Below are 57,671 nucleotides of genomic sequence, written 5' to 3'. Positions count from 1 at the left end.
GCGTCTGCTCGAAGGGGAAACGCAGCATCCCACGGCTCGCCTTCGATGGCCTCCGGGGCGAAATCGGCAACCAGCATTTCGGCGCCGTGCTCCTACAACAGCGGCACTACACCGGGGTCATAGCTGGCACAGTAATGCCCCGCTCTGGCTGGTGCCAGACTGGAAGCCTTTGCTCAGCAAGCACGGCAACCGACAGATCTGGATAGACAACCTGGGCGGCATGCCGCCGGCGTTGATGGATCTACGTACGACGATGCAGGTTCATGGGCTGGCATTGGAGCTGGAGGCGGTATTCCTAAATCTGTGTCCGTCCTAACCGCTCAGCGCCCACTGGGGAAGAATGAAGATCAAGGTGCTGCATCTGGATGATGTGGCTAGTGGTCATTTTTCGATGTTGTCGATTTCGACTTTGTGTCCTTAATTTCTGAGCTTAAGTGCTTCAAAAGGATCTTCACTGCAGTTAGGTCAGCACTGCGGAGCCCTTGAAATACATAGTTTCTGGGCAATTAATGAGATCTAAAATTAACCAGAATCTATGTAGCGCATTGCCCTCCGAACGTGGCTCGAATCCCGCCTGGGGCACCAACTACGACAAGGCCCCAGGTGAAAACCTGGGGCCTTTTTGTTGCCGCCGGGTTAAACCACGCCCGCCTGACGCAGAGCCTCGATCTGCCCGGCGTCGAGCCCCAGGACCTTCTGCAACACCTCGACGGTGTGCTCGCCCAAGAGCGGCGGCGCGTTGCGGTATTGCACCGGGGTCTCGGAAAGACGGATCGGGCTGGCCACCTGCGGCACCGTGCCGCCCAAGGCGTGGGGCAGTTCGACACGCAGGCCGCGCGCCTGCACTTGCGGGTCGGCGAACATCTGCGCCAGGTCGTTGATCGGCCCGCACGGCACTCCCGCCTGCTCCAGCGCCGTCACCCATTCGCCGGTGGTCTTGAACACCGTGGCCTGGCGGATCAGCGGAATCAGCACCGTACGATTCGCCACCCGCAGCTTGTTGGTGGCGAATCGCGGATCGTCCGCCCACTCCGGGTGCCCGGCGACTTCGCAGAACTTGCGGAATTGGCCGTCGTTACCCACGGTGAGGATGAAATCGCCATCCGCCGTGGGGAAGTCCTGGTACGGCACTATGTTCGGGTGCGCGTTGCCGAGGCGCTTCGGCGCGGTGCCGGTGGTCAGGTAGTTCATCGCCTGGTTGGCCAGACAGGCGACCTGCACGTCGAGCAGGGCCATGTCGATATGCTGGCCGCTGCCGCCTTGCTCACGGTGCGCCAGCGCGGCGAGCACGGCGACGGTCGAGTAGAGGCCGGTGAGAATATCGGTCAGCGCCACGCCGACCTTGACCGGGCCGCCGCCCGCTTCACCGTCCGGGCGCCCGGTCAGGCTCATCAGGCCGCCGAGACCCTGGATCATGAAGTCGTAACCGGCGCGCTTGGCATAGGGCCCGTACTGGCCGAAGCCGGTGATCGAGCAATAAATCAGCCGCGGGTTGATGGCTTTCAGCGAGGCGTAGTCGAGGCCATAGGCGGCCAGGCCGCCGACCTTGAAGTTCTCCAGCAGGATGTCCGACTTGGCCGCCAGCTCGCGGACGATGTGCTGGCCTTCCGGCTGGGTGAAGTCGAGGGTGACCGACTGTTTGTTGCGGTTGGCCGAGAGGTAGTAGGCCGCCTCGCTGGTGTTCTCGCCGTTGGCATCCTTGAGGAAGGGCGGGCCCCAGGCGCGGGTGTCGTCGCCATTGCCGGGGCGCTCGATCTTGATCACCTCGGCGCCGAGGTCGGCGAGGATCTGCCCGGCCCAGGGGCCGGCGAGGACGCGGGAAAGGTCGAGAACGCGGAGGTGGGAAAGGGCGCCGGACATGGATTCTCCGTAGGGTGCGCCATGCGCACCGGAAATAGCGCAGCGGTGCGCATGGCGCACCCTACGAGCTTGGGTCGACCGCGTAGGAGACCCACGCAGCCATTCCCAATCGACTTAGTAGAACGCCTGAATGCCGGTCTGGGCACGGCCGAGGATCAGCGCATGCACGTCGTGGGTCCCTTCGTAGGTATTCACCACTTCCAGGTTGACCAGGTGACGGGCGACGCCGAACTCGTCGGAGATACCGTTGCCGCCGAGCATGTCACGGGCCATGCGGGCGATGTCGAGGGACTTGCCGCAGGAGTTGCGCTTCATGATCGAGGTGATTTCCACCGCCGCGGTGCCTTCGTCCTTCATCCGGCCGAGGCGCAGGCAGCCTTGCAGGGCCAGGGTGATTTCGGTCTGCATGTCCGCCAGTTTCTTCTGGATCAGCTGATTCGCCGCCAGTGGGCGACCGAACTGCTTGCGATCGAGGCAGTATTGACGCGCGGTGTGCCAGCAGAACTCGGCGGCACCCAGTGCGCCCCAGGCAATGCCGTAACGCGCGGAGTTGAGGCAGGTGAACGGACCTTTCAGGCCGCGCACGTCGGGGAAGGCGTTCTCTTCCGGGCAGAACACGTTGTCCATCACGATCTCGCCGGTGATCGAGGCGCGCAGGCCGACCTTGCCGTGAATCACCGGGGCGCTGAGCCCGGCCCAGCCTTTTTCCAGGACGAAGCCACGGATCTCGCCGGCATCGTCCTTGGCCCAGACCACGAACACATCGGCGATCGGGCTGTTGGTGATCCACATCTTGGCGCCGCTGAGGCGATAGCCGCCGTCGACTTTCTTCGCCCGGGTGATCATCGAGCCCGGGTCGGAGCCGTGATCCGGCTCGGTCAGGCCGAAGCAGCCGATCCATTCGCCGCTGGCCAGCTTGGGCAGGTATTTCTGCTTGGTCGCCTCGTTACCGAATTCGTTGATCGGCACCATCACCAGGGAGGACTGCACGCTCATCATCGAGCGGTAGCCGGAATCGACCCGCTCCACTTCGCGGGCGATCAGGCCGTAGCTGACGTAGTTGAGGCCGCTGCCGCCGTAGGCTTCCGGAATGGTCGCGCCGAGCAGGCCGATTTCGCCCATCTCGCGGAAGATCGCCGGGTCGGTCTGCTCATGGCGGAACGCTTCCAGCACGCGCGGGGCCAACTTGTCCTGGGCGAATTGCTGGGCGCTGCCCTGCACCATGCGTTCCTCGGCGCTCAGTTGCTGATCCAGCAACAGTGGATCTTCCCAGTTGAAGCGTGCTTTACCGGCCATGTGCGGATTCCTCAATCGTTCGTTGCGGTTGTTGATGCCCAGCGACGGGCTGGCGAATAGGTTAATCCTAGTCAGCCTAGGCCGGATCAGGCAAACGAGGATTTCGCACAGTGTTGTGCTAATTTCTCATTCCGTAATGAATTTAAAAGCCATATCAACTGGTTTTCATGTGCATCTAACGCATAAGAGAAGCCCATGCGTCGTAAAATCCCCAGCACCGCCGCCCTGGTCAGCTTCGAGGCCGCCGCCCGCCACCAGAGCTTTACCAAGGCGGCCGAAGAACTCTCGCTGACGCAAAGCGCCATCTGTCGGCAAATCGCCGGCCTCGAAGAATTCCTCGGCATCGCGTTATTCCGGCGTTCGCGGCGCGGGGTCAAGCTGACCGAGGCGGGCCTCTCCTATAGTCGGCGGGTGGCCGCGCAGTTGGATGCGGTGGAGCGCGACACCCTCTCGGTGATGGGCCAGCATGGCGCCGGCAGCCTGGAGCTGGCCATAGTGCCGACCTTCGGCACCCAGTGGCTGCTGCCGCGACTCAAGCACTTCCAGGCCCTGCACCCGGAGGTCACGGTCAATCTGACCAACCGCACCCGGCCCTTCCTGTTCGCCGACACCGAGTTCGATGCCGCGGTGTATTTCGGCGATGCCGATTGGTCGGGTACCGAGTCGCACGTCCTCATGCCAGAAAACTCGCTGCCGGTGTGCAGCCCGCAGCTGATCCCCGCCGGCGGCCCGTTGACCGCCGAGGCCATCGCCGGCCTGCCGCTGCTGCAACAGAGCACTCGCCCCTATGCCTGGCGCCAATGGTTCAACTCGCTCGGCCTGAACGTGCCGCGCGACATGACCGGGCCGCGCTACGAGCTGTTTTCCATGCTGGCCCAGGCGGCGATGCACGAGATGGGCATCGCGCTGATTCCACCCTTCCTGATCCAGCGCGAGCTGGCCGAAGGGCGGCTGGTGGTGGCACTGGATCACGCCTGCCTGAGCGACAAGGCCTACTACCTGATCATCCCCGAGCGCAAAGTCGAGTCGGCGGCCCTGCGCGCCTTCCGGGACTGGCTGGTGGAAGAGGCACGGCAGTACCGCTCCGAGGCCGGGCGGGGTTGAGGCAATTTTTCGCGGCCATGGGCCGCTCCTACAGCGCGGTAATCACGCCTGCCAACCCGGGTTCCGCTGGCTATAGAGGGGTTCACCTGGGCGGCCCGCGCCCACGAAACACCCGTTGTAACCCTAGGTATCAGCCGCGAGACAAATGCCCGCGCCCGCGCGAAACCCTGCGCTATAGACCGCTAAAGAGCCGCACGCAGGACGCAGTTGTGCGCGGCCATCACCCACCTGGGTGATAGGTGAAATCGCCCCTTTAGGCAGTTATGGCCAGACTTTCGGCTGATTAGGATGGCGGCTCACTTATTCCTCCTCAGGAGAGCCGCATGACAACAAGAACAATGCGCGGAATCTTCCGGCCGCACCTGCTGGCCGCCGCCGTTGCCCTGGGTTGCAGCGCCCAGGCCCACGCCATTAATTTCAATATCGGGGAGCTCGAAGCGCAGTTCGATTCGCAGTTGTCGGTGGGAGCCAGCTGGTCGACCCGCGGCGCCGACCCGGATTTCATCTCCGTGGCCAGCGGCGGCAAAGCCTCCTCGCGGACCTCCGACGACGGCCGCCTGAACTTCAAGAAGGGCGAGACCTTCTCGAAGATCTTCAAGGGCATCCACGACCTGGAACTGAAGTACGGCGACACCGGGGTGTTTATCCGCGGCAAGTACTGGTACGACTTCGAGCTGAAGGACGAGCACCGGCTGTTCTACGACATCGACGACCACAACCGCAAAGAGGGCGCGCAGTCCTCCGGTGCGCAGCTGCTCGATGCCTTCCTCTATCACAACTACAACCTCGGCGATCTGCCGGGCAGCGTGCGGGTCGGCAAGCAGGTGGTCAGCTGGGGCGAGAGCACCTTTATCGGCAATAGCATCAACTCGATCAACCCGATCGACGTGGCCGCCTTCCGCCGCCCCGGTGCGGAGATCAAGGAAGGCCTGATCCCGGTCAATATGCTCTACCTGTCCCAGAGCCTGACCGATGCTCTAAGCATGGAGGCCTTCTATCAACTGGAGTGGGACCAGACCGTGGTGGATAACTGCGGCACCTTCTTCTCCACCTCCGATGTGGTCGCCGATGGCTGCACGGATCGCCTGGTGGTGTTCGGCCCGGACCTGCCGCCCGGCGAGTCGAACAACAGCTTCGCCCCTGGCGAAAACCTCTATATCCCGCGCGCCGGCGACCGCGATGCGAAGGACAGCGGCCAGTACGGCCTGGCCCTGCGCTGGTTCGTGCCGGAGCTGAACGACACCGAGTTCGGCGCCTACGCGATGAACTACCACAGCCGCGGCCCGGTGTTCAGCACCATCCGCACCACCACCCCCAGCGCGGCCCTTATCCCCGGCGCGGCGAACGCCCGCTACTTTATCGAGTACCCCGAGGACATCCGCCTCTATGGCCTGAGCTTCCAGACCAACGCCGGCGGCACGGCGCTGTCCGGCGAGGTCAGCTACCGGCCGAACATGCCGCTGCAGATCAATTCCACCGACCTGTCCTTCGCCGCCCTCGGCCTGTCGCTCTCGCCGGTGTTCCAGTCCGGCCAGGCGCAGAACACCTCCGGCAGCGAACTCCACGGCTACGACCGCCGCGGGGTCACCCAGGCGCAGGTCTCCGCGGTGCAGTTTATCGACCGGGTGCTGGGCGCCAGCCGCCTGACCCTGGTGGGCGAGGTGGGTTACAACCACATCAACGGCATCAGCGATGATATCGGCGAGCTGCGCTTCGGTCGCGACCCGATCTTCGGTTCGGGGCAATTGTCCTCGCAGCCGACCTGCCGCGCCCTCAACGCCGCCAACCCGCAGGAATGCAATGACAAGGGCTTCTACACCAGCGGCTCCTGGGGCTACCGCGCACGCGCCAGCCTGGACTACAGCAACGCCATCGCCGGGATCAACCTGACGCCGAGCGTGGCCTGGTCGCACGACGTCGACGGTTATGGGCCGAACTTCACCGAAGGCTCCAAAGCCATCAGCCTCGGCCTGAATGCCGACTACCAGAACACCTACACCGCCAGCCTGAGTTACACCGACTTCTTCGGTGGCGATTACAGCGTCATCACCGACCGCGACTTCGTCGCCCTCAGCTTCGGCGTGAACTTCTAAGCGCGGCCCGCATAAGGACTCGAACGATGAGCACAAAACGATTCATGCAATTTGGCGCCGCCATGGCCCTGTCCCTCCTGGCCAGCAGCGTGATGGCTGCAGTTTCCCCCGAGGAGGCCGCCAAGCTCGGCACCACCCTGACTCCGCTGGGCGCGGAGAAAGCCGGCAACGCCGACGGCAGCATCCCCGAGTGGACCGGCGGCCTGCCGACCGACGCAGCGGCGGTGACCAACGGTTTCCTCGCCGACCCCTTCGCCAATGAACAGCCGCTGTTCACCATCACCGCGGCTAACGTCGAGCAGTACAAGGACAAGCTGTCACCCGGCCAGCTGGCGATGTTCAAGCGCTATGCCGCCACCTACAAGATCCCGGTCTACCCGAGCCACCGCACCGCGGCCGCCCCCCAGGCGATCTACGCGGCGGCGAAGAAGAGCGCACTCAATACCCAACCGGTGGACAACGGCAACGGCCTGTCCAACTTCGCCGACAGCCGCTACTACGCCTTCCCGATTCCCAAGGATGGCGTCCAGGTGCTGTGGAACCATATCACTCGCTACCGCGGCGGCAACGCCCGGCGCCTGATCGTCCAGGCCACGCCGCAGACCAACGGCTCCTTCAGCACGGTGCACTTCGAGGACGAGGTGGCCTTCCCGACCGACATGATCGAACTGGACCAGGCCAAGGCGAGCAACGTCCTGCTCTACTTCAAGCAGAAGGTGACCGCGCCCTCGCGCCTGGCGGGTAACGTGCTGCTGGTCCACGAGACCATCGACCAGGTCAAGGAGCCGCGCCTGGCCTGGATCTACAACGCCGGCCAGCGCCGCGTGCGGCGTGCCCCGCAGGTCGCCTATGACGGCCCCGGCACCGCCGCCGACGGCCTGCGCACCACCGACAACTTCGACATGTTTTCCGGCGCGCCGGATCGCTATGACTGGAAACTGGTGGGCAAGAAGGAGATGTATATCCCCTACAACAGCTACAAGCTCGACTCGCCCAGCCTGAAATACGCCGACGTGCTCAAGCCCGGGCATATCAACCAGGACCTGACCCGTTACGAGCTGCACCGGGTCTGGGAAGTGGAGGCCACGGTCAAGCCGGGCGAGCGGCATATCTATGCCAAGCGCCACCTGTTCGTCGACGAGGATAGCTGGCAGGTCGCCCTGGCCGACCACTACGACGGTCGCGGCCAGCTCTGGCGGGTCGGCGAGGGCCATGCCGAGCAGCACTACCAGCGGCAGGTCCCCGTCTACACCCTGGAGGCGCTGTACGACATCATCTCCGGGCGCTACATCGCCCTGGGCATGCGCAACGAGGAGAAGCACGGTACCGAGTTCGGCTTCAAGGCCACCGGCGCCGATTACACCCCCGCCGCGCTGCGTAATTCCGGCGTGCGCTAAACCCGCCACAACGCGGCCTGGCGCCGCGTTCCAGCATGCACAACGCCCCGCTTGCGGGGCGTTGTCGCATCTGCGCTACGCATAGCTTTATGGCGCCGTATCACCCCCAATCATCCTGCTTCCCCCTTAAGGGTGATGGGGCTAGGGTGGAGTTCTCCGGTTCATCCATAACTACAATTCGCGAGAACCGCCCATGCCGCGCCAATACTCCGGTATCGCCCTGCCCAGTGCGCCTCTTGCCAAGGTGCCGCGCCTGCCGCCCGCGCACCTGCCGCGCCCACGTCTGCTCGAACTACTGCACGCCGAGGAAGAACGCCTGCGCCTGCTGGTCGCCCCTGCGGGCTTCGGTAAAAGCGTGCTGCTCAGTGAATACCTGCGCCAGTTGCCTGCGCAGGGCCGGGTCATCTGGCTGGGCCTGGCCGGCCAGCCGCTGAGTGCCGAGCAGTTGTTCAGCCAGATCGCGACCGCCCTCGACAGCAGCCTCCCGGCCAGCGCCTCGACGACCGCGCTGCTGCAATTGCTCGGCGGGCAGAACCAGCCGGTGTGGCTGGTCTTGGACGACTACCCGAGCAACCCGCCCGCCGAACTGGACGCCTGCATCGATCAGCTACTGGCCCGCCCGCAGTCCAACCTCTATCTGCTGGTCAGTGCCCGGCAAAGGCCGGAGTGGAACCTGCCGCGCCTGCTGCTAGCCGGCGAGCTGCTGGAGCTGGAAGCCCAGCAACTGGCCTTCAGCCGCAGCGAGCAGGAAGAACTGATCGACCTGCTCGCGCCACAAAGCGGCCAGGCCATGCGGGCCGAACTGTGGCAGGAAACCGAAGGCTGGTGCGCCGGCACGCGCCTGCAACTGTCGGGCAAAACCATGCCGCAGAGCGACCCGGCCAAGGCCTGCGGGCAGAACATCAAGCACTGCTGGCTGAAGGAATACCTCGACCACGAGTTGCTCAACCGCCTCGATGCGGAAGAAACCCGCTGCCTGCTCGCCCTGGTGCACTTGCCGAAGATTTCCGCCGAGCTCTGCCAGCACCTCTGGGAAGAAAGCGACGGCGCCCAGCTGTTTCAGCGGCTGCTGCAGCGCCAGGCGTTCTTCATGCCGCTGGATGAGGACGGCGTCTGGTATCGCGTGCTGCCGGTGGTCGCCCGCGTCCTGCGCAACCGCATCAGCGCTACCGCCGCGACCCAGCTGCACCTGCGTGCGTGCCGCATGTTCATCGCCGCCGGGCAGGTCGAGGACGCCATCGAGCAGGCGCTCTGCGCCGGTCAGCCGGAAGTCGCCGCCAACTACCTGGAACGCCTCGGCCAGGAATGGCTGACCGGTGAGCAGCACCTGGCCCACCTGCTCGCCTGGCGCGAACGACTGCCGGCGGTGCTGCTGGAAAGCACGCCGCGCCTGCTGACGCTGAACGCCTGGGCCCTGCTGCTGAGCTGGCGCCTGGATCAGGCCGAAGCCTGCATCGACCAGCTCGCGCGCTTCCAGCCACAGCCGAGTGCGCAGCGCAGGCTGCGGCTGACCGCCAACTGGCAGGCACTGCGCGGCGCCTTGGCCGCCTTGCGCGGCAACCACGGCGCCGATGACGCCAGGCGCCATTGCCAGCAGGCCCTGGAGCACCTGCCGGAAGCCGACTGGATGCCCAAGTTGCTGTGCTATTCGACCTTGGCCCGGGTGGCCATGGCCACCCGCGATCCACAGGCGGCACCGGGTTACCTGCGCTCGGCCCTGGAGCTGGCGCGACGCCAGGGCAGCCTGCTGTTCGAAGCGCTGATCAACCTCGACCGGATTCGCCTGCTGCTGATGCGTGGTGAGCTGCCACGGGCGCAGAGCCTGATCGAGCAAAGCTTCGCCCTGATCGGTTCGCGTAAAGCGCTCGACAGCCTGCTGCTCGGCCGGCTGCATCTGCTGCAAGCCGAACTGCATCTGCTGCACGGTGAGCACCCACAAGCCGAGCGGTCCTTGCAGGTCGGCGTGGCGCAGGCGCAGGAATGCGCCGACCCCTTCGTGTTGCACGGGTATCTCGGCCTGGCCGAGCTGAGTTCGCGCCACGGCCAGTTCGACCAGGCCTTCCTGTACCTGCGCGAGGCCGAGCGACAGATGCAGTGCGGCCAGGTCTGGCGCCTCTGCTATCGCGGCGTGCAGCTGCTGCAAAGCATGCGCGTGTTCGGCCGCCAGGGGCGCTGGGAGCGCATCACCCCGATCGCCGAAGGCATTCAGCGCTTCTTCCACGCCGAACCGGCGTCGATGGCACCGCTCGACTACCCCACCCTGGCGCTGCGCAATCGCTTGCTGCTAGCCCGCGCCCTGCACGCCGCCGGGGATGCGGAGCAGGCCGAGGGCCTGTTGCAGGCGCTGCTCGAACTGTGCAACACGCTGCAATTCAAACCTCTGGCCTGCGAGGTTCAGCTCGCGCTGGCGCAAGCCGGGCGCAGCCTCGGCCGCGCCGATGCCGCGAGCCTGGAACACAGCGCGCGGCAGCAGGCGGAAACCCTCGGCCTGCACGGCATGTTGCAGGATTGGCCCGACCCTAAGGCCGGCCCCGTCAACCCAGCCGCACCGAAAACAGCCGCCCCCGGCGACCACTCGGCAGCGGAGCACAACGCCCTGCTCAGCCAACGCGAGCGGGCGGTGCTGCAGCTCCTCGCGGACGGTTTTTCCAACCAGGAAATCGGCACTTACCTGTTTATTTCGGTGAATACGGTGAAAACCCATGCGAAAAAGATCAACAGCAAGCTCGGCGTGAAGCGCCGCACGCAAGCGCTGATGCGCGCCAAGAGCCTGGGGCTACTGGCCTGAGAAGACCTCTGAGCCGATTTTCAACCACCCTTGTTGACTCCGTAGTCAGGAATGAGCTTAGCTACAGCCCGATCCATCTCAGATCCTAATAGGGGTCATTAAAAACTTTAATTAACAGCTACTTATGCTGATAACGCAGGATGCCGCCAGGTCTCAGCGGGTTTAGGCTCGACCTGATGGACGGTTATTCACGTCAGGGATGTCATTTCCCCGCACATAGCCCCGCTATTAGGCTGTAAGCCCGCAGTCACGCTACTTGTCGCACCCTGATAGAAACTATCGGTCACCCAATGACTTGTAGTTATCTGTAGGTCAGCCTTCAGAACTTCTTGAAGGCCCCACGGTTCACCTGCAAAATGCCGCGCCCCGCCAATTGCATGGCAATCCGTGCGGGTTTGTGATGATCCGCCACCCCAGTGCGCCATCCGCAGTGCTCTGGTTTTTTAAAAGTGCTCTGGTTTTTTTAAAAACGATCACGCAGGAGATTTGAAGTGCACATTGGTGTTCCTCTCGAGACCTTAACTGGCGAGACGCGGGTTGCCGCAACTCCCGAGACCCTCAAAAAGCTGATCGGCCAGGGCCATCGGGTCACCGTCCAAAGCGGCGCCGGCATTAATGCCAGTGTTCCGGACAGTGCCTATGCCGCCGTTGGCGCGACCATTGGTGATGCCGCCGCGGCCCTGGGTGCCGAGCTGGTACTCAAGGTGGTTGCGCCAAACGCCGCCGAGCTGGCTCAGCTCAAGCCCGGCGCGGTGCTGGTCGGCATGCTCAACCCGTTCAACAACGAGAACATCGCGCAGATGGCCGAGCGCGGCGTGACCGCTTTCGCCCTCGAAGCAGCGCCGCGCACCTCCCGTGCGCAGAGCCTGGATGTGTTGTCGTCCCAGGCCAACATCGCCGGCTACAAGGCCGTGCTGCTGGCCGCCCACCACTATCCGCGCTTCATGCCGATGCTGATGACCGCCGCCGGCACCGTGAAGGCCGCCCGCGTGCTGATTCTCGGTGCCGGTGTGGCCGGCCTGCAGGCCATCGCCACGGCTAAGCGCATGGGCGCGGTGATCGAGGCCTCGGACGTACGTCCGGCGGTGAGGGAGCAGATCGAGTCCCTCGGCGCCAAGTTCGTCGATGTGCCGTACGAAACCGACGAAGAACGTGAGTGCGCCGAAGGCGTGGGCGGCTATGCCCGGCCGATGCCGGCTTCCTGGATGCAGCGTCAGGCGGTTGCCGTGCACGAGCGTGCCAAGCAGGCCGACATCGTCATCACCACCGCACTGATTCCGGGCCGCAAGGCACCGGTGCTGCTCAGCGCGGAAACGGTGGCGCAGATGAAGCCGGGGTCGGTGGTCATCGACCTGGCGGCCGCCCAAGGCGGCAACTGCCCGCTGACGGTCGCCGATCAGGTAGTGATCCAGCACGGCGTGACCCTGGTCGGTCACACCAACCTGGCCTCCATGGTCGCCGCAGACGCTTCGGCGCTGTACGCGCGTAACCTGCTGGACTTCCTCAAGCTGGTGGTCGACGGCGAAGGCAAGTTCCACCTCAACCTCGAAGACGACATAGTCGCCGCGTGCCTGATGTGCCGCGACGGCCAAGTCATCCGTAAGAACGCATAAGAAGGGCTAGGACGATGGAAGAGTTGATCTCCCCCGGTATCTACAACCTGATCATCTTCGTGCTGGCCATTTATGTCGGCTACCACGTGGTCTGGAACGTTACCCCCGCACTGCACACCCCGCTGATGGCGGTGACCAACGCGATTTCCGCGATCGTCATCGTCGGCGCCATGCTGGCCGCGGCGCTGACCGTCACCCCGCTGGGCAAGACCATGGGCACCCTGGCCGTGGCGCTGGCCGCGGTTAACGTCTTCGGTGGCTTCCTGGTGACCCGCCGGATGCTGGAAATGTTCAAGAAAAAAGCGCCCAAGGCGAAAGCGGAGGGTGACAAATAATGAGCATGAATCTGGTAACTACCCTGTACCTGATCGCCTCGATCTGCTTTATCCAGGCACTCAAGGGCCTGTCCCACCCGACTTCGTCGCGGCGTGGCAACCTGTTCGGCATGCTCGGCATGGCGCTGGCCATCATCACCACCGTCGGCCTGGTGTTCAAGCTCGGCGCCCAATTTGCCGATAAGAGCAGCGCCAGCCAAGGCATCGGCTATGTGCTCGTTGGCCTGCTGGTCGGCGGCAGCGCCGGTGCGATCATGGCCAAGCGCGTCGAAATGACCAAGATGCCCGAACTGGTGGCCTTCATGCACAGCATGATCGGTCTCGCCGCGGTGTTCATCGCCATCGCCGCCGTGGTCGAGCCGCAATCCCTGGGTATCGTCAAGCAACTGGGTGACGCGATTCCGGCCGGTAATCGCCTGGAACTGTTCCTCGGTGCGGCCATCGGCGCCATCACCTTCTCCGGTTCGGTGATCGCCTTCGGCAAGCTGGCGGGCAAGTACAAGTTCCGCCTGTTCCAGGGCGCACCGGTACAGTTCGCCGGCCAGCACAAGCTGAACCTGCTGCTCGGTTTGAGCACCCTCGGCCTCGGCCTGGTGTTCACCTTCACCGGCAACCTCGGCGCTTTCGCCCTGATGCTGGCGCTGGCCTTCGTGATGGGTGTGCTGATCATCATCCCGATCGGCGGCGCCGATATGCCGGTGGTGGTGTCGATGCTCAACTCCTACTCGGGCTGGGCGGCAGCGGGGATCGGCTTCTCGCTGAACAACTCGATGCTGATCATCGCCGGGTCCTTGGTCGGCTCCTCGGGTGCGATCCTCTCGTACATCATGTGCAAGGCGATGAACCGCTCGTTCTTCAACGTCCTCCTCGGCGGCTTCGGCGGCGCGGTAGCCGCCGGCCCGGCTGGCGCCCAGGAAGCCCGGCCGGTGAAGTCCGGCTCGTCCGACGATGCCGCGTTCCTGCTGACCAACGCCGACACCGTGATCATAGTGCCGGGCTACGGCCTGGCGGTGGCACGTGCCCAGCACTCGCTGATGGAACTGGCGGAAAAGCTGACGCACCGCGGCGTCACCGTGAAGTTTGCGATCCACCCGGTCGCCGGGCGGATGCCGGGGCACATGAACGTCCTGCTGGCCGAGGCCGAAGTGCCTTACGAGCAGGTGTTCGAGATGGAAGACATCAACTCCGACTTCGGCCAGACCGACGTGGTGCTGGTGCTCGGCGCCAACGACGTGGTCAACCCGGCGGCGAAGACCGACCCCAACTCGCCGATTGCCGGTATGCCGATTCTCGAGGCCTATAAAGCCAAGACCGTCATCGTCAACAAGCGCTCGATGGCCAGCGGCTATGCCGGCCTGGACAACGAACTGTTCTACCTGGACAAGACCATGATGGTCTTCGGCGACGCCAAGAAGGTCATCGAAGACATGGTCAAAGCGGTCGACTAAGGCTGCTCTGCCGCGTCACAAGACCCCGGCCCAGTGCCGGGGTTTTTATTTCCGCCGACCAAAGGCCCGAAATAGAGCCATGGGTTCGACCTTGCTAGAGAAGAACGCGCCCGGGCGATTATCGACAATTGTGTGCATCCGGCTTACCGCGCAGTGCCGAACCACTATTTCGGCCTGGCCTGATCCCGGCGGTCCGACCCGTACAGAGCAGGCTGGACAGCAAAAAGTCTGCTTCCCTCATGCCTCTACAGGTAAAACACCTTTCAACTTTGCAAAACTGTACTGGTCGTGCGTTCCCATCGGTTACAAATCCGGCTAAAAAGTCAGAGCTAGCCGGACAAAAATGCCATGATTTGGTGCAAACCAGTACAGTTGCTTCGATAAGTAACAAAACAGTCACCAAAAAAGTGCACGCCGACCAGCACAATTTAGAACAACTGTGACTACAGGCCCAGGTGTTACAGGAGGATCATAGCCACCAGTTAAATAACCAATCCCGCCACAAGCGGAAGGATGTACACCATGGAACGCACCCTCAGTTCCGACCTGTTCTTCGCTAACACTTCGTCCCAAGCTCAAGCCGCTCTGCCGCTGCGCGCGCTCTCCAACCTGCTGCTGTGGCAGCGCCGGATCGTCAGCCGCCACCAACTGGCCCGCCTGGATTCGCGCCTGCTGGCCGATGCCGGGATCAGCGAAGCACAACGCTACGCCGAGCTGAACAAGCCGTTCTGGCGTTAAGCCGCACCTGGCTGGGCTAGCCACGCAGCGTCAGCCACCCGAACAGCAGCAACAAGACCCGCCGCAGAGCACTGTTGGCGGGTTTTGTCGTTATGGCTCTAGGCATTTATTGGCTGACAGCACAGCTCAACCTACAAGCCACCAGTACAGTTCAACAAAACCAGAAACTGCTCCAACACAATTCTCCAGCACTGTGACTGCCAGGATGGCTCGGCAAGCGGGACTATGGTTCCCCATACCCCAACCCCGCGACGACGCGGGAAGGACAGTGCCATGGAACGCACACTGAGCCACGCAGCTCTCCCCCTCAGCTCAGTAAAACCTCGCAGCGCCTGGCCGCTACGGCTGTTCGCCGGCCTCGGCCTCTGGGCCCAGAACGCCCGTACGCGCCGGCAACTCGCCCAACTGGATGAGCGCCTACTGGCCGACGCCGGGATTAGTCGCTGCGAACAGCTGGCCGAGCTGGACAAGCCCTTCTGGCGTTGAGCCTGTCTGGCGCGGGCGATGAAGGCTGAGCTAAGCTAATAACGAGACCCCACGAGGCCCGAGGGCCTCGTTTTTCGCTTACCCAGAGGAATTTCGTCATGTCCCGTCTGCGCCTGCTTAGCGCCGCCGCCCTCCTGGCTGTTGCCACCAGCGCCTCGGCCACCAGCTTCGTGGTCACCACCGACGCCACGGTCGGCGCACTGGGGGCCACCTCGGATGCCACCTCCGACGTCTCATCTTCATTCAGTGACGATAAGATTGTCCGCGCCGCCCGCGATGACGCCGCCAGCTTCGTCGCCAGCCAAGGCCAGATTCGTGGCGTGCAGCTGGAGGCCGCGTTGCAGCATATCCGTCAACAGGTGCCGCAACTGCGCGCCAGCACCGACCTGCAACTGGCCCAGGCAATTCTCACGCTCTAACCTGGCGCCTCCTTGGCCATAAGCACGGATGCCTATGCCCATAGGTCACCGCTTGCTGACCTTGGTCGCCCTTACTGGCGACCGGGGTACAGGTTGGCAACTCCGCCAACCCTCTCGGTTAGAGCACGGCTTACGGCGGCCCGGCGACGGTCTTGGCGCTGCTGGGTACGGCGCAGCGCTGGAACTGGCGCAGGCCATACTCGTCCAATCACCACCAGCCCTTTGCTAAACCGGAGATCCCCATGCGCAGCCCGCTGACTATCGCAGCCCTCGCCCTGCTTATCGCCACCGGGACCGCCCAGGCGCAGACCTTGGTCGCGACCAGCAACGTCATCATTCGCGCTGTCGAGCGCACCCTCGACTTCAGCTCGGACACCACCACCTCGATCCGCGACTCGAAACTAGTCCTCGAAGCCCGCGACGATGCCGCCAGCTTTGTCGCCAGCCGAGGCGCCATCCGCGGCGCGCAACTGCAAGCGGCCTTCGACACCCTGCGCGCCCGTGTACCCGAAGCCCGCGACGCCAGCGATCAAGCCTTGGCCGAAGCCATTCTCGCGCTGTGAGGCCGGTCGGCGCCTGGCTGCTGGCGGCGGCGTTACTGCTGGGCGGCACCAGCGCCCAGGCTGACCTGCGCCTGGTACTGCACGGCGCCGGGCTCAGCGACAGCGCACGACACGCCAGCCAGGCCCTGCTCGATGAGGCCCACCGCGCCTTGCCGCCACGCGTAATCGAGCAACTGGATAGACGCGTCGAAGTCAGTTGGAGTAGCGACTTGCCGGCCAACGCCTATGGCCGCGCCATCCGCCCCGATGCCCTGGTGCTGAACGCCAAGCTGCTGCCAGCCTTGGTCGATGGCTCCGCCGCCAGCAAAAAGACCAAGCGCCCCCACGGCACCCTGCAGCGTGAACTGCTGGCCACCGTGCTGCATGAACTGACGCACCTCTATGACCGCGCACAGCTGTGGCCGCCGGCCGAAAAAGCCCTGTTACGACGCTGCCAGCAGCGAGCCTCCAGCCTCGGCAAAATCGGCCTGGCGGCTAACTGTCGCGGCCAGACGGAACGCCGCTTCACCCTCAGCGATGATCCGCGCCTGCTCGACCTGGCCGGCTGGGCGCAATACGTCGGCCGCCGCGGCGCGCGTGAGCAGAGCAATCGCCAGGTCGCCCGCAGCCCGGACAGCTACGAGCTGAGCAACCCGCGCGAGTTCGTCGCGGTGAATATGGAGTACTTCCTCCTCGACCCCGCCTACGCCTGTCGGCGGCCGGCGCTGTATCGCTATCTGCGCGCGCACTTCGGCTGGGCACCGAGCGCACCACCGCCCTGCGCCCCCGCCTATGCCTACCTGAACGCCGGCCGTGATTTCGCCCGCCAGCCGCTCGGCACGCTCGACCCGGAGCGCGTCTACGCAGTCGACTACCTGCTGGCCGAAGCCAATGACCAGTGGGCCAGCCGCTGGGGCCACAGCATGTTGCGCCTGGTCATCTGCGCGCCGGGGCGCCCGCGTGGGCCGGACTGTCGGCTGGATCTGGATCGGCACCTGGTATTGTCCTACCGCGCCTTCGTCGGCGACCTGCAACTGTCCAGTTGGGACGGTCTGACCGGCGCCTATCCTTCGCGGCTGTTCGTCCTGCCACTCGGCCAGGTCATCGAGGAGTACACCAAAGTCGAGCTGCGCGGCCTCGCCTCGGTGCCGCTGAAACTCTCGCGGCAAGAACTGGAGGCACTGGTCGAACACGCCGCCGAGCAACACTGGAGTTACGACGGCAACTACTACTTCGTGTCGAATAACTGCGCCGTGGAAACCCTCAAGCTGCTGCGCAGCGGCAGTGCGCGGGCAGAGCTGAACAGCCTCGACAGCATCCTGCCCAACGGTTTGCTGGACCTGCTGGAAGGCCGCGGCCTGGCCGACCGCAGCGTACTGGACGACCCCAAGGAAGCGTTGCGCCTGGGCTACCGCTTCGACTCCTTTCGCGACCGTTATCAGGCCATGTTCCTGGTACTCAAGGAGCGCCTGCCCATCCCCGAGGAGAAGGTCGACGACTGGCTGGCCCTGGCCGCCAGCGAACGCCGGCCCTGGTTTGCCCAGGCCGACCTGCGCACTAGCGCCGCCTTGTTATTACTGGAGCAGGCGGCCCAGCGGCGCCAGTTGCTGCTGGCCCAGGATGAACTGAAGCGCCGCTACCTGAGCGGCCGCGAACGGCGCGATGGCAGCGTCGACAAGGCCGGCGGCACCCTGGAAAAGATCCTCGCCAGCAGCGGCTTCCTCAGCCGCCCGGCAGAGCTGCTGGAGGGTGGTTACGGTCTGCCGCAAGCCGCCGAATGGCAGCACCTCGAGCAGGAAAGCCGCAGTCGCCAGCAGCAGCTGCGACAACTGAGCGATGACCTCGATCAAGAAGTGCGTGCCCTCTTGGAGCCCGCGCGCCTGACCGAACTGGAGGCCGGTGAAACCAACCTGAAACAGCTCGGCGAACACCTGCGCGCACTGCACAAGGCCTCGGGCGGGCTGGTGTTGCCGTAGACTGGGTTTCGCTAAAGAACGGCGCTACCCAGCCTAGGCCCTACGGCATCTGTTCCTCCTCTTCCTCCGGCAACTGTGGGTCCAGCGATAACCAAGGCAGGCGGCTTTTCACCCAGATATGCCGATCCGCCGGCGCCTGTTCCGGGTGGTCGAGGGTGGCGATAGTGATATCCAGGGTATCCGCGCTCAGTGTGGTGAACAGCGTCAGATGGGCGCCGCAGTTCGCACAGAAGCTGCGCGTGCAGGTCGCCGAAGAGGCGTATTCGGCGGGTGTGCCGGCGGTCCACTCGAAGGCCGGCAGCAGCACAGTGATCCAGGTGGTGACTATGCCGCCGGTGGTGCGCCGGCAGATCGAGCAATGGCAGTGGGCAATATCTTCCAGCGGCCCACGGAACCGGTAACGCAGGGCGCCGCAGTGGCAGCCGCCGCTATGCAGGTCGTTCATGACTCACCTCCGCACTAGAGCGCTTTAGCCTACTACAGGCGTGAAACTACTACTGATGCCGACCTTGCGTCGCCGCCCTCAGCTCACCAAGATGAGCGCCTGCCACCGGGGGTGTCCGTGCTCGATCTGTTGCTGGCCTTGTGGCCCTTGTTTGCCTTGATAGTCGGCGGTTACGCCCTGCGCCGCTGGGACTTCCCCGGCGAGGCCTTCTGGCCCGCGGCCGAACGCCTCAACTACTTCATCCTGTTTCCCGCCCTGCTGTTCAGCAGTCTGGCCACGGCGCCGCTGAATAACCCGGCGCTGCCGCGATTGGCCCTGGCCGTCATGCTCGGCCTGGGTCTGGCCTGGCTCGCGCTGTTGCTCGGCAAACGCCTGTGCGGCTGGTCGGCCGGGCGCTTCGGCGCCCTCACTCAAGGCATCCTGCGCTTCAACACCTACCTCGGCCTGGCGGCAATCGGCAGTCTGTTCGGCAAACAGGGGCTGACCCTCGCCGCCTTGCTGCTGGCGCTGATGGTGCCGACGGTGAATGTGCTGTCGGTCTGGGCGCTGAGCGCCGAACGCGGGGTCAGCCTACGGGCGTTACTGCTGCCGGTGCTGAAGAACCCGCTGATCTTCGCCTGCATCGCCGGTGCGCTGGCCAACCTCGGCGGCCTCGGCCTGCCCGGCGGCACGGATCGCCTGCTCGGCCTGCTCGCCGCCGCCAGCCTGCCGCTCGGTCTACTCTGCGTCGGTGCCGCGCTGCGCCCGCAGGAGCTGACGGGCGAAGTCCCAACGCTGGCCTGGAACTGCGCGCTACGGTTGTTGGCGATGCCGCTGCTGGCCTTCGCGGCAGCCCGCATAGTCGGCCTGCCGCCCATGGAAAGCGCCGTGCTGGTGCTGTTCTTCGCCCTGCCCACGGCGCCCACCGCTTATGTGCTGACGCGCCAGCTCGGCGGTGACAGCCATCTGATGGCCGGCATCATCACCCTGCAGACGCTGCTGGCGGCCGGCAGCCTGCTCCTGGTGCTGCGCTTGCTGGGCAGCGCGGGATAAACCCGGCACCCCGCGGGATTCAGCTGGCGGGCCGATCCGTGCGCTCGGCGGCCTGCCCGAGCAGCCAATCGACCAGCTCACGCAGCTGCGGCGAGGGGTCGGGGCGCTCCGGGTAGACCAGGTAATAGGCGGCGCCGGTGCGGACCTTGAGTTCGAAGGGGGTGACCAGCCGCCCGGCGCTGAGGTCCTCGCCGATCAACGCCCAATCGCCGATGGCGACGCCGGTGCCCTGCGAGGCGACCGACATGGCCAGGTCCAGGGTGTCGAAATGCTGCCCTTTACCGATGTTGTTGACCTTGGCGCCGGCGACCTGCAGCCAGGTTTCCCAGTCGCGTTGATCACGGGTCGGGTGCAACAGCATGTGCCGCTCCAGATCGGCCAGAGTCTTGAGCGGCACCGGGCCGGCCATCAACTGCTGCGAGCAGACCGGCGTGAGCTGTTCATCGAACAGGTGGTGGGCCACCACCGAGTTGCCGGGACCCGCGCCATAGACCACGGCGGCATCGAACTCCTCGCGGCGGAAATCGACCCCATGCTGCACGGTCGTGGTCAACTCGACCGGCACATCCGGCCGCACTGCCTGCCACTGCAACAGGCGCGGCAGCAGCCAGCGCATCACACAAGTGGGAGCCTTGAGTTGCAGCGCCTCGCGTTTCGCCCCCACCTGCTCGACCGCCTCGTCGATCAGCGCGAACACCTGCTGGATGCGCGGGAACAGCTCGCGGCCCTGGGCCGTCAGGCTCAGCCCGCGCGCCTGGCGCTGGAACAGCGGATAACCCAGGTGGCTCTCCAGGCCGGCAATCTGCCGACTCACGGCGCCCTGGGTGATGTGCAGCAGCTCGGCGGCCCGGGTGAAGTTGCAGCACTGGGCGGTGATCAGGAAGGTATGCAGAGCTGGCAGAGGGGGAAGCCGTTTCATCGGTGCTCAGGCATGAGGTGAGAACATACCTAGTATGACAAATTTTGCGTTGTCACAGCGGCCCGCCGGCAGTTCCAATTGCGCCTCCTCTGCGCTTCATCCCGCGCCTGCCAATAGCCCCCTGGACCTTGATACCAGCCTGCAGATACGCGGGGATGCCGCACTACCTCAGGATCAGAACAGGAGCTATGCAATGGCCACATGTGGCGAAGTATTGGTGCAGTTACTCGAGCGCTATGGGGTCGAGCAGGTCTTCGGCATACCAGGCGTCCACACCGTCGAGCTGTATCGCGGCCTCGCCCGCTCGAGCATCGAGCATGTCACCCCGCGCCACGAACAGGGTGCCGGCTTCATGGCCGATGGTTACGCGCGGACCAGCGGCAAACCTGGGGTGTGTTTCATCATCACCGGCCCCGGCATGACCAATATCGCCACGGCCATGGCCCAGGCCTATGCCGACTCGATCCCGATGCTGGTGATCTCCAGCGTGCAGGCGCGCAGCCAATTGGGCGGTGGGCGCGGCAAGCTGCACGAGCTGCCGTCGCAAAGCAATCTGGTCGCCGGCTTCTGCGCCTTCTCGCACACCCTGATGTCGGCGGCCGAACTACCGGCCGTGCTGGCCCGCGCCTTTGCCGTGTTCCAGGCCGGCCGACCGCGCCCGGTGCATATCGAGATTCCGCTCGACGTGCTGGTGGAGGAGGCCGACGCACTGCTCGCCAGCCAGCCTGTCAGCGTGGCGAAAGCCGGCGCCGGCCCTGCCGCCATCGCGCAAATGGCCAGCCTGCTGGCCGCAGCCAAGCGCCCGCTGATCCTGGCCGGCGGCGGCGCCATCGACGCGACGCCGGCGCTGACCCGACTGGCCGAGCTGCTGCAGGCGCCGGTGGCGCTGACCATCAATGCCAAGGGCATGCTGCCTTCGCGCCACCCGCTGTTGATCGGCTCGACCCAGTCGACCCTGGCGACCCGCGAACTGGTCTGCGAGGCCGACGTGGTACTGGCCGTCGGTACCGAGCTGGGCGAGACCGACTATGACGTGACCTTCGCCGGCGGCTTCGAGATCCCCGGCGCGCTGCTGCGCATCGACATCGACCCGGATCAGACGGTGCGCAACTATCCGCCGCGCGTGGCGCTGGTTTCCGACGCCGGTGCGGCGCTGGAAGCCTTGCTCGCCGCCCTCACGCCACAGGCGCTGGCGCCGCGTCTAACCGACTGGGGCAGCGCCCGCGCCGCCGCGTTGCGCGAAACGCTTGAAGCCTCCTGGGATGACGCGACGCGCGGGCAGACCCGCTTCCTGCAGACCGTGCTGGAGGTGCTGCCCGACGCCGTGCTGGTCGGCGATTCGACCCAGCCGGTCTACACCGGCAACCTGACCCTCAACCTGGAGCAGCCGCGGCGCTGGTTCAACTCCTCGACGGGTTACGGCACCCTGGGTTACGCCTTGCCGGCGGCGATTGGCGCCTGGTTGGGTGGCGGCTCTGAGGTCAAGGCGCGGCGCCCGGTGCTGTGTTTGATCGGCGATGGCGGTCTGCAATTCACCCTGGCGGAGCTGGCCAGTGCGGTGGAGGCGCGCACGCCGATCATCGTCCTGCTGTGGAATAACCAGGGCTACGAGGAGATCAAGAAGTACATGGTCAACCGCGCCATCGAGCCGGTTGGCGTGGACATCTACACCCCCGACTTCGTCGGCGTGGCCAGGGCGCTGGGTTGCGCGGCCGAGCAGGTCGCGGGTGTCGAGGCCTTGCGCACGGCGCTGCGCCAGGCCCGCGACAGTCAGTTACCGACCCTGATCGAGATCGATCAACACACCTGGATGAACGGGATGACGCAATGCTGAACACTCAACCGACTCTGAACCCAGTAGATCTGAACGAGCCGCGCGCGGGCGTGTATATCGACGGCCAATGGCAGACCGGCAGCGAGCGCCTGACGCTGATCAACCCGGCCACCGAGGAACCGCTGGCGAGCGTTGGCGCCGGTGACGCCGACACCGTCGACCAGGCCGTGCGGGCCGCCAGCGCCGCCTTCCCGGCCTGGGCGCGCAGCAGCGGCGCGGCGCGGGCGGCCTGCCTGCGCAAGATCGCCAGCGGCGTGAGCGAACGGCGTGAGCGGCTGATCCAGCTGCAATCGAGCAACAACGGCAAGCCGTTGAGCGAGGCGGCGATCGATGTCGACGACGTGATCGCCACCTTCGAGTATTACGCCGGCCTGGCCGAGGCCCTGGACGCGCAACAGGACGGCCCCGTGGCGCTGCCGAGCGAGGACTTCGCGGCGCGCCTGCGCCGTGAGCCGTGCGGCGTGGTCGGCCTGATAGTGCCGTGGAACTTCCCCATGGTCACCACCGCCTGGAAGCTGGCGCCCGCACTGGCGGCCGGTTGCAGCGTGGTGTTGAAGCCCTCCGAGGTCACGCCGCTGCCCGAGCTGGAGCTGGCCGAGATCATCGCCCAGAGCGGGCTGCCGGCGGGGGTATTCAACCTCGTCTGCGGTACCGGGCTGGCGGTCGGTGCGCCGCTGGCGGCCCACCCGCGGGTGGCCAAGCTGTCGTTCACCGGCAGCAACGCGGTGGGCGTGCAGGTCATGCAGCGCGCCGCCGAGACGGTCAAGGGTGTGAGCCTGGAACTGGGCGGCAAATCGTCGTTGCTGGTGCTCGCCGATGCCGATCTGGAGCTGGCGGTCGAGCTGGCCTGCGGTGGCGGTTTCTTCAACGCCGGGCAGATGTGTTCGGCGACCAGCCGGGTGCTGGTGGCGGACGAGCTGGCCGAGGCGTTTCTCGCGCGGCTCAAGGCGCGGGCCGAAGCCATTCGGGTCGGCGACCCGTTCGAACCCGGCGTCGAGATGGGCACGCTGGTCAACCAGGCGCAGTACCAACGGGTTCGCGGGCATATCGAGCGTGGCCTGCACGCCGGCGCGCGGCTGGTCTGCGGCGGTGAGCGTCCCGCTGAGCTGCCCCGCGGCTATTTTTTGCGGCCCACCGTATTCACCGACGTGCCCGCAGACAGTGCGCTGTGGCGCGAGGAGATTTTCGGCCCGGTACTCTGCGTGCGCAGCTTCGCCAGTGAGGCCGAGGCCATCGAGCTGGCCAACGACAGCGAATTCGGCCTGGTGGCCAGCGTGGTCAGCCGCGATCCCGCCGCTGCCGAGCGGGTCGCCAATGCCCTGCAGGCCGGGCTGGTGTGGATCAACGCACCGCAGGTGATCTTCCCGCAGGCCGCCTGGGGCGGCTACAAGCAGAGCAGCATCGGCCGTGAGCTGGGGCCCTGGGGGCTGAGCGCCTTCCAGGAAATCAAGCACGTGATCCGGGCGCTCTAGTGTGCTGACGCAGAAATATTGATTCGACGATCTGGGCCGTAGGGTGCGCTGTGCGCACCAGTTGCAGAGGACATTTGGTGCGCGTGGCGCACCCTACGGACGCCACCCGTATCGGCCCGAGAAATAGGCTATTACGGGGCGCCTCACCCTTCGTCGGGTCTGCGGCAATGGAGTGCCGCTAAGCCGCGCCCGCGTTTCGGCGGCCTGGGCCGCCCTCGGGCGGCTCAGGCATGCCTGGCTTTTAGCCATGCGTTTTGAACATGGCTTCGATGACAAACTTTCGATTGTTGCCCTGCCGGACGCGCCGCAGGATGGCCTCGCCAGCCCAGTCCGCGACAGCCAGCGCTGGGCCGCCAAGGCAGGTTGAACGATCTAGTGCGGGGAGCGCGGCGCGGCACAGGCATCGGCTCGAGGCCAGACCTTCAGCTCCCGAAGACAGATAAAAACAAGAGGAAACTGCGATGAGCGAGCACGATTTCAGCAGAAGAAAGTTCATTAAAACGGTGGGCGTCGCCTCGGTGGCCGCCGCCGCCCTGTCCATGCCCTTTATCCGGGCCAGCGGCAGCGACATGAAGTTTCATGGCAAGACCCTGCGCCTGCTCACCTGGTCCGACGACACCGGTCTGGCCGCGCTGCGCAATATCGCCGCCACCTTCGAAGCCAAGACCGGCGCCAAGGTGATCGCCGATCGTACCGGCAGCACCTCGGAGATGGTCGCCAAGCTCAAGGCCGGCGGCGACCGCCCGCAGTACGACATCATCACCCTCGCCGGGGTGGGCGCAGAAGGCCTGGCCAGCGCCGGTCTGCTGGAAAAGCCCGACCTCAACCGCATCCCCAACCTCAAAGACGTGCCGGCCCAGTACCAAACCGGCGCCAACGGCCATGGCATCGGCTACCTGCTCTGGTGCAACAGCCTGATCTACAGCACCCGCACCGTGAAGGAAGTGCCGGACAGCTACGCGGCCCTGTGGGACAAGGACATGGCGCCGAACATTTTCCTGCCGCCACCGAACTGGACCGAGGCCATGGACCTGATCATCATCGCCGCCAAGCTGGCCGGTGGCGACGAGCACAACATCGAGCCGGGCTTCAAGAAGCTCGCAGAGCTCAAGGATCGGGTCATTACCCTGGGTGAAAACCCCAACCAGATCGCCGAGCTGTTCCGCACCGGCTCGCTGGACATGGGTGGCCTCTACGCGCCGGCCTTCTTCCCGAAACAGATTCGCGATCCGGCCTACGGCCTGGGCGCCACCTTCGGCATGCAGGAAGGTTTCTACACCGACCTGATGCTCTCGGTGATGCCGAAGAATCGCCCGGGCGATACCGATCTGGCCTATGCCTTTATCGACCATTCGCTCGACCCGCTGGTGCAGGGCAAGATGGCCGAGGACATCTTCAACGGTCCGGTCAACGCCAAGGCGATCATCTCGGCAGAAGCGCGCAAGAGCCCGTACATCCTCACGCCGGAGCAGATCGCCGAGAAGGCGATCATGCACGACAACGCCTTCCTCGCCACCGTTCACGACCAGTGGATTCGCCGCTATACGGAAATCTTCTCTTCCTGATGTAAGAGCCTGTTCACGATCTCGCGAGCTAAGGTCAGGCAAGGCGAAAACAGGCGAGGAAGCGGAGTTTACGAGTGGTAAATGAGCATTCCGAGCCTGTTTTCAACGCCGCATGGCCGACGCGCAGCAGATCATGAACAGGCTCTAAGTAATCACAGCGCGCAGACGGCCCCTGACCGCCTGCGCGCTGCGCGGCAATCTTCTGTTCTGATGAGATAACCGAAATGGAACACTCAACTCTGACCCGCCCGGTCGGCGCGGTGCCCCTGCGCCCGGCCAAGGCGATTTCCCCGACGGCGCGGGCCTGGCTGTTCCTCTCGCCGTCGCTGCTGTTTCTCGCCGTACTGATTGCCGCCAGCCTGCTGGTACTGCGCATGAGTGTCGGCGTCAAAGGGGCCGAATGGACTGGCTTCAGCCTCGCCAGCTACGCGCAGCTGGCCGAGCCCTACTACCTGAAATCGCTGCTGCTGACCCTGCGCTTGGCCCTCGTCAGCGCGCTGATCGCGGTGCTGCTGGCGATCCCGGTCGGCTACAGCATGTCGCGCTTGCAGTCGCCGCTGTTGCGCCGGGTGTTCCTCGCCGCGGTGCTGTTGCCGTTGCTGGTCAACCTGCTGCTGCAAAGCTACGGCTGGCTGGTGATCCTCGGCCCGGGCGGGATGCTCAATCAGGCGCTGATGGGCCTGGGCCTGATCGATCGGCCGGTGATGCTGCTCTACAACCAGACCGGCGTACTGATGGGCCTGGTGCAGACCGCCTTTCCGTTGGCGGTACTGCCGATCGCCAGCGCCATGCGCGGCGTTTCGCGCAGCTACGAGGAAGCCGCCGCCACCCTGGGTGCCAGCCGCCTCCAGGTGTTCCGCCAGGTGGTGTTGCCGATGAGCCTGCCGGGCATCATCACCGGCGCCACGCTGGTGTTCGCCTACAACGCCAGTAGCTTCGTGGTGCCCTTGCTGCTTGGCGGTCGGCGGGTGCCGATGCTGGCCGTGATGGTGCATGACCAGATCGCCCCGCTGATGAACTGGCCCGCGGCCTCCGCCGCCGGCGTCGTGCTGATCGTGAGCACGCTGGCGATCATGACTCTCTCCGAATACGTTACCGGCCGGCGCCGCCGCATGCTGGAGGCTTCGCAATGAGTCGTCTATTTAGTCGCACCCCGACCTTGCCGGGTGACAGCGGCCGCTTCGCCATGGGCCTGTCCGGGTTCATCCTGTTGCTGGCCGTGCTGCCGATCCTGAGCATGATAGTGATGTCGTTCAGTGGCGCCTCGAACCTGGATTTCCCGCCGGCCAGCTACAGCCTGCAGTGGTACAGGGCGGCCTGGAACACCTTCGTCTCGCCGGACTCGAGCGATGTGCTGAGCCTCGGCCAGGCGCTGACCACCAGCCTGCTGGTGGCCTGCCTGACGATGATCTTCGCCACCCTGATCGCCGTGCCGGCGGCCTATGCGCTGGTGCGCTGCGAGTTCCGCGGCAAGGCCGTGGCGCTGCAATTGATGGCGCTGCCGTTGGTGTTCCCGATGGTGGTGCTGGGCCTCGCGCTGTTGCTGGTGTTCGACAGCCTGCCGTTTCAGATGAACACCTCGCGCCTGGTGATTGCCCACGTCATCCTCGCCCTGCCTTTCGTGGTGAAGAACTGCACCGCGGCGATGCTGTCGATCGGCAGCGAAGTCGAGGAGGCCGCGCAAATGCTTGGCGCAGCACCGCTGCGAGCCATAGTCGATGTGGTCGTGCCGCTGATGCGTTCAGGCATCCTGGCGGGGATGCTGCTGGCCTTCATCGTCTCGTTCAACGAGTTCACCGTGACCTATTTCCTTTACACCATCGACGTGATGACCGTGCCGATCTGGATGTACAGCCGCACCGTGTCTTCCCTCGATCCGACCGTTTTCTCGTTCGCCGTGCTGATCGTGCTGATCGACTTCGCCCTGATCTGGGCGCTGGAGAAGCTGGTTGGTGAAGGTGGCGTGTCGTTCTAATTTCGAGGTGAAGCATGACTGGACTGATTCTGCAAAACGTCGAGAAGCACTACGGCTCGGCTTGCGCCGTGAAGGGCGTCAACCTGCACCTGCCCGAGGGCAAACTGGTGTGCTTCCTCGGCCCCTCGGGTTGCGGCAAGACCACGCTGTTGCGCATGATCGCCGGCCTGGAAAGCCTCAGCGGCGGTGAAATCCGCCTGGATGGCCAAGACATCGGCCACACCCCGGCGCACCAGCGCAACTTCGGTATGGTGTTCCAATCGCTGGCACTGTTCCCGCACATGACCGTCGGGGAAAACATCGCCTATCCGCTGCGCCTGCGCGGGGTGAGCAAGGCGGATCAGCAGGCGCGGGTGACCGAATTGCTGCAACTGATCCAGTTGCAGGAGATGGTCGACCGCCCGGTGGCCAAGCTCTCCGGCGGGCAACGCCAGCGGGTGGCGATTGCCCGGGCGATCGCCGCGCACCCCAAGCTGCTGCTGTTGGACGAACCCTTGTCGGCACTCGATGCCAAGCTGCGCGAGTCCATGCAGGTGGAGATCCGCCAACTGCAACAGCGCCTGAATATCACCACCATCATGGTCACCCACGACCAGCGCGAGGCCATGACCATGGCCGATATAGTGGTCGTGCTCGGCGAGCATCGGGTGCAGCAGGTCGGCACGCCGATCGAGATCTACCGCAACCCCGCCAACGCCTTCGTCGCCGACTTCATCGGCACCGGCAATATCTTCCCGGCGACCGCCCTGGGCAACGGCCGGGTCGGCCTGCCCGGCGGTGCGGCGCTCCAGGTGCCGATCTGCGCGAGCATCCAGGCCGGCGCCAACATCAAGATGCTGGTACGCCCGGAGGACCTGGAACTGTCGCGGCCGCAGGCCAGTGCAGACAACCGTCTGCAGGGTACGGTGACCTTCGTGCGCGACATAGGCGCGACCATCGAAACCACCATCGAGTGTTCCGGCGTATCCCTGACCGCACTGAGCACACCCTGCCAGGGCATCGGCCTGGCCATCGGCAACCCGGTGTCGGTGACCATCCCGGCCCATGCTTGCCGCGTACTGACAGCCTGAATCACCTGGGATTTGCAGATGGCCGCGAGCTGTCTGCAAACCCGCCAGGCTGTATTAAGACGTAAGGAGACCCCATGCATCTTTCTCTCGAAAAGCGTACGGCACTGGTCTGCGGAGGCAGCTCCGGGTTGGGCTTCGGCGTGGCGCTGGCCGGTTATGTGACCGGAGCGCTGATCCCCGTCGATGGCGGATTGCTGAAAAGCTGAGCAGCCCATCTATATGGCGGCATAGCGGCGGCGTCGCTCACTGGATTCCCGCCTCGGAGGATCAATAAACGTAGGGTGGATAACACTCTTTTTATCCACCCACTAGGCACCCTGGACTCCCCTATGGTGGAAAACCGCTTTGCGGCTTTTCCACCCTACACAACCCCGCCTAACCCCTCATCCTCGCGAATGCGGGGATCCAATAAAAAGCGTAAGAGGCTGAAAGCCGTCCGTCGGAAGCTCCGCATCCCGGCACACCCCTGCGCCAACGAAAGCCTGCTGAAAGCTTCGCCGCTTAGCATCCAGCCTCCCGCCACCAGCCGCGGGCCCCCAGAAAAAAAACAATCGGTGGTTTGTCATGTCGAGTTCCTGCTCTGTCCTGCTGCGCTGCACCCGCCTTTCCGATCCTCCAGGCCGCCCGTCCCGACCGCTGCCGTGCTGCCGCGCCCGTTGACCCGTACGTCACCCACTCGCCTGGAGTAATCCCATGCTGACCTTCCTCGGCTTCGCCATGGTCGTCACCTTTATGTACCTGATCATGAGCAAGCGCCTCTCGGCGTTGATCGCCCTGATCATCATCCCTATCGTCTTCGCCCTGATCGGGGGCTTCGCCGCCGGGATCGGCCCGATGATGCTGGAGGGCATCACCAAGCTCGCGCCGACCGGCGTGATGCTGATGTTCGCCATCCTCTATTTCGCCCTGATGATCGACTCCGGGCTGTTCGATCCGGCGGTGCGCAAGATTCTCCAGCTGGTCAAAGGCGACCCGCTGAAGGTCTCGGTCGGCACCGCGGTGCTGGCCCTGGTGGTGTCCCTGGACGGTGACGGCGCGACCACCTACATGATCTGCGTGGCCGCCATGCTGCCGCTCTACAGCCGCCTGGGCATGAGCCCGCGGATCATGGCCGGGCTGATCATCCTCGCCGGCGGGGTGATGAACATGACGCCCTGGGGCGGCCCGACCGCGCGCGCCGCCAGCGCCCTGCACGTCGACCCGTCGGCGATCTTCGTGCCGATGATTCCGGCCATGCTCGCCGGCGTCGTGGCGATCCTGCTGATCGCCTACCTCTACGGCAAACGCGAGCGGGCGCGCCTCGGCGAACTGCATCTGCCCGGCGATGCGGTCGAGCACGGCGCCATCAGCGTGTCGCAGTACCCGGACGCGCGCCGCCCACGGCTGATCTGGTTCAACGGCGCGCTCACCGCCGCCCTGATGCTGGCGCTGATTAGCGGCCTGCTGCCGCTGCCGGTGCTGTTTATGCTCGCCTTCGGCATCGCCATGATCGTCAACTACCCCTGCCTGCAGCAGCAGAAGGAGCGCGTCGCCGCCCATGCCGGCAACGTCCTGGCGGTGGTCGGGCTGATCTTCGCCGCGGGGATCTTCACCGGCATCCTCTCTGGCACCGGCATGGTCGACGCCATGTCGAAAAGTTTATTGGCGGTGATTCCAGACGCCATGGGGCCATATTTGGCGCTGATCACCGCCGTGGTGAGCATGCCGTTCACCTTCTTCATGTCCAACGACGCCTTCTACTACGGCGTGCTGCCGGTGCTCGCCGAGGCCGCCAGCCATTACGGCATCAGCCCGGTGGAAATGGCCCGCGCCTCGATCGTCGGCCAACCGGTACATCTGCTCAGCCCGCTGGTACCCTCTACTTACCTGCTGGTCGGCCTGGCCGGTATCGAGTTTGGCGAGCACCAACGTTTCACCCTGAAATGGGCAGTGCTGGTTTGCCTGTGTATCCTGTTCGCCGCGCTGCTGATGGGGATCTTCCCGCTGTTCGGCAGCCACTGACTTAATCGCCTGCACCACCGCAAGAGGAAGGTTTTACATGGAATGGCTGACCAGCCCGGAAATCTGGGTCGCGTTTTTCACCCTGACGGCCTTGGAAATTGTCCTCGGCATCGACAACATCATCATGATCTCGATCCTGGTCAGCCGCATGCCGAAAGCCATGCAAGCGAAGACCCGCATCTTCGGCCTGGCGCTGGCGATGGTCACGCGGATCATGCTGTTGTTGTCGATCACCTGGGTCATGCGCCTGACCACCGATCTGTTCACGGTACTGGAGCAGGGCTTTTCCGGGCGCGATCTGATTCTGTTCTTCGGCGGCCTGTTTCTGCTGTGGAAGAGCAGCAGCGAGATGTACAACAGCCTGGAAGGCGAAGACGACACCCTCGATGAGCCGAAAGGCATGGGCGGCGGCTTTCTCGGCACCATCATCCAGATCGCCATCATCGACATCGTCTTCTCGCTGGACTCGGTGATCACCGCGGTCGGCATGGTCTCGTACGTGCCGGTGATGATCGCCGCGATAGTCGTCGCAGTGCTGGTGATGATGCTGGCCTCCGGCACCATCAGCGCCTTTATCGACAAGCACCCCTCGCTGAAGATGCTCGCGCTGTCGTTCCTGATCATGGTCGGCACCGTGCTGATCGCCGAAGCCTTCGATGCGCATGTAGCCAAAGGCTACGTGTACTTCGCCATGGCCTTCTCGCTGGCGGTCGAAGCCGTCAACATCCGCATGCGCAGCGCGCGGGAGAAGAAGCAGGAGCAACTCAGCGAGCCGGTGAAGCTGCGCAAGGATATTCCCGGCGAGTAAGCGCCTTGCAGGTCGCGCATCAAAACCCGTAGGAGCGGGCCATGCCCGCGATGCTTTTGCGTTGCCGCTTTTCGCGGGCATGGCCCGCTCCTACGAAGAGCTTCATTAAAACAAACTGAGCTGATCGCTCCCCGGCGTAACCGCAACGGCTGAAGCGCTGCGCGGCGGCTCGTCCACAACCGGACTCACCCCCAACCGCTCGGCCAAGCCCGCCGCGCGCTCGGCGCGGGTGCTGACGGCCTCGGCGAGCCGGGCCGGCAAGGCCCAGAGTTCGACCTTGTGCTTGGCCCGGGTGATGCCGGTGTAGAGCAGCGAGCGGGTCAGCAGTGGGCTAGGGGTTTCCGGCAGGGCCAACAGCACCTCGCTGAATTCCGAGCCCTGGCTTTTGTGCACGGTCATGGCGAAGGCGCTGTCGTGACTGGGCAGGCGAGCGGGCGAGAAGGGACGGAAGCTGTGCTCGGCCTCGCCGGCGCTCTCGAAATAGACCCGCAGGCCGTGTTCGCTGGCCAGGCAGAGGCCAATATCGCCGTTGAACAGGCCGAGGGCGTAATCGTTCTGACGCACCATCACCGCCCGGCCGGGATACCAGCGCTCGCGGCTGGGCAGGCTGAAGCGGCGTTTGATCCGCGCCTCCAGCGCCTCGTTGATACCCGCCACGCCCCAGGGCCCTTCGCGCTGGGCGGTCAGCGCGCGAAAGGCATTAAAGGCTTGGAAGCTTGCCGTCGGATCGCCACTGCGGGCGGCCGCCAGATAGGGCGCATAACCCTGCTCGAGGCGGTCGAGCAGGGCGGCCGGGGCCGGCTGGGATTGCCAGGCCAGATCGGCGCGGCCCTCCTTGAGCAGATTCAAGGTTCCGGCCGCATCGCCGCCGTTGATGCGCCGCGCCAGTTCGCCAATGCCGCTGTCACCGGCGAAGCGGTGGCTGTGGGTCAGCAACACCACGGCATCGCCGAGCCTGGAGCGCGGGGTCTGCACCGCCACCGACTGCCCGGTCAGGCGTTGCAAGGCGGCTGCGGTGTGCGCAGCGAAACCGCTGCCCTCGCACAGCTCGGCGAAGACCGCGCCGGCTTCGACGGCGGACAGCTGGTCCTTGTCGCCGAGCAGGATCAGTCGCGCATTGGCGGGCAGGGCGTCGACCAGCTTGGCCATCAGTGCCAGGTCGACCATCGAGGCTTCGTCCACCACCAACACATCCAGCGGCAACGGGCTGGCGGCGTTATGCCGCACCCGCGGGCTGTCGCCGCGGCTACCGAGCAGACGGTGCAGGGTGCGCGCCTCGTCCGGCAGCGCCGCCTTGATCGCGTCACTGACCGGCAGCTCGGCCTTGGCCGTGCGGATCGCCTCGGCCATGCGCGCGGCGGCTTTACCGGTGGGGGCGGCGAGGCCGATGGCCAGGCGTGAACCGCCCGGCTGTTCGAGCAGCGCGGCGAGCAGGCGCACCACGGTGCTGGTCTTGCCGGTGCCGGGGCCGCCGGAGATCACCGCCAGATTGCGGCGTACCGCCTGGGCCGCGGCGAGGCGTTGCCAATCCGGCCCGGCCTGGCCGCTATTACGGGCAAACAGCCGGGTCAGGCCGTCGGCCAACAGCGTCTCGTCGATCTCCGGGGTCGCACTCCCGCGGGCGAGCAGTTGCCCTGCCAGCTGGGTTTCGTAGGCGTGATAGCGGGCCAGGTAGAGGCGTTCGCCATCCAGAATCAGCGGTGCGAAGGCGCCGGGCAGGCCGACCAGGGACGACGCCGCCAGTTGCCCGCGCCAGTCGGCCAAGGCCGGCAGCAGCAGCCCGCCGCCCGCCTCCGGCCAGGCCCGTTGCCCGGCCCAACGGCGCAATGGCAGGCAGACATCGCCCTCGGCCAGCGCGCCACAGGTCAGCGCAGCGCCCACCAGCACGGCTTCGCCGGCCTGGGGATCGAGGCGCTGCAGGCTGTCGACGAAGGCCCGCTCCAACGGGCCGAGGGGCAGGGCAGCAAAACTCATGGGCAAGTCCCGTAGGGTGCGCCACGCGCACCACAATAATCGGTAGCGCCGAGTAGACCACCGGTGCGCGAGGCGCACCCTACGAAAGCCTCTGTCAGCGGGCCGAAGGTCATGGGTAAGACTCCTGACGAAAGGCGTAGCCATGCGCACCGGAAAGCAGGCGGATGGTGCGCACGGCGCACCCTACTGACGACATCAAACACCCTCCTCGAACAGCCGATCCAGCGCATCCAGCAGCGAGTCGGCCGGACGCGAGAAATACACCCCGGCGCTCGGCATGCCGCGCAGGAACAGGTAATAGGCGCCGCCCAGCTGGTCGTCGTTGAAGTCCGCCAAGCGCTGGCGGAGGAAGCGCCGCAACGCCACCAGATAGATCAGGTATTGCAGGTAGTAATGTTCGGCGGCCAGGGCCTGGAGCAGCCGCTCGCCGCCGTAATAGCTGGCGTCCGGGCCGAGCCAGTTGGATTTGTAGTCGGCGATATACCAGCGCCCCTGATGCTCGAAGGTCAGGTCGATAAAGCCCTTGAGGAAGCCCTTGAGGCCGTCGAACTCCAGCCGCGCCGCCGCTTCCCGCATGGGGGCGGCTAGGCCATGCAGCGGGTCCGCCAGGATCGCCCGCAGGCGCTGCACATCCAGGTTGGCGACCGGGAAGGTAAAGCCCAGTTCCGGCAGGCGCCGGGCCGGGGCGAGGGCGGCCAGGGTCAGGCCCTGGCCATCCAGATCGCTGTCGAGCACCTGCTGCAGGTGCGTGGCAGCCAGCTCGGTCCAGTCGGTGGAGAGGCCGTGGGCCTTCAGCGCGTGTTCCACCAGTTGCGGCAGCTCGCCCTTGCCCCGTACCCAGTCCTCCAGCACGGCGTGCAGACAGGTACCGGCACGGGCACCACGGGGAAAGCCGAAGAAGCCGGCCCCCGGCTCGCTGGCATCCGGCATCACCAGGCCATCACGATCCGGCGCCTCCATGTGCAGGCCGGCGGCCAGGCCGGAGAAGCTGCCGATGCGCCAGGCGCTGTGCAGACTGCGTTGCAACGTGGCCAGCTGTTGCGGCGCCGGGGCGCGTTGTTCGCCGGCGGTGCTGGCTTCGGTGGCGCGCAGCGGCTGAATGGCCATATGGCCCTGACTGCTGCTGACCAGCTGCTCGATTTCGCCGCGCAGGCCATGGGGACTCAGTGTTTGCAGATGGCCGGCGAGTTCGCCCAGGGCATCGTCGCCCTGTAAGTGACGACCGTGCAGCAGCCAGGCCAGGGCGCTGCTGTGCAGGCCACTCTCGGCCAACGTGCCGTCCTTCTTGGCCTTGCAGTCCACCGGCCCCCAGTGCAGCCACAGGCGGGCGCGGGCGCGGGTCAGGGCCACGTAGGTCAGGCGTAGGCGCTCGGCGAAACGCTCATGACGGGCGCGTTCGCGGTGGCTGTCGAACTGCTCGCCGCCGAGGTCGAGCAGCGGCGTGCCGTCGTCGGCGTGGCAGCTGATGTCTTCATGTTGGCGCAACAGCGCGCCGTCCCACAGGTAGGGGCAGAACACCAGGGGGTATTCCAGGCCCTTGGAGGTGTGGATGGTGACTATCTGCACCCGCTCGGCATCGCTTTCCAGGCGCAGCAGGGCCTCCTCGCCGTGGCTTTCGGCGCTGCGCTGGGCATTGAACCAGCTCAGCAACTGCTCCAGCCCGGGGCGTTGCAGGCTCTCGGTCTGCAGCAGTTCGGCCAGGTGCAGCAGGTTGGTCAGGCGCCGTTCGCCGTCGACCAGGGCCAGCAGGCGCTGCGCCACCTGCTGCTCATCCAGCCAGGCGCGGAAGGCGCGCATAAAGCCCTGCTGTTGCCACAGCTGATGGTAGCGCTCGGCGGCCTCGCGCTCGGCGTCCCAGGCCTGGGCATCGTCCGTGCAGGCGGCCAGATCGGCGGCGCTGCGCCCCAGCAGGCGGCTGGCCAGGGCGTAGCGCAACGCGCCCTCGCGGCCCGGCTCGGCATAGGCGGCCAGCACCGCGGCCAGCTCCTCGGCCTCCGCGCTGTGCCAGACGTTCTCCTTGCCGCGGCGCACGCTGGGCACGCCGCGGACAGCCAGTTCCTCGGCCACCTCACTGGCCTGACGGTGGCTGGCGACCAGTACGGCTATATCGCCGCCTTTTAGCGGAGTGCGCTGGCCCTGTTCGTCGAAATAGGCCTCGCCCTGACTGCTGGCGGCCAGCACGGCGGCGATCCGTCGCGCCGTATCACGGGCGACCAATGCGCCCGCTTCGCCCTTACCTAGGTGTTCATCACTGAGCCAGACCAGTGCCAGCGGTGCGTCCTGTTCGTTATCGACGACGGGTAGTACCAGCTGCGGTCGTGAACGCTGGCTGGCAGCTACTGGCGGATAGTCCAGGCCCTTTTCGGCGAACGGCATGGGCCGCTCGAACAGCTGATTCAGTGCGGCGATCAGTTCGGGCGTGGAGCGGTGGTTGGTGGCCAGGCTGTACTGCCGTGCCGCCTCGTCGCGGGCTTTGAGGTAGGTCGCCAGATCTGCGCCCCTAAAGGCATAGATGGCCTGCTTGGGATCGCCTACGAAGCAGAGGTCGCCCTGGTTTGCGTAGATACGATGGAAAACCTGGTACTGCACCGGGTCGGTGTCCTGGAACTCGTCGATCAGCGCCACCGGGTATTGCGCGCGCAGGGTGCCGGCCAGATGTTCGCCGCCCTCGCCGTAGAGCGCCTGTTGCAGTTTGTTGAGCAGGTCGTCGAAGGCCAGCAGGCGCTGGGCGGCCTTACGCGCGGGCAGTTGTTCGTTGAGTTGGCCGATCAGGCGCACCTGCAGATCGATCAGGCGTTGCTCGGCCTCGGGCTGGGCCGTATCCAGGGCGTCGCACAGCTCCTGCAGGGTCGCTGCCAGGGGGTTGGCCGGCGCTTCGCGATCCTTCTTGCTGGCCTTGAACAGACCCTCGCGAGACAGGCGGCGGTGCGCCTCGGTCTTGCTAAATAGCGCGGCGGCATCGCTGAAGTAGCCATCCAGCTCGGCCTGCCAGACACCCAGTTTGGCCGGGTTGCACATATTGCTTTTGAAGCCGTCGAAGGCCTTGAGCTGCGCCAGCCACGCAGCGCTTTCGCTTTGCCAGCAGCGCTGCGCCTGCTGCCAGGCGTCGCGCAGGGCGCTCATCTCGCTGCTGGCCCCCGGCTGTGGTTCGATACGCAGATAGGGTTTGCCCAAGTGGTTGCGCAGACGCTGGCGCAGGGCCTGCGGAGTGATCTTCTGTTGCACCAGAAAGGCCGCCCACTCCGGCTCGGCGGCGGCCAGCTCATGCCGCCACAGGTCGGCCAGCAGAGCGTCGAGAATCTCGCGGTCGTTGTGGGTCAGCTCGTTATCGAAATCGCCGCCGGCCTCGAAGGCGGCATCCTGCAAGGCGCGCTGGCAGAAACCGTGGATGGTGAAGATCGCCGCCTCGTCGAAACCATGCACCGCCAGCAGCAAGCGCCGATGGCTGGCCGCATCCGGGTACTGGGCGTGCAGGCGGTTAAGCAGCTCGTCCGTGCCCGGACCCTGGTCGTAGACCGCCAGCAGCTCGGCCAGGCGCTTGCGGATGCGTTCACGCAATTCGGCAGTGGCCGCAGTGGTAAAGGTCACCACCAGGATCTGGCTGACGCTGAGCTGCTTTTCCAGCAGCAGGCGGGCGTACAGCGCTGTCAGGGTCCAGGTCTTGCCGGTACCGGCGCTGGCCTCGATCAGCGAGCGGCCGCTAAAGCTGTCCTGCAGCAAATTCAACGTAGTCATAGTGGCCTCATATCAAGTCCACGATGGCATTGCCGACAGCAGACAGCTGTCGAGCCTTACGGCTAACCGCTGAATAACCGTCTTCGGACATCTGCTGAACCTTCAGATACGCCTGAAGAATGCTGTGGTGTGCAGCAGGACGCTGATTGTTCCACCAGAGAGCCGCGGCCACACTCAACTGCGCCTCAATCTGATCATCAATCCGACGATCCGGGATACGCACGAGCAGCTCTTGCGCCACTTGCATCACCTGCTGCGCCTGCTCGGGCCGCCCTCTGCGCTGCAGCGCGATGGCCAGATGCGCCACAGCCTGTACATTCCGACCATAGACATCCTGAGCAGCACTCAAACGGGGCAATACCTCGATAGACCTGGCATCGCTCTCATCGGAAAGCTGAACTTGCCCCACTTGCAACTGGTGCTGTGCCAATGTTTGCCAATTAGCCAGCTGCACGGCTGGAAGATCGCGAACAGGGCGCTTGATAAAAAACTCCGCCGCCGCCAAATCCCCCCGCTGAAAAGCATCGCGGATCACCGCCTGATAAGTATCCTGCGCGAGATCTACATAAAGCCCTTGCGGCATGTCCTGGATAATTGCTTGAGCCTGTACAAACTGACCATTCCGGACCGCAATTCTGGCATGTAGCGCTGGCGGTAAACCTCGCGCCTCGCCGAGCAAACCCAGCTCAAGCTTCACTTCGGCCAGCGCTGCTGACGCATTAGTCTGCAACCCCTCGCGACTGATATTTGCAATACCTCGCTGTGCACACTCAAGCAACACGGGGTAATACTTCGGCTCTCCGAGCCGGCCTGCCACACTCAGCAAATCGACACAGGGGAAGGCAAGCTTGTCTGCGCGGCTACTAGGTAGAGCCTCGATCAACGCAGTGAGCATCCAGTCCTTCAACTCGGATAAGGGCGCGCGAGTGAGCTGCTCGGTAATGCGCCGCAAACCAGCACTATCTTCGCCCTGTCCCTTCTGCGCGGCCAAAACAGCGTCTGCAAATAATGTCTTGCCGATCTCTGTATCTCCCTGCCTCACTGATAACAAGGCAAGCATGGCGAAGTCACCCGCAGCTAGATCAGCATGAGCATTCGTTTGGGCAATCTGAACTGCTTGCTGAAACAACTGCGATCTAGTTTCGTCAGGCAAAGCAGGCGACTTCCGCATTAATTCGCTAATCAGCCACACACGGCTAACAGCATGGGTGTCATTGATCGTAACCAGCGCATCATCGACCAACCCAGCCCTAACTTGCCCCAGTGCGATAGCAGATTCATGCCGGTTAAGAGTTCGTGCCTCTGCAAATATCTGCTGAGCCGCAACTTTCCAGGCACCTTGCGTCAACAGTTGCTCAGTCTCACTCGTGGGAGAAGCGACTGCTTGGCCCAAAATGGCGTTAAGCATTGCGAGACAGAACACGTGGATAACTTGATTCACTCTTGCTCTCCTTGCAGGGCATCCAGTGCCGGGCCGTAGAGTTGTTCGGCCAGGGTTTCGAAGCGTTCGTCCAGCGGTTCGCGGTCGCGGAAGGCCAGGGCGTTCCAGGGGTCCTGGCCTTCGCCGGTCATAAAATCATTGCCTTGCCACATCAGCCGCGCTTCGTCGCGAGCCGCGTCGATCGGTTCCTTGCGCCCGGGTTTGCGCCATTTCTTGGCAAAGCCATGGCTACATTTGGCCAATACCGGCAGCGGCTCGCATAGCGCGCTCTTGTAGGCGTGCATCCAGGGCTCGAGCAGCTGCAGTGGATTGGCCAGCGGCCCCAGCCGCCATTCGCTTTTCGGCGAGAGCAGGCGGCTATCGCGGTCGATGCCGGGCGTCGCGGCACAGTTGAGCAGCAGATGACGCAGCCAGAACGGCGCCAGCTCCCAGGCGCCGAGGTCGCGCAGGCGGTAGTCGAACAGGCCGCTGGTGCTGACGCCGTCCAGCCAGCCGTGGATGCGCACGCCGGCCAGCTGGATATCCACCAACAGTGGCTGCGGCGCATCCTCCGGGCGTTCGTCGAACAGGGTCGGGGCGAAGGCGCGGATCGGCCCGCGAATCTGGCCCCAATGGGCCTGGCCCAGTTCGCCCACCGGCAGCCAACCGGAGGCGGCGGCCACGGCGCGTTCCTCGCGCTCGCTCCAGCCACGCTCGATGGCCTGCAGCGCCAGTTGGCGCAGGCCGTGCTGGCTGGTCCACTCGACGCTGAACGGCTCGTCGCCGGCCAGGGCTTCTTCGCTCTGCGCCAGGCGCAGACCGAGGCGTTGCTCCAGTAGGTAGCGCGCCGGGTGCTTAAAGCAGTGGATCAACTGGCTGGGTTCGATTGTCAGCCAGTCCTGGTCCGGCGCATCCAGCACGCTGGCGAAGGGTTGCGCCGTCTCGGCCGACTGGCTTAGGCGCTGGGCGGCGCGGAACCAGGGCGCGGCGAAACCGGCCTGCCGCCCATCGGCGAAGTTGCCGGGGGCGAAGGGTTGCAGCGGATGCTGATGGGTTATACGGGCGCTGGCTTTTAGCGCTAAAGCACCGCTGTCACAGGCCGCGGTTAGATCGACCACATCTAGCAGCTCGCTGATCAGCACCGAGGGCGGCAGCTCGGCGTTATTGCGCGGGTCGCGGCCCACGTAGCTGAGGTAGAGCGCGGCGCGGGCCGAGAGCAGGATCTCCAGCAGCAGATAACGGTCGTCCAGCCGCCGGGCACGGTCGCCACGCCGCGGCCGCTGGCTGATCAGATCGAAGCCGGCGGCCGGGGTGCGCCGTGGCAGGGCGCCGTCATCCAGGCCGAGCAGGCAGACCAGGCGGAACGGCAGGCTGCGCATCGGCACCATGGTGCAGAAGGTCACCGCACCGGTAAGGAAACCCGAGGCGCCGCTGCCTTGCTCCAGCGCCGCGCTGAGTTGCTGCCGCACCAGCGCCAGCTCCAGCGGCCGTTCGATACCGGCGGCCGTCGCCTGATCGCGCAGCGCCCCACAGGCCTGGCTGAGCAGGAGCAGGGTGTCGCCGGCTTCGCGCTCATCGAACAGTCCGTCGATCAGCCCTTGCAGCGTGTCGGCCCAGGCCGCCAGCGGCCGTGGCCGTTGCAGGTCTTCGGCAAGACTAGATAGGCGCTGGACGAAAGCGGCCAGGCGCCCGAGCAGTTGCGCGCGGCCACCCTCCAGGGCGTCCAGCGGCCAGCTGTCGCCGAGCAGCGGCGCCGCGCTGCCCGCCAATTGCGGCGGCGCGGCGAAGCCGAGCAGCAGGCGATCCAACCCCTGGCGCCAGGTAAAGGCCACCTCCGCCGGCAAGCCGAGCTGCTGGCGATGGCCGGCATCCCGGCCCCAGCGCACGCCGGCTTCGCGCAGCCAGTCGCGCAGCAGGGGCAGGTCTTCGTTTTCGATCCCGGCACGGGCGGCAATCACCGGCTGTTCCAGCCAGGTCAGGATTTCCTCGGCGGTGAAGCGGCTCTGCTCCAGGGCCAGCAGGCTGAGGAAGGCTTCGATCAGCGGCACTTCCGCCCGCAGGCTGCGGTCGGCCAGGCTGAAGGGAATCCGTGGCACGCCTTCGCGCGGAGCGAAGACCGCCTCGATATAGGGCGCGTAGCGTTCGATATCCGGGGTCAGCACCACCACCTGATCGGGCGTCAGGCCCGGCTCGGCCGCGAAGCGCGCGAGCAACTGGTCATGGAGGATTTCCACTTCGCGCAGCGGCGAGTGGGCGATGTGCACCTCCAGCGAACGATCACCCCCACGCAACGCCAGGCGTTCCTCGGGCTTACGGGTACGCAGGCGCAGAATGTCGTTTTGCAGGGCGCGCAGCACCGAGCTGTCATGCAGGTCGGCGTCTTCCGAATAGAGGCCGAGCTCCTGGCTGCCCTCGGTGGCGGTCAGGGCGAACAGCGCATCGAAGAAGTCGCGGCCCTGTTTGCCGAGGCTGGCCAGTAACGGGTGGCCGACATCCAGATACCAATCATCCGGGCTCAGCTCTTGAGAGTCCGCTGCGCTTGAGGGCTGCTGCGCCAGCTCACGAATATCGCGGATATCCCCCCAGGCCTCGCGGCACGGGTTAAGAGCGCACACGACTATCTCTATATGCCGCGCCAAGCCTTCGAGCACGCGCATATGGTGCGGCGGCAGGCTGCTGATGCCGAACACCAGCAGACGCTCGGGCAGGCCGGCGATGGGCTGGTCGTCGTGCAGGCGCCGCAGCAGATCGTCCAGCAGCCGCGCCCGGTGCGGGTGGCCATCGGCGGTCAGTTCACGCCAGAGCAGCGCTTGCCAGCCTTCGTCGGGGCCCAGATCGACCCGTTCATTGCGCTCCCAGGCGGCCAGCCAGTCGTCGCGATACAGCAGGTACTGGTCGAATACGTCGGCAATCCGCGCCGCCAGCGACAGCCGCCGGCGTTCGTCGCCGCCTTCGAGGTACTGCGCCAGCCGCGGCGCGCGCTCGAGGTTGCCCGGCGCGCAGAGCCAGTCGTACAGGCGCCAGGTCAGGGTGGTGGGCGAGAACGCCGACTGCTCCGGCAACTGGCCGAGCACCAGGCGCGACACTTCCCAGACGAATTTCGCCGGCAACTGGACCTCCAGCTGCATGGCGATGCCCTGCTTGCGCGCCAGTTCCAGGGTCAGCCAGCGGCCCATGCCCTGGCTCGGCACCACCACCAAGGCCGGCGCAAACGGCTCGCGCTGCGGCTGGGCCAGCAACGTGGTGGCCAACTCGCCGAGGGTTTCCAGATCGGGGGCGTGGTAGAGCGTGAGCATGGGCTGGGGTCACTGGCGGTCGGTCGGCCTAGGTTAACAGCTCGGCCAGTCCGACGGGATCGGGCGACCGGCTGTGTCTATTCCGCCTTGCCCCGACGACAGAGGGCAGAATAAAGCTGGCGCCGCTGGCAATCGCCAACTAAAGCTAAAGACAGGCCTGCGAGAAATAGCCGAACAAGTACCCACTCTCGCCAGTCCATTACTTATACGCGGCGCCCGCCCGACCCATCGCTGCCGAGCCAGAGCGCCGCCCATGTCAATGCCGAAGGCTGCCAGGGAGGCCGCACCGATGCTGACCCTGCTCAACCTGCTGTCTGCCGTCGCCTTACTGATCTGGGGCACCCATATCGTCCGCACCGGCATCCTGCGGGTCTACGGCTCGCACCTGCGCAAGGTGCTCAGCCACAACATGAACCAGCGGCCGCTGGCCTTTGCCGCCGGCATCGGCGTCACCGCGCTGGTGCAGAGCAGCAACGCCACCGCCTTGCTGGTCACCTCCTTCGTCGCCCAGGGTCTGATGGCGCTGACCCCGGCGCTGGCGATCATGCTCGGCGCCGATGTCGGCACGGCCCTGATGGCGCGGGTGCTGACCTTCGACCTGTCGTGGCTGTCGCCGCTGCTGATTTTCCTCGGGGTGATCTTCTTCCTGTCGCGCAAGCAAACCCGCGCCGGCCAGCTGGGGCGGGTGGCGATCGGCCTCGGGCTGATCATTCTGGCGCTGGAGCTGATAGTCAGCGCGGCCACGCCCATCACCGAGGCCAAGGGCATCAAGGTGCTGTTCGCCTCGCTGACCGGCGACCTGCTGCTGGATGCGCTGGTCGGCGCGCTGTTCGCGCTGATTTCCTATTCCAGCCTGGCGGCGGTGCTGCTCACCGCGACGCTGGCCGGCGCCGGGCTGATCAGTTTGCCGGTGGCCATCGGCCTGGTGATCGGCGCCAATATCGGCAGCGGCATCCTGGCCTTTCTCAGCACCAGCATGCAGACCCCGGCGGGGCGCCGGGTCGCCCTCGGCAGCCTGCTCTACAAGGCGATCGGCCTGCTGCTGATCAGCCCCGTGCTCGACCCGCTGGTGCATTGGCTGGCCAGCCTGAAGCTCAGCCCGCAGAGCCTGGTGATCGGCTTCCACCTGCTCTACAACAGCCTGCGCTGCCTGCTGCTGTTGCCCAGCGTCGGGCCCATGGCGCGCTTCTGCAACTGGCTGCTGCCCGAACGCGCAGAGCAGAACGGCGTGGCGCGGCCGCGCCATCTCGACCCGACCGCCTTGGAAACGCCGGGCCTGGCGCTGGCCAATGCGGTGCGCGAGACCCTGCGCATCGGCGACCTGATCGACACCATGCTGAACCACCTGCTGGAGGTGCTGCGCGGCCACCAGCCGGCGCTGAGCAAGGAACTGCGACGGCTGGACGACGACGTCGACGCGCTCTACAGCGCGGTCAAACTCTACCTCGCGCGGGTGCCGCGCGAGGCCCTGGCCGAGCACGACAGCCGCCGTTGGGCGGAGATCATCGAGCTGGCGATCAACCTGCAACAGGCCGGCGACATCATCGAACGCATGCTCGGCAAGGTGCAGGACCAGAAAACCGCCCAACGCCACTCGTTCTCCGACAGCGGCCTGGATGAGCTGACCAGCCTGCATGGGCAGCTGATGGCCAACCTGCGCCTGGGCCTCTCGGTGTTCCTCTCCGGCGATGCGGAAAGTGCCCGCCAACTGCTGCGCGAGAAGCGCCGCTTCCGCGCCCAGGAGCGGCGCCTGGCGCACTCTCACGTCAATCGCTTGCATCAGCAGGTGGTGCAGAGCATCGAGACCAGCTCGCTGCACCTGGAGCTGATCGCCGACATGAAGCGGCTCAATTCGCTGTTCTGCGGCAGCGCCTATGCGGTGCTGGAAGCCCAGGAAACCAGCGCGCTGGCGGATGCGGCGCTACTGGATGAAATCCACTCGCCATGAACCCCACAGCGCTCGGCTAGGCACAACCAAGCTAGGGCATCGCCACCGGCGGCCTGAGTGACCGGCGGGCCGGCAATATCCTTCTCAGCGCCGAGGGTGATCAGTATCCTGCGCACCTGCCGTGTTTCTACTGCCCCTCAACGCGAACCGCCCATGCTTATCTGGAAGACCCGCCTGCTCAGCCTCATCGCCCTCACGCAACGCTACCCGGGGGTCGTGGCGGCCTTCGGCTTCGTCTCCGGGGTGTGCAGCTTCATCCTGGTCGACCGGCAGGCGAAACTCGCCACGCTGATCGCCCTGGCGCTGCTGGTCAGTTGGCTCTGGTTGACGCTGGAAAGCCTGCTCACGCGGATAATCGCGCGCCTGTTCGGCCGCACGATACCGCAACCGCTGCTGCGCTATGCGACGCAGATGATCCACCAGGAGAGTCTGTTCTTCGTCTTGCCCTTCTTCCTCATCACCACCACCTGGAACAGCGGCCAGTTGCTGTTCACCGGCTTGCTGGCCGGCGCCGGGCTGATCACCATCATCGACCCGCTGTACAACAAGTGGCTCGCCCCGCGCCGCTGGTTGTATCTGGCGCTGCACACCCTGACACTGTTCGCCGCGCTGCTGACGGCGCTGCCGATCATTCTGCACCTGACCACCGCGCAAAGTTACAAGCTGGCCCTGGGCACCGCGGTGCTGCTGTCGTTCCCCAGCCTGCTGGTGACCTTCCCGGTGCAGCGCTGGTGGCGCGGGCTGGCCTTGATCGGGCTGACCCTGGCCCTGGGTGGCGTGGGCTGGCTGGCGCGCTCGTGGGTACCGCCGGCCACGCTGTGGCTGACCGAGGTGGCGGTGACCACGCAACTGGATGACCACAGCCGCTCGCCGGGCAAAGGCCTCACCCGGGTGACGGCCGAGCGGATGCGCGCCCAGGGGCTGTATGCCTACACCGCGATCAACGCGCCGCGCGGCCTGGCGGAGCGCATCTACCATGTCTGGCGCCACGACGGTGTGGAGGTGGATCGCATCGCCCTGGATATCCACGGTGGCCGCAAGGCGGGGTACCGCGCCTGGACCCACAAGCAGAACTTCCCCGCGCGGCTCGGCGGCGACTGGGAGGTGCGGGTGCTGACCGAGGATGGCCAGGTGATTGGCGTGCTGCGCTTCGAGGTGATTGAGCAGGCCGTGCCTGCATCGCCCTCAACCGCTCAGCCGAAGAACCAGTAGCAGACCGCAATCGAGGCCAGCACCCCCACCAGGTCGGCGAACAGCGCGCAGCCGACCGCGTGGCGAGCACGCTGGAGGCCGACCGAGCCGAAGTACACGGCCAGCACGTAGAAGGTGGTCTCGGTGCTGCCCTGCATGGTCGCCGCGACCAGGGCCGGGAAACTGTCGACGCCCTGGCTCTGCATGGTCTCGATCAGCATGGCGCGCGCCGCGCTGCCGGAAAAAGGTTTGACCAGGCCGGTGGGCAGCGCCTCGACGAAGCGGGTGTCCCAACCCAGGCCCTCGACGCACCAGCGAATGCCGTCGAGCAGCACATCCAGCGCGCCGGACGCGCGCAGCACGCCCACCGCGCAGAGCATGGCGACCAGGTAGGGCAGCAGATTCTTCGCCACCTCGAAACCTTCCTTGGCGCCTTCGACGAAGCTCTCGTAGACCGGCACCCGTTTCAGCGCGCCCATCAGCAGGAAGCTCAGGATCAGGCCGAACAGCGTGAGGTTGCCGAGCAGAGAGGACAGCGCCGTCAGCGCGGTCGCGGACAGGCCGGCGAGGATCGCCATAAAACCGCCGAGCAGCAGCGCGCCACCGCCGAACCAGGCCAGCAGCACCGGGTCCCAGAGCCGCAGGCGCTGCATAAAGGCCACCGCGAGCAGCGCGCTCAGGGTGGACAGGCTATTGGCCAGCAGGATCGGCAGAAACACCAGGGTCGGGTCTTCGGCTCCCGCCTGGGCCCGATACATGAAGATCGACACCGGCAACAGGACGAACGACGAGGCGTTCATCACCATAAACAGCACCTGCGCGTTGCTCGCGGAGGTGGCGCTGGGGTTCAGCTCCTGCAGCGACTTCATGGCTTTCAGGCCGATCGGCGTGGCGGCGTTGTCCAGGCCCAGGCCATTGGCGGTGAAACTCAGGGTGACCAAGCCAAGCGCCGGATGCCCCCGCGGCACCTCCGGCATCAAGCGAGCGAACAGCGGCCCGAGCAGCCGCGCCAGCAGATCCACCAGGCCGGCCTTCTCGGCGATGCGCAAAAAGCCCAGCCAGAGGGTCAGGGTGCCGAACAGCAGGACCATCACCTCCACCGACAGCTTGGCCATGGCGAACAGGCTTTCGACCATCGCGGCGAAGACGCCCGGATCGCCGCCGATCCAGCGCACCCCTGCGGCCACTGCGGCCACTACGAAAAAGCTCAGCCATAAGCCGTTGAGCATGATCAGTCCCCCTGGTTTGCCGCGGATGATAGCGGTGCGGACCAGCCCGACGCCAGAAACGCCAAGGCCCCGGGATTAGCCGGGGGAATAAGTGCTGCTCGGCAGCCCGGCCAATTAAGTCGCAACGCCGTGCCAACCTGGTGCGGCGCCCCCTGCGTCATGCCCCGAGCCTCAGCGCTGCCGGTTCAGGGTCAGCAGCAGTGCGGCGGTTTGCGCATCCGGCTGGCCATCGAAGCGCTTCGGCCGGTAGTGCAGCTGGAACGCGGCCAGCACATGGCGGGTGGCCACATCCAGCTCGCCGGTCTGCGGCGCGGCATAGCCCAGGCTCAGCAGTTGTTGCTGGAACCAGCCGATGCTCGGCAGCTTAAGCGCGAACAACGCCTGCTGCCGGGCCACCGCCTGGGCATCCGGCCAGACTCCAAGGCCAGCAGCGGCCAGGCGCTGCCAAGGAAACAGCGGCCCGGGGTCGAGCTTGCGCAGCGGGGCGATGTCGCTGTGGCCGATGACGTTCTGCGGCTCGATGCCATGGCGCTTGACGATGTCCTTGAGCAGGGCGATCAGCGCCTCGATCTGCGCCTCCGAATAGGGCTGCCAAACCCGCCCGTTCGGGGTGTCCTGATAGCCCTCATTGACCAGCTCGATGCCGATCGAACTGGCGTTCAGCCAGGTACGGCCCTGCCACTCGCTTTCACCGGCATGCCAGGCGCGCCGGCTTTCATCGACCAGCCGGTAGATGGTCGGCGGCGCGGCGCCGATCAGGTAATGACTGCTGACCTCGCCCTGGGTCAGCAACTGCAGCGAGCGCGCCAGCCCGCTCGAGGTGTAATGCAGGATGACGAACTGCACCCGGCTGTCGTGATTGGCCGAAGGGTGGCTGGTGTCGATCCGCGGACCGCTGGCACAACCGGCCAGCAGGGCAAGCATGAGAACAAGCGAGAAGATTTTCATCGGCTGATAAGCAAGAGGCTCTGCACCTTATCCAACAACCTGTCGACGCTGCGCAGCGCGGCCGAGGCTCTCGGGCAGGCGAATCTCGACCGCCACCGGCAGATGATCGGAAATCGGCTGAGCCAGCACCCGCACACGCTCCAGGGTCAGGCTGGAACTCAACAGGATATGGTCGAGGCAGCGCCGTGGCCGCCAACTGGGGAAGGTCGCCTCCACCTGCGGCGCCAACAGCCCCAGATCGCGCAACGGCGAATGCAGCAGCAGGTCGGTGGCATGGGTGTTCATGTCGCCCATCAGGATCCGATGCCGGTAACCGCCGATCAGCTCGCGGATATAGGCCAGTTGCCGGGTCCGCGTCCGCGGCCCCAGCGACAGGTGCATCATCACCACCGCCAGCGCCTCGGCGCCTTCGCCAAAGCGCAACAGGATCGCCCCCCGCCCAGGCGGGCCGGGCAGCGGATGGTCCTCCAACAGCGTCGGCTGCAAGCGACTGAGCACCCCGTTGCTGTGCTGCGCGAGGTGCCCGAGATTGCGATTGAGTTGCTGGTACCAGTAGGGAAAGGCGCCCAGCTGGGCGAGGTGTTCGACCTGATTGACGTAGCCCGAACGCAGGCTGCCGCCATCCACCTCCTGCAAGGCGACCAGGTCGTAGTCGCCGAGCAGCGCACCGATGCGTTGCAGATTAGCGGCGCGCTCCGGATGCGGTAGCAGATGCTGCCAGCCGCGGGTCAGGTAATGCCGGTAGCGCTCGGTGCTATTGCCCACCTGGATATTGAAACTGAGCAGCCGCAGTCGACCGTCCGCGGGCAGGCCGCTGGAATCCACGCAGTGCGGGTTGACCTGCGGGTTGCGCAAGCCAGCCACACGTTCGCTACCCCAACGACGCAGCATGGCCGCTTACTGCGCGGCGCGTTCTTTGGCGATCAGCTGATCGGCCACATCCAGCGCCTGCTGCGGGCCACCGGAAGAGCTGATGTCGAAACGGTACTTGCCGTTGACGATCAACACCGGCACGCCGCTGATCTGATAAGCCATGGCCAGCTTCTTGGCTTTCTCCATCTGGCCCTTCACGGCGAAGGAGTTGTAGGTGCCGAGGAACTTCTCCTTGTCGATGCCCTGGGTGGCGAGGAACTCGGCCATCTCCTCGGGCGTCGCGAGTTTCTTGCCGTCCTTCTGGATGGCCTCGAAGATCGCGGCGTGAACCTTGTCCTCGACCTGCATCGACTCGAGGGTGATGAACAGCTGGCCGTGGACATTCCACAGGCCGCCGAACAGGGCCGGGATGCGGATGAAGTTGACGTCTTTCGGCAGCTTCTCGATCCACGGATTGAGGGTCGGCTCGAAGTTGTAGCAATGCGGGCAGCCGTACCAGAACAGCTCCACCACCTCGATCTGGCCAGGCTTGGAGACCGGGACCGGGCTGCTCAGCTCGACGTACTGCTTGCCCGCCTGAATCGGCTCGGCTGCGTTGGCGGTCATCCCGAACAGGCTCGCAGTCGCGAGGGCGGCACTGAAAATCAGGTTACGCATGCTGTACTCCTTGGCAGATAAAAATCGCCCGATGGCGAACTGGATTTCGACCGACGGCCTTGAGGCTGGTTCCCGCCATTGTAACGGCGGCCCCAATGAAAAAGGGTGGCCTTCGCCACCCTTTTCTTTGCTCTAATCCGTACCGGATATTACCGATCTGGATCTTAGTGCAGGCCCTGGATATAGCTGGACACCGCGGCGATGTCCTTGTTGCTCAGTTTGGCCGCGATACCCCGCATGATCAGGCTGTCGCCGTCGTTGGTACGCTCGCCTTCGCGGAAATTAGTCAGCTGCTTAGCCACGTAGGTCGCGTGCTGACCGCCCAGTTGCGGGAAGCCTGCCGCGGCGTTGCCCGCGCCATTGGGCGAGTGGCAACCGGTGCAGGCCGGCATGCCTTGATCGAGTTTGCCGCCGCGGAACAGCGCTTCACCCCGCGCAACCAGCTTAGGGTCGGCCGCGCCGACGCTCATCTTCTGGCTGGCGAAGTACGCCGCGATGTCCTGCAAGTCTTCATCGCTGATATTGGTCAGCAGACCGGTCATTTCCAGCACCTGACGGTTGCCGGACTTGATGTCGTGCATTTGTTTGAGCAGGTAACGCTCGCCCTGACCCGCCAGTTTCGGGAAGTTCGGCGCCGGGCTGTTGCCATCGGCACCGTGGCAGGCGCCACACACAGCGGCTTTGCCCTGACCGGCAACGGCGTCGCCTGCGGCCTGAGCCATACCGGTGATGCCCAGGGTCAACAGCAGACTCACGAGTACTTTGTTCATCAGCTAATCCAATTACGGCTAAGGGGAGAGAAAATCAACGCGAGCTTACTTGCTCATCCATTCGATGACGGCTTGGTAATCCTCGGCGCTACAGTCGGTGCACAGGCCGCCTGGCGGCATGGCGTTAAAACCTTTGGTGACGTGCTGCACCAGGGTGTCCATGCCTTGGGCCAAACGCGGCTCCCAGGCGGCCTTGTCGCCCTTTTTCGGCGCCATCGGCAGCTGTCCGTTATGGCAAGCAGCACAAGCGCGGTTGTACACCGCCTCCGGATCCTGGGCCGCCTGAACGTTCAAGGACAACACTAGGGCACCGGCAGCCAGCAGCAACATCTTCATCAGATCGACCTCATCAGGGAGGAAAGCGTCCTGCGTTCTTAATGCGCAGAATCTCTACATCGTTCCCGCAAATACCTATCTTGGTACGGGACAAAGCGCACACAAAATCTGCGGCATTATATACTGGCGTCACTGAAACGGAAACGACACCGCATGCCGGGCCAACCGCTGGCACCGCCCTCACCGGAAAATTCGATGCAACCTAAGAATCCCATCATCGGTCTGTGCCAACAGGCCGCCTTTATGATCAGCGCCGCGAAAGTCGACCAGTGCCCGGACGATGAAGGCTACGAAGTCGCCTTCGCCGGCCGCTCCAATGCCGGCAAATCCAGCGCCCTGAACACCCTGACCCACGCCAGTCTGGCGCGCACCTCGAAGACCCCTGGGCGGACCCAGCTGCTGAACTTCTTCCGCCTGGACGACGAGCGCCGCCTGGTCGATCTGCCGGGCTATGGCTACGCCAAGGTGCCGATCCCGCTCAAGCTGCACTGGCAGCGCCACCTGGAAGCCTACCTGGGCAGCCGCCGCAGCCTGTCCGGGTTGATGCTGATGATGGACATCCGCCATCCGCTGACCGAGTTCGACCTGCTGATGCTCGACTGGTCCGCCGCCAGCCAGATGCCCATGCACATCCTGCTGACCAAGGCCGACAAGCTGGCCTACGGCGCGGCGAAGAACGCCTTGCTCAAGGTGCAACAGGACCTGCGCAAAGGCTGGGGCGAGGGGATCAGTATCCAGCTGTTCTCGGCGCCGAAACGCCAGGGCATCGAAGAGGCGCAGGCCGTGCTGGCGCGCTGGCTGCAGCTGGAAGAGCGCATGCCCGAAGGGCTGGAGGAATAAATCGCGGGCAAAAAAAACCCCGAGCATCGTATGGGGAGGGAGAGGCTCGGGGTTTAAGATCTGAACCGCTAGGGCGGGGTTCAGAGATCTGCCAACACTTAACACCACATTAGGAGTATCGAAGGGCTTCATCAGCCATTCTTAATTTGTGACTCCCGCCTCCGGCAGAAAGTTCAGGGCCTTTTTAAAACCTCTTCGCAATAAGTAGATGCCCGCTAATCCCCTAAAGTTTTAAAGCGCCGACAGCGCTGCGACCTTATGCCGCAGCCTGACTCTGCCGATTAGTGCGCCTCATCCCAGTTCGCGCCGACCCCGACATCGACCAACAGCGGCACGGCCAGTTCGGCGGCGCCGCTCATGCGCAGGCGAACCTGCTCGCGCACTTCGTCGAGCAGATCCTCACGCACCTCCAGCACCAATTCATCGTGCACCTGCAGTATGACTTTGGCGTCCAGCCCGGATTCGCCGAGCCAATTGTCCACCGCGACCATCGCGCGCTTCATGATGTCCGCGGCGGTGCCCTGCATCGGCGCGTTGATCGCCGTGCGCTCGGCGCCCTTGCGCAGGCCGGCGTTCTTCGAATGAATCTCCGGTAGATACAGGCGGCGCCCGAACAGGGTCTCGACGTAGCCCTGCTCGCCCGCCTGCTCGCGGGTGCGCTCCATATAGGCCAACACCCCTGGATAACGCGCGAAGTAACGGTCGATATAGGCCTGCGACTGCTTACGGTCGACGCCGATCTGCTTGGCCAGCCCGAAGGCGCTCATGCCGTAGATCAGCCCGAAGTTGATCGCCTTGGCGCTGCGGCGCTGGTCGGTGGTGACCTGCTCCAGCTCGACGCCGAAGACTTCCGCCGCCGTCGCCCGGTGGACATCGAGGTCATGGCGGAACGCGTGCAGCAGCCCTGCGTCCTGGGCCAGGTGGGCCATGATCCGCAGCTCGATCTGCGAATAGTCGGCCGCCAGCAGCTGGTAGCCGGCCGGAGCGATAAAGGCCTGGCGAATGCGCCGGCCTTCGGCGGTGCGGATCGGGATGTTCTGCAGGTTCGGGTCACTGGAGGACAGCCGCCCGGTCGCCGTCACCGCCTGATGGTAGGAGGTGTGGATACGCCCGGTCCGCGGGTTGATCTGCTCCGGCAGGCGGTCGGTATAGGTGCTCTTCAGCTTGCTCAGGGAGCGGTACTGCATCAGCACCTTGGGCAGCGGAAAGTCCTGCTCGGCCAAGTCGGCGAGCACCGCCTCGGCGGTCGACGCCTGGCCTTTGGCGGTCTTGCTCAACACCGGCAGACCGAGCTTCTCGTAGAGGATCACGCCGAGCTGTTTGGGCGAGCTGAGGTTGAACTCCTCACCGGCGATGGCGAAGGCTTCGCGCTCCAACTGCACCAGCTTCTCGCCCAGCTCATGGCTCTGGATGCCGAGCAGCTTGGCGTCGACCAGCGCGCCCTGCCGCTCGATCCGCGCCAGCACCGGCACCAGCGGCATTTCGATCTCGGTCAGCACCTTGGCCAGGCTCGGCACGGCTTGCAGCTTCTGCCACAAGGTCTGATGCAGGCGCAGGGTCACGTCGGCATCTTCGGCGGCGTAGGGGCCGGCCTGCTCCAGGGCGATCTGGTCGAAGCGCAGCTGCTTGGCGCCCTTGCCGGCAATCGCTTCGAAATGGATGGTGCTATGGCCGAGGTATTTCAGCGCCAGGCTGTCCATGTTGTGGCGGGTGGCGGTCGAGTCCAGCACATAGGATTCGAGCATGCTGTCAAAGGCCACGCCTTGCACATTGATGCCGTTCTGCGGGTCGCCGCCGATGGCGCAGTTCGCCAGCACGTTGATGTCGTACTTGGCGTGCTGCCCGACCTTGGCTTTGCGCGGGTCTTCCAGCAGCGGCTTGAGCGCCTTGAGCACCCTGTCGCGATCGAGCTGCGCCGGCACGCCCATATAGGAGTGGGTCAGGGGCACATAGGCGGCCTCATGGGCAGTGACCGCGAAGGAGACGCCGACCAGTTGCGCCTGTTGCGCGTCGAGGCCGGTGGTCTCGGTGTCGAAGGCGAACAGCTCGGCCTGTTTCAGCTTGTCCAGCCAGGCCTCGAAACGCGCGGGCTCGAGCAGGGTTTCATACCGAGTTTCGGCTGGCGCCGGGCTCTGCGGGCTATCCGCTGCTTCGCCGGCGGCGGGCTGTTCCACACGGGCCGGGCTCGCCGCCATCACCGCTGCAGGCGCCGGCGCCGGCTGATCGAACAGGCCTCCGGCGCGGATCGACTCGGCGCCGGCCGCCTTGGCCTCGCGCGCCAACTCCTCCTGCCAGCTCTTGAATTCCAGCTCGGCATACAGCTCGGCCAGGGCCGCACTATCCGCGGCGCCGGGGTGCAAGTCGTCGATCTGCACATCCAGCGGCACATCGAGCTTGATAGTCGCCAGCTGATAGGACAGGTAGGCCATCTCGCGGTGTTCGGCGAGTTTCGCCGGCAGCGTCTTGGCGCCGCGAATCGGCAGCCCCGGGACTTTGTCGAGGTTGGCGTAGAGCACGTCCAGGCCGCCGCCGACGCCCACCAGCAGCCCTAACGCGGTCTTTTCACCGACCCCGGGCACCCCCGGAATGTTGTCGACCTTGTCGCCCATCAGCGCCAGGTAGTCGATGATCAGCTCGGGACCGACGCCGAATTTCTCTTTCACGCCATCCACGTCGTAGCGGCTACCGGTCATGGTGTTGACCAGGGTAACGTGCGGGCAGACCAGCTGCGCCATGTCCTTGTCGCCGGTGGAGATCACCACGTCACGGCCGGCGGCGGCGCTTTGCCGGGCCAGGGTGCCGATCACGTCATCGGCCTCCACACCCTCGACGCACAGCAAGGGAAACCCGAGGGCACGCACGCTGGCATGCAGCGGCTCGACCTGCACCCGCAACTCATCCGGCATCGACGGGCGATTGGCCTTGTACTCGGCATACAGCTCGTCACGGAAGGTCCCGCCCTTGGCGTCGAACACCACCGCGAAGGGGCTGTCCGGGTACTGCTTGCGCAGGCTCTTGAGCATGTTCAACACGCCCTTGACCGCGCCCGTAGGCAGGCCCTTGGACGTGGTCAGCGGCGGCAAGGCGTGGAAAGCGCGATACAGATAGGACGAACCGTCCACCAGGACTAAGGGAGCTTGTGACATGCGCAGAATCAACCTTTTCGACGGGGCCGGCGCTAGAATGACCGAACCATTGACGACAAAGGGACAAGGTTACCATGCGCACACTCAACCGCCTGTTGCTGGCCAGTTTGCTAGCGCTCGGCCCGGTCGCTGCCTTCGCCGAGGAGCCAGTGTCCGCCGAACCCGATGTGACCATTCGCCAAGACGGCGACAAGACCATCCAGGAATACCGGGTCAATGGCTTTCTGTACGCCATCAAGGTCATCCCGAAAGGCGGCAAACCCTATTTTCTGGTACGGGCCGACGGCAGCGACGGCAATTTTGTCCGCTCGGATTACCCCGACATGCTGATTCCCTCCTGGGAAATTTTCAGCTGGTAAGCGCCAGCCCATTTAGCCGTTAGGTCTGACCATGTCCGTATTCACGCCCCTCGAACGCACCGAGCTGGAAGCCTTTCTCGCGCCCTACGGGCTCGGCCGCCTGCGCGACTTTCAAGGCATCAGCGCCGGTAGCGAGAACAGCAACTTCTTCATCAGCCTGGAGCAGGGCGAGTTCGTCTTGACCCTGGTGGAGCGCGGCCCGATCCAGGATCTGCCGTTCTTTATCGAACTGCTCGACGTGCTGCACGCCGCCGGCCTGCCGGTGCCCTACGCCCTGCGCACCAGCACTGGCGAGGCGCTGCGCAGCCTGGCGGAGAAGCCGGCGCTGCTCCAGCCACGCCTGCCCGGCAAGCATGTCAGCCAACCGAATGCGCACCACTGCAGCGAAGTCGGCAGCCTGCTGGCACACCTGCATCTGGCCACCCGCGAGCGGGTGCTGGAGCGCAAGAGCGATCGCGGCCTGGACTGGATGCTCAGCGAAGGCCCGAGCCTGGCGCTGCAACTGCCGGAACAGGAGCTGCCGCTGCTGCGTGACGCGCTGGCCGAGATCAGCGCACTCAAGCCCCGGATCCAGGCGCTGCCGCGGGCCAACCTGCATGCCGACGTGTTTCGCGACAACGTGCTGTTCGACGGCCCCCACCTGGCCGGGCTGATCGACTTCTATAACGCCTGTTCGGGGCCGATGCTCTATGACCTGGCCATCGCCCTGAATGACTGGTGCTCGACCGCCGACGGCAGTCTCGATGCCCCGCGTGCCCGCGCCCTGCTCGGCGCCTATGCCGCGCTGCGACCCTTCACGCCAGCCGAAGCGGAACTCTGGCCGGCCCTGCTGCGCATCGCCTGCGTGCGCTTCTGGCTGTCCCGGCTGATCGCCGCCGAATCCTTCGCCGGCCAGGCGGTGCTGATCCATGATCCGGCGGAGTTCCAGCGGCGGCTGGCGCAGCGCCAGCAGGTGGAACTGGCGCTGCCTTTCGCCTTTTAGTCAGGCGTTACCGCTTACAACTCCCCCTGGCAACCCAACATGGAGTCAGCGGCCTTGTTTGCCGTTGGAGGCTGCCATTGTCAACTGGTGATAATTTGTCACCAGTTGACTGCCTTATTCGGCCACTCCCAAAGAACCACTCCTTAGTAACAACTCGCTACTCAGCTACAGCAGGCTCCGCTGCAAAGCAGCACTGTTGGCTGGCCGCACCTTGGCAAACTTGAGCAGCTCCGCCAACCCTGCCCCCTTGTTACGCCAGTCATGGAACAACGCCTCACCGAGCAGAACATAGTGCCAAGGCAGCTCATGCCGATGCTCGGCAGGCAGACTATTTATCCGTTCGCACCAAGTCTGCGCGGCCTTCAGCTTGCGCTGCACATCCGGGTGATTCACATCCTTCTGCGCCTTGGTTTCCACCAGGTAGACCGCTTCGCCGGTGCGCACCAGGAAATCTGGGCAATAAAACGCCGGAAGCCCGTCTTGGCGCACATAGCGCAGGCGGGCAAAGGTGTGGCGGTTCTCGCTGATCTTGCAGAAAGCCATAACACTGGAGTCGGCACTCGCCCACTGGATAAAACCCTGCTCCAACCCACCATGATGCGCCGCCCAGCCTTGCCGTTCATAGATGCACTTGTTCACGGCCGTCGAGTGCTTCTCCTGCATCATCAACTTCACCACTTCAGACAGATAGCGGTGCTTCACTTCCAGCTCGCCGTGCGGCTCGATCTGCTCGGACTCGATCAACGCCAGGGCGAATACGCGGGTGATGTGCTCTAACACCGGCTGCAACAGCAGCAAGCGCCAGGCTTCATCCATCAAGGGCTCGAAGGGTTCGCCAAACAGTTGTTGTTCGATATAGCTCTCGATCCAGCCAGCCAGCTCGGCGGTATTGACCTGCAGATAAGGCTTGGCCACATGCGCGGCGATCTTGTTGCCCTTGGGTAGCGGCTGGCTCAGCGCCTGACTGATGCGCCGGGTCAGACGCGCGAGCAGGTCGTTGTAGCCCGCCACGTTCATCACCGCGCCATCGACGCGGTAATCGCCGAACAGCGTCTGACTCTGCAGATCCTGCGAGGTAAACACATCGCCCTTGCCGAGCATGTCCTTGAGCTGTGCCTGACTGAGTTGGGTGAACGGCTGCAGCGCGCCAATATCTGGCGCCTGGTGCTCCAGCCACTCCTCGGTGTCGCGCAGGATGAAGGGAATGGCGAAATCGTACTGGCCGTGATCCTCACGCAGACCAACCGCCAGCATATCGCCGGTGCCACTGGTGTTGTCCGTGCCATCGCCGGTGGTGCCGGCCAGGCCCTCCAGCATCAACTCGTTATAGAACTGCTGAAAGGCCGGGTGCTCGATGATCGTCAGTACGTCAATCAGGCTCTGCGGCTCCTGCCCGGCCTTCAGCAAGGCACGGTTCTCCGCCTTGATATCGGTGTACTCCGGGTCACGCCACATCAGACGCAGGCCACGGCCGATGGTCTGCTCCAGGAGGATCTGCGCCTGGCTCGAGCGCAACGGCACGATCACGCAGATGTTGTTGACGTCGAAACCCTCGCGCAGCATCAGCACGCTGACGATCACCCGCGGCGTGGCATGCGCATCGACGTTGAACAGGCGTTCGCGCACCGGTGCCCAGTCCTTCTCACCCAACTCGGCCTTCTTGCCCGAATCGATGGCCATCACCTCGTCCTCGCCCAGTCCTTCGTCCGCCAGGAACTGCACGACCAAAGGCGACACCGTGGTGTCTTCGCAGACCACCAGCATCTTCGGATGGCGATTCGGGTCGATGGCGGCGAAATCAACCTCCAGCTTGCGCAGCTTCTGCAGGCCGGCACGCAGCATCACCCGCTGGCCCTCACCTAACACCGGATTGCCATCGGCATCACGTTCGGCCTTGAACTCCAGCGGCAGCGCGCCGATTTCCTTGCGCCGGTCGAGCACCAACGACTTCACCAGCCCGGCTCCCATCGCCGTCTTCAGGTCGAAGTCGGTGATGATATGGGGGAAGTACAACTTCTTCTTGTTCTTGCCACTGCCCACGTCGTTGTAGGGCGTGGCCGAGAAGTCCAGCTGCACGAAACGCCGGCCCTTGCTTTCGGCAATCAGGCTCAGGCTCTTCTGCCATTCCACTTCGGTGACTTCACCTTCGCGCTTGAACGCGTGGATATGGTGCGCCTCGTCGTTGAACACCATCAGCTCGGGCAGGCCAACCAGATAATCCAGGACATCGCCGCGCGCGTAGCGGCGATCCAGTACGTCCAGGCTATTACCGGTCGCGCGCCCCGGCGTCAGCGGCAGCAAGCCCGCGATCAGCTGTTGCGGATCGGCCAGGCTGCCCGGGACACTCATCTCATACTCGCCATCGTCTGCTGCCACGTCGCTGAGCAGGTGCCAGTTACTGATGGCAATCAGCCCGTTACCGGTGGCTTTCAGGCCAATCTCGGCCTTGGTGCAAGTATTGCCACGGACGAAGCCGAACACTCGCTCGCGCTGTGCCTCGGGGATGAACAGCTCGGCATAGCGCGCCACGTCGGAGCTGGCGAAGTCACGCTGACCGTTCGCTTCCTTGCCGAGAAAGGCATCCAGCAAGCGCTCGTAAACGATCAAGCCGGGAGCCACGACGAGGAAGTTGCGAGTGAAGCGTGCATCGTCCACGCCCGCTTCCTGCGCCGCCGTCTTGTTCAGCAGCTGCCAGACCAGCAGCGCCTGCAGCACCCAGGTCTTGCCGGTGCCGGTGGCCATCTTCAGGCA

43 protein-coding genes (1 of these 43 cut by a window edge) are annotated in these 57,671 nt (G+C 65.0%); 27 read left to right on the top strand and 16 right to left on the bottom strand.

Going from position 1 to position 57,671, the window contains the following annotated elements; all coding sequences use genetic code 11:
• Window positions 1-636: 636 nt before the first annotated feature.
• On the bottom strand, window positions 637-1,860 hold the full coding sequence (locus FFS13_RS03165) for a CaiB/BaiF CoA-transferase family protein (RefSeq protein ID WP_137817666.1): 1,224 nt from the start codon (window positions 1,858-1,860) through the stop codon (window positions 637-639).
• Window positions 1,861-1,974: 114 nt separating this feature from the next.
• Window positions 1,975-3,156, bottom strand: coding sequence for an acyl-CoA dehydrogenase (locus FFS13_RS03160; protein ID WP_137817665.1), 1,182 nt, complete (start codon window positions 3,154-3,156; stop codon window positions 1,975-1,977).
• A 195-nt stretch (window positions 3,157-3,351) separates the two neighbouring features.
• Between FFS13_RS03160 and FFS13_RS03155 the strand changes: the two genes are divergently transcribed.
• From FFS13_RS03155 to FFS13_RS03100, 12 genes are all read left to right on the top strand, one after another.
• Entirely contained in the window at window positions 3,352-4,260 is a 909-nt protein-coding gene (locus tag FFS13_RS03155; RefSeq protein WP_137817664.1) for a LysR family transcriptional regulator, read from the top strand.
• Between the two features lie 323 nt (window positions 4,261-4,583).
• The gene (locus FFS13_RS03150) at window positions 4,584-6,353 is read left to right on the top strand and encodes a DUF1302 domain-containing protein (RefSeq protein WP_137817663.1); all 1,770 of its coding nucleotides are present in this window, start codon (window positions 4,584-4,586) and stop codon (window positions 6,351-6,353) included.
• Between the two features lie 44 nt (window positions 6,354-6,397).
• Window positions 6,398-7,750 (top strand): DUF1329 domain-containing protein, encoded by a 1,353-nt coding sequence (locus tag FFS13_RS03145; protein ID WP_137817728.1) that lies wholly within the window; start codon window positions 6,398-6,400, stop codon window positions 7,748-7,750.
• A 193-nt stretch (window positions 7,751-7,943) separates the two neighbouring features.
• Entirely contained in the window at window positions 7,944-10,538 is a 2,595-nt protein-coding gene (locus FFS13_RS03140; protein ID WP_137817662.1) for a LuxR C-terminal-related transcriptional regulator, read from the top strand.
• A gap of 491 nt (window positions 10,539-11,029) precedes the next feature.
• On the top strand, window positions 11,030-12,151 hold the full coding sequence (locus tag FFS13_RS03135; RefSeq protein ID WP_137817661.1) for a Re/Si-specific NAD(P)(+) transhydrogenase subunit alpha: 1,122 nt from the start codon (window positions 11,030-11,032) through the stop codon (window positions 12,149-12,151).
• A 14-nt stretch (window positions 12,152-12,165) separates the two neighbouring features.
• Complete coding sequence (locus FFS13_RS03130) at window positions 12,166-12,486, top strand: NAD(P) transhydrogenase subunit alpha (protein ID WP_108099125.1); 321 nt, start codon at window positions 12,166-12,168, stop codon at window positions 12,484-12,486.
• The gene (locus tag FFS13_RS03125) at window positions 12,486-13,934 is read left to right on the top strand and encodes an NAD(P)(+) transhydrogenase (Re/Si-specific) subunit beta (protein WP_137817660.1); all 1,449 of its coding nucleotides are present in this window, start codon (window positions 12,486-12,488) and stop codon (window positions 13,932-13,934) included. The genes FFS13_RS03130 and FFS13_RS03125 overlap by 1 nt, the downstream gene beginning before the upstream one ends.
• Window positions 13,935-14,456: 522 nt before the next feature.
• Window positions 14,457-14,672: a DUF1127 domain-containing protein gene (locus FFS13_RS03120; RefSeq protein ID WP_137817659.1), complete on the top strand. Its 216-nt coding sequence runs from the start codon at window positions 14,457-14,459 to the stop codon at window positions 14,670-14,672.
• Between the two features lie 273 nt (window positions 14,673-14,945).
• The gene (locus FFS13_RS03115; RefSeq protein ID WP_137817658.1) at window positions 14,946-15,158 is read left to right on the top strand and encodes a DUF1127 domain-containing protein; all 213 of its coding nucleotides are present in this window, start codon (window positions 14,946-14,948) and stop codon (window positions 15,156-15,158) included.
• Between the two features lie 98 nt (window positions 15,159-15,256).
• Window positions 15,257-15,577: a DUF2388 domain-containing protein gene (locus FFS13_RS03110; RefSeq protein ID WP_137817657.1), complete on the top strand. Its 321-nt coding sequence runs from the start codon at window positions 15,257-15,259 to the stop codon at window positions 15,575-15,577.
• A 242-nt stretch (window positions 15,578-15,819) separates the two neighbouring features.
• Window positions 15,820-16,140, top strand: coding sequence for a DUF2388 domain-containing protein (locus FFS13_RS03105; RefSeq protein WP_137817656.1), 321 nt, complete (start codon window positions 15,820-15,822; stop codon window positions 16,138-16,140).
• Entirely contained in the window at window positions 16,137-18,095 is a 1,959-nt protein-coding gene (locus FFS13_RS03100) for a DUF4105 domain-containing protein (protein ID WP_137817655.1), read from the top strand. Before FFS13_RS03105 ends, FFS13_RS03100 begins: the two co-directional genes overlap by 4 nt.
• A gap of 40 nt (window positions 18,096-18,135) precedes the next feature.
• Here the strand turns inward: FFS13_RS03100 and FFS13_RS03095 are convergent, their stop codons facing one another.
• Window positions 18,136-18,540 (bottom strand): GFA family protein, encoded by a 405-nt coding sequence (locus FFS13_RS03095; protein ID WP_137817654.1) that lies wholly within the window; start codon window positions 18,538-18,540, stop codon window positions 18,136-18,138.
• A gap of 99 nt (window positions 18,541-18,639) precedes the next feature.
• Between FFS13_RS03095 and FFS13_RS03090 the strand changes: the two genes are divergently transcribed.
• On the top strand, window positions 18,640-19,572 hold the full coding sequence (locus FFS13_RS03090; protein WP_256657803.1) for an AEC family transporter: 933 nt from the start codon (window positions 18,640-18,642) through the stop codon (window positions 19,570-19,572).
• Window positions 19,573-19,591: 19 nt separating this feature from the next.
• Here the strand turns inward: FFS13_RS03090 and FFS13_RS03085 are convergent, their stop codons facing one another.
• Window positions 19,592-20,491 carry a LysR substrate-binding domain-containing protein gene (locus tag FFS13_RS03085; RefSeq protein ID WP_137817652.1) on the bottom strand — a complete coding sequence of 300 codons (900 nt, stop codon included), beginning with the start codon at window positions 20,489-20,491 and terminating at the stop codon, window positions 19,592-19,594.
• Between the two features lie 193 nt (window positions 20,492-20,684).
• On the opposite strand from FFS13_RS03085, the gene FFS13_RS03080 reads away from it, so the two are divergent.
• The 9 genes from FFS13_RS03080 to FFS13_RS03035 all read left to right on the top strand — a co-directional run bounded on the left by FFS13_RS03080 (window position 20,685) and on the right by FFS13_RS03035 (window position 31,216).
• A complete protein-coding gene (locus FFS13_RS03080; RefSeq protein WP_137817651.1) occupies window positions 20,685-22,325 on the top strand; it encodes a 5-guanidino-2-oxopentanoate decarboxylase in 1,641 nt (546 codons plus the stop codon).
• Window positions 22,319-23,797, top strand: coding sequence for an aldehyde dehydrogenase family protein (locus FFS13_RS03075; RefSeq protein ID WP_137817650.1), 1,479 nt, complete (start codon window positions 22,319-22,321; stop codon window positions 23,795-23,797). Before FFS13_RS03080 ends, FFS13_RS03075 begins: the two co-directional genes overlap by 7 nt.
• Window positions 23,798-24,258: 461 nt before the next feature.
• A complete protein-coding gene (locus tag FFS13_RS03070) occupies window positions 24,259-25,362 on the top strand; it encodes an ABC transporter substrate-binding protein (protein WP_137817649.1) in 1,104 nt (367 codons plus the stop codon).
• Window positions 25,363-25,586: 224 nt separating this feature from the next.
• Window positions 25,587-26,495, top strand: coding sequence for an ABC transporter permease (locus FFS13_RS03060; protein ID WP_137817647.1), 909 nt, complete (start codon window positions 25,587-25,589; stop codon window positions 26,493-26,495).
• The gene (locus FFS13_RS03055) at window positions 26,492-27,337 is read left to right on the top strand and encodes an ABC transporter permease (RefSeq protein WP_137817646.1); all 846 of its coding nucleotides are present in this window, start codon (window positions 26,492-26,494) and stop codon (window positions 27,335-27,337) included. Before FFS13_RS03060 ends, FFS13_RS03055 begins: the two co-directional genes overlap by 4 nt.
• Before the next feature lie 14 nt (window positions 27,338-27,351).
• Window positions 27,352-28,407 carry an ABC transporter ATP-binding protein gene (locus FFS13_RS03050; protein ID WP_137817645.1) on the top strand — a complete coding sequence of 352 codons (1,056 nt, stop codon included), beginning with the start codon at window positions 27,352-27,354 and terminating at the stop codon, window positions 28,405-28,407.
• A gap of 74 nt (window positions 28,408-28,481) precedes the next feature.
• Window positions 28,482-28,613: a hypothetical protein gene (locus tag FFS13_RS19945; RefSeq protein WP_256657799.1), complete on the top strand. Its 132-nt coding sequence runs from the start codon at window positions 28,482-28,484 to the stop codon at window positions 28,611-28,613.
• Window positions 28,614-29,100: 487 nt separating this feature from the next.
• Window positions 29,101-30,408 (top strand): CitMHS family transporter, encoded by a 1,308-nt coding sequence (locus FFS13_RS03040; protein WP_137817644.1) that lies wholly within the window; start codon window positions 29,101-29,103, stop codon window positions 30,406-30,408.
• Between the two features lie 37 nt (window positions 30,409-30,445).
• Complete coding sequence (locus FFS13_RS03035) at window positions 30,446-31,216, top strand: TerC family protein (protein ID WP_137817643.1); 771 nt, start codon at window positions 30,446-30,448, stop codon at window positions 31,214-31,216.
• A gap of 105 nt (window positions 31,217-31,321) precedes the next feature.
• Here the strand turns inward: FFS13_RS03035 and recD are convergent, their stop codons facing one another.
• The 4 genes from recD to recC all read right to left on the bottom strand — a co-directional run bounded on the left by recD (window position 31,322) and on the right by recC (window position 41,641).
• Entirely contained in the window at window positions 31,322-33,190 is a 1,869-nt protein-coding gene (gene recD, locus FFS13_RS03030) for an exodeoxyribonuclease V subunit alpha (protein WP_137817642.1), read from the bottom strand.
• A gap of 195 nt (window positions 33,191-33,385) precedes the next feature.
• Window positions 33,386-36,925 (bottom strand): exodeoxyribonuclease V subunit beta, encoded by a 3,540-nt coding sequence (gene recB / locus FFS13_RS03025; RefSeq protein WP_137817641.1) that lies wholly within the window; start codon window positions 36,923-36,925, stop codon window positions 33,386-33,388.
• Window positions 36,926-36,932: 7 nt separating this feature from the next.
• Complete coding sequence (locus FFS13_RS03020) at window positions 36,933-38,366, bottom strand: hypothetical protein (RefSeq protein WP_137817640.1); 1,434 nt, start codon at window positions 38,364-38,366, stop codon at window positions 36,933-36,935.
• Window positions 38,363-41,641, bottom strand: coding sequence for an exodeoxyribonuclease V subunit gamma (gene recC / locus FFS13_RS03015; RefSeq protein WP_137817639.1), 3,279 nt, complete (start codon window positions 41,639-41,641; stop codon window positions 38,363-38,365). The genes FFS13_RS03020 and recC overlap by 4 nt, the downstream gene beginning before the upstream one ends.
• Window positions 41,642-41,930: 289 nt before the next feature.
• Between recC and FFS13_RS03010 the strand changes: the two genes are divergently transcribed.
• Complete coding sequence (locus FFS13_RS03010) at window positions 41,931-43,589, top strand: Na/Pi cotransporter family protein (protein ID WP_137817638.1); 1,659 nt, start codon at window positions 41,931-41,933, stop codon at window positions 43,587-43,589.
• A gap of 153 nt (window positions 43,590-43,742) precedes the next feature.
• The gene (locus tag FFS13_RS03005; RefSeq protein WP_137817637.1) at window positions 43,743-44,801 is read left to right on the top strand and encodes a DUF5924 family protein; all 1,059 of its coding nucleotides are present in this window, start codon (window positions 43,743-43,745) and stop codon (window positions 44,799-44,801) included.
• On the opposite strand, the gene FFS13_RS03000 is transcribed toward FFS13_RS03005, so the two are convergent.
• From FFS13_RS03000 to FFS13_RS02975, 6 genes are all read right to left on the bottom strand, one after another.
• Window positions 44,783-46,009, bottom strand: coding sequence for a nucleoside recognition domain-containing protein (locus FFS13_RS03000; protein WP_137817636.1), 1,227 nt, complete (start codon window positions 46,007-46,009; stop codon window positions 44,783-44,785). The genes FFS13_RS03005 and FFS13_RS03000 overlap by 19 nt on opposite strands.
• 171 nt (window positions 46,010-46,180) lie before the next feature.
• Window positions 46,181-46,957, bottom strand: coding sequence for an N-acetylmuramoyl-L-alanine amidase (locus tag FFS13_RS02995; protein ID WP_137817635.1), 777 nt, complete (start codon window positions 46,955-46,957; stop codon window positions 46,181-46,183).
• 27 nt (window positions 46,958-46,984) lie between these two features.
• A complete protein-coding gene (locus tag FFS13_RS02990; protein WP_171006404.1) occupies window positions 46,985-47,848 on the bottom strand; it encodes an endonuclease/exonuclease/phosphatase family protein in 864 nt (287 codons plus the stop codon).
• 6 nt (window positions 47,849-47,854) lie between these two features.
• Entirely contained in the window at window positions 47,855-48,487 is a 633-nt protein-coding gene (locus FFS13_RS02985; RefSeq protein ID WP_137817634.1) for a thiol:disulfide interchange protein DsbA/DsbL, read from the bottom strand.
• 164 nt (window positions 48,488-48,651) lie between these two features.
• Window positions 48,652-49,257, bottom strand: coding sequence for a cytochrome c (locus FFS13_RS02980; RefSeq protein WP_137817633.1), 606 nt, complete (start codon window positions 49,255-49,257; stop codon window positions 48,652-48,654).
• A gap of 45 nt (window positions 49,258-49,302) precedes the next feature.
• The gene (locus FFS13_RS02975) at window positions 49,303-49,593 is read right to left on the bottom strand and encodes a cytochrome c5 family protein (protein ID WP_137817632.1); all 291 of its coding nucleotides are present in this window, start codon (window positions 49,591-49,593) and stop codon (window positions 49,303-49,305) included.
• A gap of 195 nt (window positions 49,594-49,788) precedes the next feature.
• Between FFS13_RS02975 and yihA the strand changes: the two genes are divergently transcribed.
• Window positions 49,789-50,433 (top strand): ribosome biogenesis GTP-binding protein YihA/YsxC, encoded by a 645-nt coding sequence (gene yihA / locus FFS13_RS02970; protein ID WP_137817631.1) that lies wholly within the window; start codon window positions 49,789-49,791, stop codon window positions 50,431-50,433.
• 281 nt (window positions 50,434-50,714) lie between these two features.
• Here yihA and polA read toward each other — a convergent pair whose 3' ends face one another.
• Complete coding sequence (gene polA, locus FFS13_RS02965) at window positions 50,715-53,579, bottom strand: DNA polymerase I (RefSeq protein ID WP_137817630.1); 2,865 nt, start codon at window positions 53,577-53,579, stop codon at window positions 50,715-50,717.
• 74 nt (window positions 53,580-53,653) lie between these two features.
• On the opposite strand from polA, the gene FFS13_RS02960 reads away from it, so the two are divergent.
• Together FFS13_RS02960 and FFS13_RS02955 are read left to right on the top strand one after the other, a co-directional pair.
• Entirely contained in the window at window positions 53,654-53,938 is a 285-nt protein-coding gene (locus tag FFS13_RS02960; protein ID WP_137817629.1) for a DUF2782 domain-containing protein, read from the top strand.
• A 31-nt stretch (window positions 53,939-53,969) separates the two neighbouring features.
• Window positions 53,970-54,920 carry a homoserine kinase gene (locus FFS13_RS02955; protein WP_137817628.1) on the top strand — a complete coding sequence of 317 codons (951 nt, stop codon included), beginning with the start codon at window positions 53,970-53,972 and terminating at the stop codon, window positions 54,918-54,920.
• 165 nt (window positions 54,921-55,085) lie between these two features.
• Here FFS13_RS02955 and FFS13_RS02950 read toward each other — a convergent pair whose 3' ends face one another.
• Window positions 55,086-57,671, bottom strand: the 3' portion of a protein-coding gene (locus FFS13_RS02950; RefSeq protein ID WP_137817627.1) for a DEAD/DEAH box helicase. Its footprint extends 357 nt past the window's final position; 2,586 of the gene's 2,943 nt are visible here — the last part of the coding sequence; the start codon falls outside the window, past its right edge; its stop codon occupies window positions 55,086-55,088.

It is taken from the genome of Pseudomonas sp. 2FG, assembly GCF_005502935.1.
Taxonomy (GTDB): Bacteria; Pseudomonadota; Gammaproteobacteria; order Pseudomonadales; family Pseudomonadaceae; genus Aquipseudomonas.
The sequence above is the reverse complement of the archived record's forward strand: the minus strand, read 5'-3'. Positions and strand labels throughout refer to the sequence as shown.

Coding starts and splice junctions, on each gene's coding strand:
- FFS13_RS03130 (WP_108099125.1), top strand. CDS start 12,166: ATGGAAGAGTTGATCTCCCCCGGTATCTACAACCTGATCATCTTCGTG.
- FFS13_RS02985 (WP_137817634.1), bottom strand. CDS start 48,487: ATGCGTAACCTGATTTTCAGTGCCGCCCTCGCGACTGCGAGCCTGTTC.
- FFS13_RS02995 (WP_137817635.1), bottom strand. CDS start 46,957: ATGAAAATCTTCTCGCTTGTTCTCATGCTTGCCCTGCTGGCCGGTTGT.
- FFS13_RS02960 (WP_137817629.1), top strand. CDS start 53,654: ATGCGCACACTCAACCGCCTGTTGCTGGCCAGTTTGCTAGCGCTCGGC.
- FFS13_RS03150 (WP_137817663.1), top strand. CDS start 4,584: ATGACAACAAGAACAATGCGCGGAATCTTCCGGCCGCACCTGCTGGCC.
- recB (WP_137817641.1), bottom strand. CDS start 36,925: ATGACTACGTTGAATTTGCTGCAGGACAGCTTTAGCGGCCGCTCGCTG.
- FFS13_RS03140 (WP_137817662.1), top strand. CDS start 7,944: ATGCCGCGCCAATACTCCGGTATCGCCCTGCCCAGTGCGCCTCTTGCC.
- FFS13_RS02955 (WP_137817628.1), top strand. CDS start 53,970: ATGTCCGTATTCACGCCCCTCGAACGCACCGAGCTGGAAGCCTTTCTC.
- FFS13_RS03145 (WP_137817728.1), top strand. CDS start 6,398: ATGCAATTTGGCGCCGCCATGGCCCTGTCCCTCCTGGCCAGCAGCGTG.
- FFS13_RS03080 (WP_137817651.1), top strand. CDS start 20,685: ATGGCCACATGTGGCGAAGTATTGGTGCAGTTACTCGAGCGCTATGGG.
- FFS13_RS03155 (WP_137817664.1), top strand. CDS start 3,352: ATGCGTCGTAAAATCCCCAGCACCGCCGCCCTGGTCAGCTTCGAGGCC.
- FFS13_RS03060 (WP_137817647.1), top strand. CDS start 25,587: ATGGAACACTCAACTCTGACCCGCCCGGTCGGCGCGGTGCCCCTGCGC.
- polA (WP_137817630.1), bottom strand. CDS start 53,579: ATGTCACAAGCTCCCTTAGTCCTGGTGGACGGTTCGTCCTATCTGTAT.
- FFS13_RS03115 (WP_137817658.1), top strand. CDS start 14,946: ATGGAACGCACACTGAGCCACGCAGCTCTCCCCCTCAGCTCAGTAAAA.
- FFS13_RS03105 (WP_137817656.1), top strand. CDS start 15,820: ATGCGCAGCCCGCTGACTATCGCAGCCCTCGCCCTGCTTATCGCCACC.
- FFS13_RS03050 (WP_137817645.1), top strand. CDS start 27,352: ATGACTGGACTGATTCTGCAAAACGTCGAGAAGCACTACGGCTCGGCT.
- recD (WP_137817642.1), bottom strand. CDS start 33,190: ATGAGTTTTGCTGCCCTGCCCCTCGGCCCGTTGGAGCGGGCCTTCGTC.
- FFS13_RS03040 (WP_137817644.1), top strand. CDS start 29,101: ATGCTGACCTTCCTCGGCTTCGCCATGGTCGTCACCTTTATGTACCTG.
- FFS13_RS03120 (WP_137817659.1), top strand. CDS start 14,457: ATGGAACGCACCCTCAGTTCCGACCTGTTCTTCGCTAACACTTCGTCC.
- FFS13_RS03110 (WP_137817657.1), top strand. CDS start 15,257: ATGTCCCGTCTGCGCCTGCTTAGCGCCGCCGCCCTCCTGGCTGTTGCC.
- FFS13_RS03070 (WP_137817649.1), top strand. CDS start 24,259: ATGAGCGAGCACGATTTCAGCAGAAGAAAGTTCATTAAAACGGTGGGC.
- FFS13_RS03125 (WP_137817660.1), top strand. CDS start 12,486: ATGAGCATGAATCTGGTAACTACCCTGTACCTGATCGCCTCGATCTGC.
- FFS13_RS03035 (WP_137817643.1), top strand. CDS start 30,446: ATGGAATGGCTGACCAGCCCGGAAATCTGGGTCGCGTTTTTCACCCTG.
- FFS13_RS03160 (WP_137817665.1), bottom strand. CDS start 3,156: ATGGCCGGTAAAGCACGCTTCAACTGGGAAGATCCACTGTTGCTGGAT.
- FFS13_RS03095 (WP_137817654.1), bottom strand. CDS start 18,540: ATGAACGACCTGCATAGCGGCGGCTGCCACTGCGGCGCCCTGCGTTAC.
- FFS13_RS03010 (WP_137817638.1), top strand. CDS start 41,931: ATGCTGACCCTGCTCAACCTGCTGTCTGCCGTCGCCTTACTGATCTGG.
- FFS13_RS03005 (WP_137817637.1), top strand. CDS start 43,743: ATGCTTATCTGGAAGACCCGCCTGCTCAGCCTCATCGCCCTCACGCAA.
- yihA (WP_137817631.1), top strand. CDS start 49,789: ATGCAACCTAAGAATCCCATCATCGGTCTGTGCCAACAGGCCGCCTTT.
- recC (WP_137817639.1), bottom strand. CDS start 41,641: ATGCTCACGCTCTACCACGCCCCCGATCTGGAAACCCTCGGCGAGTTG.
- FFS13_RS19945 (WP_256657799.1), top strand. CDS start 28,482: ATGCATCTTTCTCTCGAAAAGCGTACGGCACTGGTCTGCGGAGGCAGC.
- FFS13_RS03075 (WP_137817650.1), top strand. CDS start 22,319: ATGCTGAACACTCAACCGACTCTGAACCCAGTAGATCTGAACGAGCCG.
- FFS13_RS02990 (WP_171006404.1), bottom strand. CDS start 47,848: ATGCTGCGTCGTTGGGGTAGCGAACGTGTGGCTGGCTTGCGCAACCCG.
- FFS13_RS03000 (WP_137817636.1), bottom strand. CDS start 46,009: ATGCTCAACGGCTTATGGCTGAGCTTTTTCGTAGTGGCCGCAGTGGCC.
- FFS13_RS02975 (WP_137817632.1), bottom strand. CDS start 49,593: ATGAAGATGTTGCTGCTGGCTGCCGGTGCCCTAGTGTTGTCCTTGAAC.
- FFS13_RS03055 (WP_137817646.1), top strand. CDS start 26,492: ATGAGTCGTCTATTTAGTCGCACCCCGACCTTGCCGGGTGACAGCGGC.
- FFS13_RS02980 (WP_137817633.1), bottom strand. CDS start 49,257: ATGAACAAAGTACTCGTGAGTCTGCTGTTGACCCTGGGCATCACCGGT.
- FFS13_RS03085 (WP_137817652.1), bottom strand. CDS start 20,491: ATGAAACGGCTTCCCCCTCTGCCAGCTCTGCATACCTTCCTGATCACC.
- FFS13_RS03165 (WP_137817666.1), bottom strand. CDS start 1,860: ATGTCCGGCGCCCTTTCCCACCTCCGCGTTCTCGACCTTTCCCGCGTC.